Source organism: Rhizobium sp. TBD182, assembly GCF_001950375.1.
In the GTDB taxonomy this organism is placed as follows: domain Bacteria; phylum Pseudomonadota; class Alphaproteobacteria; order Rhizobiales; family Rhizobiaceae; genus Agrobacterium; species Agrobacterium tumefaciens.
This window is the reverse complement of record NZ_BDLN01000001.1, coordinates 1,412,474-1,470,144: the sequence shown is the minus strand read 5'-3', so window position 1 is coordinate 1,470,144 and position 57,671 is coordinate 1,412,474. Positions and strand designations below refer to the sequence as shown.

The window sequence follows — 57,671 nt, the reverse complement described above, 5'->3', positions numbered from 1 at the left end:
GGATGAAGAAGCGCACGATCCGCGAAAAGGCGAAGACCAGCGACAGCAGGAGTGCCAGCCAGAGAATGGCGATCAGCCCCTGCAAGGGCGGCAGAAAAAACGCGATCAGGATCAGAACCGCATAGGCATAGGAAAATGGCAGCGACAGCCAGTTCATGGTGGTGACCAGTGCGGTGAATTTTTCCCGTGCGCCAAAGGCGAACAGCAGCATGCCGATCAACAACAGCGGCACGATCCAGCAGATAGCCTCGACCATCGCAAGGCGGAAAAAGAAGATGAACCCCGTTCCTGTTCCGGGCGGATAGCTTGCCAGGAACGCAGAGCGCAGCCACAGCCAGGACACCAGCATGGCGGGCAGGCACCAGAGGGCGGAGTAGAAGGACCGCCACATGCCGCGCTCGGAAAGATCCAGATAACGCGCGCCGGTATGGTCGCCGAGCAGCAGCAGCCAGAGGCCTTTTAGATAGAGCCTTACTTCACTTGCCGTCGGCATGGGAGAACCAGCGTTCGATGAAGGTCTCGTAGATGCGTGTCAGCGTCTCCAGATCGGCGACTTCCACGCGCTCATCGACCATATGCATGGTCTGCCCGACGAGGCCGAATTCCACGACGGGGCAATAATCCTTGATGAAACGCGCATCCGACGTGCCGCCGGTGGTCGAAAGCTTGGGCTCCTTGCCTGTCACGGCTTCCACGGCGCCGGAAAGCGATGAGATGAGCGCATTGTTCCGGGTCAGGAAAACATGGGCCGGACGGTCGGCCCAGACGATCTCATATTTGACCGGGCTGCGGTCGGGACGAAGTTCTCCCTCGGCAGCGGCGGCATCGAGGCGGCGGATGATTTCCGCCCGCAGGCTCTCCACCGTCCAGCTGTCATTGAAACGGATGTTGAACGACGCCGTCGCCCGCGCCGGAATGACATTTGTGGCGGCATTGCCGGTGTCGATGGTCGTCACTTCCAGATTGGACGGCTGGAAGTCGTCCGTGCCGTGATCGAAGGGCGGATGCATCAGCGCGTGGGTCAGTTGCAGCAGCCCGCGAATGGGGTTGTCGGCCAGATGCGGATATGCGGCATGACCCTGCACGCCATGCACGGTGATGCGGCCCGAAATCGATCCCCGGCGGCCGATCTTGATCATGTCGCCCAGCTGGTCGGGGTTGGTCGGTTCACCCACCACGCAGGCATCCCATGCCTCGCCTTTGGCGGCGGCCCATTCCAGCAGCTTGGAGGTGCCGTTGATCGAGGGGCCTTCCTCGTCACCGGTGATCAGGAAAGAAACGGAACCTTTCGGTTTTCCGTGTTTCTCGATGTAGCGGGCAATGGCGGCAACGAAACAGGCAATGCCGCCCTTCATGTCCACCGCACCACGGCCGAACATTTCGCCGCCGGCAATTTCAGCGGCAAAGGGCGGATGGCTCCATGCCGCCTCGTCGCCCACCGGAACGACATCGGTATGGCCCGCAAACATCAGGTGCGGACCTTCCGTGCCAAGCCGGGCGTAGAGGTTTTCAACGTCAGGCGTTCCCGCTTCCCTCGCCACCATCTTTTCCACCGCAAAGCCAAGCGGTGAAAGCAGGGTGTCTAGCAGCGATAGCGCGCCACCTTCGGCGGGCGTCACCGAAGGGCAACGGATGAGGGCGGCGAGATTGGCAACGGGATCGGTCGTGGTCATGGTATCAGCTTTTATCAGTCGCGCAGAAGCTCGTTGATGCCGGTCTTGGAGCGGGTCTTTTCATCGACGCGCTTGACGATGACGGCGCAATAAAGGCTCGGGCCCGGCTCGCCGTTCGGGAACGGCTTGCCCGGCATGGTGCCGGCAACGACGACGGAATAGGGTGGCACTTCGCCATAGGTGATCTCGCCGGTGGCGCGATCGACGATCTTGGTCGACTTGCCGATGAAGACGCCCATGCCGAGAACGGCGCCCTCGCGCACGATGCAGCCTTCTACGACTTCCGAACGGGCACCGATGAAGCAATTGTCCTCGATGATTGTCGGGCCGGCCTGAAGCGGCTCCAGAACGCCGCCGATGCCAACGCCGCCGGACAGATGCACGTTCTTGCCGATCTGCGCGCAGGAGCCGACCGTCGCCCAGGTGTCGACCATCGTGCCTTCATCGACATAGGCGCCGAGATTGACGAAGGAAGGCATCAGCACCACGTTCTTGGCCACATAGGCCGAGCGGCGCACGACGGCGTTAGGCACAGCGCGGAAGCCCGCAGCGCGGAACTGGTTTTCACCCCAGTTCTCGAACTTCGACGGCACCTTGTCCCACCAGGTGGATTCACCGGGGCCGCCGGTGACGATTTCCATGTCGTTCAGACGGAAGGAGAGGAGCACGGCCTTTTTCAGCCATTGGTTCACTTTCCAGTTCCCGTCCGCCTGCTTTTCGGCGACGCGGACCTTGCCGCTGTCGAGAAGTTGAAGAGATGTGTTCACCGCGTCGCGAACCTCGCCCTTTGTCGATACGTTCACACCGTCACGGTTGTCGAAGGCTGTTTCGATGGTGGTTTCGAGAGAGGTGAGATCCGGAAGGCTCATGGAAAATTCCTTGAATGTCGCGTGTGTTCGTGGCCACGGATGGTCCCGCGCCGCTGGAAGGCTCTGGTCATTTGATCTAAGGGAGTGTTGGAAAGGCGTCAATGTGATTTGGGTGATTTGGCGCACCAGACGAAAGGCTTGGAAATGACACGACTGAAAAACGGCAAATTGCGGCGCAAGGATGGGGTGTGGGACCCGTTGAAGCGTAGCTCTGCGGACAAGCAGCAGGCCGATGTCATTCCCAAAACACCGCAGTCGGATTCCCCATCCTACCGGCTTGCCTACGCGGATATGGATTTTCTCTGCCGCGAGGAGTTGCGCCCCGTCAGGCTTCAACTCGAACTTCTGAAGACGGAAATGGCGCTGACCGAGCGGGGCATCAAGTCCACCGTCGTCATGTTCGGCGGCGCGCGCATTCCCGAGCCCGGCGGGGAGGCTTGGGCGGCCCGCAACGAGACGCAGAAACGCAATCTGGAGCAATCCTCGGTTTATTACGAGGAGGCGCGCAAGTTCGCCCGGCTCTGCACCGACTACGGCGCGAAATCGGACCATCTGGAATATGTCGTGGTCACCGGCGGTGGTCCCGGCGTCATGGAAGCGGGCAATCGCGGCGCAGCCGATGTCGGAGGCCCGTCCATCGGCCTCAACATCGTTCTGCCGCATGAGCAGGCGCCCAACCCCTATGTCACGCCGGAGCTGAGCTTCAACTTCCACTATTTCGCCATCCGCAAGATGCATTTCCTGATGCGGGCCAAGGCCGTGGTGATCTTCCCCGGCGGTTTCGGCACGCTCGATGAACTCTTCGAGACGCTGACGCTGATCCAGACGAAGCGCATGGCGCCCATCCCGCTCATTCTCTTCGGAGAGAAATTCTGGCGCTCCGTCGTCAATTTCGAATTCCTCGCGGACTTTGGAACCATTGCGCCCGAAGATATGGAGCTGCTACATTTCGCCGAAACGGCCGACGATGCATGGAACATCGTATCCGCCTATTACGAGCACTGATTTCGGCTCGATGCGACGGGGGAATTTTAGGGGTTAATTAGCAAAGATATTCTAATTTCCCCTCGTCGCGTTGCAGCGCACTGCCCCCAGCGGGCGGGCCTCCATGACGGAGATTTCTCATCCGTTGACGCCAGCCTTTTCGGCCGGCGATTTGATCGAGGCCAAAATGTTCAATTTCAAAGTGAAGTCGCTTGCGACCAAGCTGATCCTTGTAACCGGCTGTGCAATCACCACGGTCCTTGTCGCATCGAATTCCTTCCTCATTTCCCAGACCAGCGACCGTGTCCATTCGCTGACCATGGATCAGGCGAACACCGAGGCACGCGCCATCGCCAACGTCATCGCCGCAGATGTCGGTGAACTCGGTAGCGCTGCCCGCTCCATGGCCGGTATCATCGGCCGTGCGCATCAGGCGAAATCGATGGACCGCCCGGGCATCGTCAACATCCTCAAGGCCAATGTCGAGCAGAATGCTTTCGCTTTCGGAAGCTGGTTCTGTGAGCAGTTGGGCCTTTTCGACGGACAGACCACCGAGATCGCCAACAGGCTCGATCTCGGCACCAATGCAACGGGTGCATTTGCCCCCTACTGGTCGAAGACCCAGAAAGGCGACATCCAGTTTTCGACCTTCAAGAACGACTATGCGGCGGAGTGGTATTCGCTGGCCGCCAAATCCGGCAAGGGCGCCATTACCCAGCCCTATCTGGCCGAAGGCACGGAAGTGCCCACCACAATGACCTCGCTTGCCTATCCCGTCATGTCTGATGGTAAGATGATTGGTGTGGCGGGGGTCGATATCTCGCTGGCAGCTCTGTCGCAGAAGCTGCAGGCGCTGCATCCTTTCGAAACCGGCCGTGTGACACTCATTTCGCAGGGCGGCCAATGGCTGGTACCGCCGACGCCCGAGCAGAACATGAAGGCCTATGACGGAGAGGGTGCAAGCACCGTTCAGGCGGCGATCACATCCGGCAAGCAGGGCCTGATCGAAAATCTCGGCCTTGATACCGACGCGCCCTATAACCGCCTTGTCTATCCGTTTGCGGTTCCGGGCCTCAATGCCACCTGGGTGGTTCTGGTGGATATCCCGCATCAGGCATTGAACGCGCCGGTGCAGGAGCAGACTTATCTGATGATCCTCGGGGCGATCGTCATTCTTGCGGCGGTTATTGCCGCGCTTTATTTCTCCGTCCGCTATTTCGTCCGCAATCCGCTCGCCTCGCTGGTCTCCGATGTGAAAACACTGAGCGACGGTCATTACGATGTGCCGGTTTCCGGACAGGACCGCAGGGATGAGACGGGCGCGGTGGCAACGGCTCTGGAAGGCTTCCGTGCGAAGCTTGCCGGTATCCGCGAAATGGAAGCGGATGCCGCCGTGCAGCGTGGCAATGCGGAAACGGAGCGCCAAAGGTCCGAATCCGAGCGCAATGAGAACAGCCGGATGCAGCAACATATCGTGAGCGTACTCGGCGCGGGTCTCAATGCGCTCTCGCAGGGCAATCTGACCTATCGCATCGAGGACCAGTTCCCCGGTGAATATGCAAAGCTGCGCAACGACTTCAACTCGGCGCTCGCCAGCCTCGAGGAAACCGTTTCCACCGTCAACGGAACCGTTGCCAGCATCGGCAACGGCACCGGCGAGATCACCCGCGCTGCGAGCGATCTCTCCCACCGCACGGAACAGCAGGCTGCAAGCCTGGAAGAAACCGCTGCCGCCCTCAACCAGCTGACTGCGCAGGTCAATTCCAGTGCGGAAAACGCAGCGCAGGCGGCGACAGCTGTCAGCAATGCCTGCGACGACGCCGGCAAGTCGGGCGAGGTCGTGCAGCAGGCCGTCAGTTCCATGGAAGGCATCGCTCAATCCTCGGCGGAAATCTCCCGCATCATCGGGGTAATCGACGAAATCGCTTTCCAGACCAACCTTCTGGCGCTGAATGCCGGTGTGGAAGCTGCCCGTGCGGGCGAGGCTGGCAAAGGTTTTGCCGTCGTCGCGCAGGAAGTACGTGAACTGGCGCAACGTTCCGCGACAGCCGCGAAGGAGATCAAAGGTCTGATCAACACCTCGGCACGGCAGGTCGGCGAGGGCGTCCAGCTGGTCGGCAAGGCCGGCGAGACGATGAGAAAGATCGCTGATCAGGTTCTCCAGATCAACCAGCTGATAAGGCAGATTTCGGCCTCTGCCAGCGAGCAGGCGGTAGGTCTCAAGGAGATCAACTCCGCCGTCACCCAGATGGATCAGGTCACCCAGCAGAATGCTGCCATGGTGGAAGAAACAACGGCGGCAAGCGTGACGCTTAACAGCGAGGCGGAAACGCTGAAATCGCTCGTTGCCGGCTTCTCCGTATCCGGCGGTCATTCCAGCCAGTCGAGCCAGCAATTGCGCGCCACCGCGGCGGCAATGCGTGCGCCTGTCGCCCCGTCACAGGCATCGGGCCGCTCGGCTGCGACCCAACGTTCCCGCCCAAGAACCAGCGGCGCAAACGCGCTGGCACAGGACGACTGGACCGAGTTCTGAGAATATCCCGTGGTTCCAAATGAAAGGGCCGCTGGTCATGCCAGCGGCCCTTTTCATGTCTGCGTTCCCATCAGAGGCGGGCGAAACGTTCCGTCAGCAATTCGAAGAAACCGTCCGCATCCACATTTCGCATCACGCGGGCGTTGACCGGGCGCTCGGTCACCCGCCACCAGTCCACCACCGTCATGCCCATGGTCAGTTCGGAATTGACCTCGATTTCGACATTGCAATCGCGGCCCTGAAACAGCTCGGGCTTAAGGAGATAGGCGATGACGCTTGGATCGTGCAGGGGGCCGCCGTCCGAACCGTATTTCTCGATGTCGAAACGCTCGAAGAATTCCAGCATTTCCGCCATGGCGATTGCCGGGCGTGTGCCTATATCGCGAATGCGGCTGACACGCGCCTTGGTGGTCAGCAACTGGTGGGTTACGTCAAGCGGCATTACGACGATGGGCACGCCGGAACGGAAGACGATATCGGCAGCCTGCGGATCGACATAGATGTTGAATTCCGCAGCCGGTGTGATGTTGCCGCCTTCAAAGAAGCCGCCACCCATCATTACCAGTTCCTTGACGCGGCCTGCAATCTCGGGGGCCTTCTGCAAAGCCAGCGCCACATTGGTCAGCGCGCCGAGCGTGCAGAGCGTCACGGTGCCCGCAGGCTCCCGCAGCAGCGTTTCGATGATGAAATCGACGGCGTGCTGCTTTTGTGCCTCCATCGTCGGCTCGTCGAGAACCGGGCCATCAAGGCCGGTGCTGCCGTGAACATGCTCGGCAGTGATGGGCTTTCGCACCAGTGGCCGCTCGGCACCCTCATAGACGGGAATATCGGTGCGGTCGCACAATTCGCAGATGATGCGGATGTTGCGGCTGGTCAGTTTCAGCGGAACATTGCCGGCGACGGCGCACAGACCGAGAATTTCAATTTCTTCCGGGCTTGCGAAAGCCAGCATGATCGCTGCCGCGTCGTCCTGACCTGGATCCGTGTCGATGATGATTTTTCTGCGTTCTGCCATGTCTTGCCCGCCGTTGAGATAAGGCGCTTTTTTCGAGCGGAGGACGCTCACTTGTCAAGTCTCATTCCTCGGCGTGCCCGCCTTTGCCTTGTGGCCCCGCCTTGCGCATCGTGGTTTTGCTTCCCATATTGCGTACAGCCGGTAAGATTGACCGGCAGGGTTGCCGGAAGCGGGACCGCGAAACGTCGCTTGGTTGCAAGGACAGAGACGATATGAGCCGCATGACGCCATTCACCCACCCGCTTTTGCTGGGTTTTGATGCCATGGAAAAAACGCTGGAGCGTATGTCGAAGGCCAATGATGGCTATCCTCCATACAACATCGAGCGCCTGCCCGGCGCTGAAGACGTGCCGGAACGCCTGCGTATCACGATTGCAGTCGCCGGTTTTTCGCAGGACGATCTGGATGTGACGACGGCCGACAACCAGCTCGTCATTCGCGGTCGCCAGCAGGAGCAGGAAAAGCGGGATTTTCTCTACCGGGGTATCGCTGCCCGGCAATTCCAGCGGGTCTTCGTGCTTGCAGACGGTATGCAGGTGAGGGACGCGCGCCTGCGCAATGGCCTTCTTGCCATCGATCTGGTGAAGCCCGAAATTTCAAACGTGGTAAAGAAAATTAATATTTCCGTCTCAGAGTAGAACGTGAACGCCGGAATCCGACACAAATCGCTCGGCGTGAAGAAGGAGGCTGAAATATGCTTTTAAAAGAAGCGCATGCGCGTCTCACCCGGTCCCAGCTCGCTCATATCGGCGAGGGAGAAGTGGGCTATATCCGTAAAATCCGTGCGGAAGACGTAAGCCGCTGTTTCCCGGAAGCGCCTGATCTCGATCCGCAACTCGATCTCTGGGCCCTGTTTGGCGCGGATGGCACGCCGATCCTCCTGACAGACAATCGTTCCAGCACGTTTTTCAAGGCTGCCGAAGACGATCTGAAAACCGTCAGCCTGCATTGAAAGGAAAAAAGCCCGCCGATTGAGCGGGCTTTTTCTTGTGTGATTAAAGGAACGGGCGGTCTGGCATATCATCGATGGAGATGACGCCGTCCTTGTTCCTGTCCAGCCGTTCGAACATTTTTTCGCCGGCTGCGGTGAATTCGGCCTTGCTGACCTGGCCGTTTTCATCGGTGTCGGCCATGCGCATCATCGCGAACGCCCCACCCTTGCCGCCATGCTTGCCCCAGCCCTGACGACCGCCATGTTCGCGTTCGGCGCGCTTGCCCTCAGGTCCCTTGCCTTCGCCCGCTTTGGCGTCAGCAGCCTCTGGGCGCGGATGAGCCGCACGGAACGCCTCCATTTTGGCCTGGCGGTATTCACGCATTTCCTTTGGCGTGATCGAACCGTCCTTGTCCTTGTCGATCTCGGCAAAAAGTGCGTCCTGACGTGCGGCGAACTCTTCCTTGGTAATCTTGCCGTCCTTGTTGGTGTCGGCCACCTTCAGCAGCTGAACGAACGCCAGTTCCGGGCGGAACGGCATGCGCTCGCCGTGGCCTTTGCCGTGTGCTGGCGGGGCCGCAAAGCTGGCTGTAGCGGCCGAGCCGAGCAAGAGGGCTGCGCCAAGAGCAGAGAGTGCGATCTTTCGTGTAGACATCGTCATTACCTTCCGTTGGTGTCCCTGAGGAGGAAGATAGTGGCGCAGGTGGCAGTTCACTACTTAAACATCCGTAAGGTGCATGAAGCTTCGGTAATGTCGTCTGCGCTCGATTTCGATGTTACCTGTCAGCGGGCGATCGTTTTGATCAGGAAACCGGTCAGATCGTCAGTGATGTAGTCGATATGCTCATCCGTCGCGGCGGGGATCTCCCAGCGCTCCATGATGACGCCTTCGAGGTTCGAAGGAACGAGCAGCACGGTCTTCATGCCAAGTGCCTTGGGTGCCGCGAGATTGCGCGGCAGGTCCTCGAACATGGCGGCTTTTCTGGTGTCGAGCTTCGCAAGTGCGGCAAACTTCTCATAGGTCGCACTGGCCGGCTTTGGCAGATAGTCCGCGGCGACGATATCGAAAATATCCTCGAAATGGTCGAGAATGCCGAGCGCGCCCGCCGCTGCCTGTGCATGCTTGACGCTGCCATTGGTGAGGATGAACTTGCGGCCTGGCAACGCCTTGATTGCCTCGCCGAGCTCCGGATGCGGGCTCAGCGCGGAATAGTCGATGGCATGCGCGCGCTCCAGAAACTCGTCCGGGCTGATGCCGTAGTGGATCATCAGGCCCTGAAGCGTGGTGCCATGTTCGTGGTAATAGCGCTTCTGAAGCGCGCGAGCCTCGTCGGGCTCGAGCTTTAAAAGCTCCGCAACATACGCCGTCATGTTACGATCGATCTGGGAAAACAGATTGACGTGATGCGGATAGAGCGTGTTGTCGAGGTCGAAGACCCATTCGCTGACGTGGGCGAAATCGGCGGCATCGGGCAGGTTTTTCGGCTTTGTGTCCATGGGCAGCTTTATGCCCGTTTCGAATGCCGAAGAAAATCGAAAAGACGACGACAGACGGGAAAATCGGGCTTGGCTGCGGCCTCCAGCGCATGATACCGCCAAGACCATGGAACTCTGGATAGGCATAACCTTCGCAAGCGCGTTCTTGCAGAACCTGCGCTCGACCCTGCAAAAGCACCTGAAGGGCATGATGGGCACCACGGGCGCAACTTTCGTGCGCTTCGTTTTTGGAATGCCCTTCGCTCTTGCCTATCTCGGTTTTCTGCATGGTGTACTTGGCCGGCCGCTGCCGGTGCCGAACATGTCATTCGCCGTCTGGGCGATGGTCGGGGCCATGGCGCAGATCGCCGCCACTTTCCTGTTGGTGCACCTGTTTTCCTTCCGCAACTTCGCGGTTGGCACGGCCTATTCCCGAACTGAGCCGGCGCAGGCGGCATTGTTTGCGCTGATTTTCGTTGGCGAAAGCATCAATGGCGGCACTCTTGCGGCCATCGCCATTTCGGTGGCCGGCGTCATGCTGATTTCGGTTGCACGCACGGAAGTGACCCCTGCCTCCATTCTCACCTCCATCTTCAGCCGGACGGCGGGCATCGGCCTCGCCTCGGGGGCTTTTTTCGGCCTGTCGTCTGTCGCTTACCGTTCGGCCTCGCTGGCGCTAGCACCCAGCCTGCCGGCACCGGATGTGGTGATGCAGGCCGGCTTTACCCTCGTCGTTGTCATCGTGACGCAGACCTTGGCGATGTTCTTGTGGATCATATGGCGGGAGAGGGACGAATTGCGGCGGATCGCGAAGGCGTGGAAACCGTCGCTTGCGGTCGGTTTCGTGGGGGCCACGGCGTCATTCGGCTGGTTCACGGCGATGACGTTACAACAGGCGGCCGTGGTCAAGGCGCTGGCGCAGGTGGAGATGCTCTTCGCCTTCGCCTCGACCGTGCTCTTCTTCAAGGAAAAGATCAACCGGCTGGAACTTTCGGGCTGCCTGCTGATCGTTCTGGGCGTGCTGTCGCTTCTGATATTCGGCTGAAAGTGTTGTCGTGGCGGACAGGCATTCCCGTCCGCCACATGAACCGTATCAGGGCACGATGAGCGTGCCCGCGCCTTCCGTGAAGATTTCCAGAAGAACGGAATGGGCGGTCTTGCCGTTGAGGATCACCACGCCCTGAACACCGGCCTTGATGGCCTCGATGCAGGTCTCGACCTTCGGGATCATCCCACCGGAAATCGTGCCGTCCTTGATCAGCGCACGCGCCTGGGAGACCGTCAGTTCCTTGATGAGTTCCTTGTTCTTGTCGAGAACACCAGGCACGTCCGTGAGGAACAGCAGGCGGGTGGCGTTGAGCGCACCGGCAATGGCGCCGGCAAAGGTGTCGGCATTGATGTTGTAGGTGGCGCCATCGCGACCGGGAGCGACGGGAGCGATGACCGGGATCATCTCCGACTTGGCAAGCAGGTCGAGCAGGGTGCGGTCGACCTCGACGACTTCACCGACAAAACCAAGATCGAGAACGCGCTCGATATTGCTGTCGGGATCGACGACGGTCTTTTTCGCCTTTTCGGCGAAGACCATGTTGCCGTCCTTGCCGCACAGGCCAATGGCCCATTCGCCCGTCTGGTTGATGAGCGCGACGATCTCCTTGTTGATCGAGCCGGCCAGAACCATTTCGACGATCTCGACTGTCTTGGCATCGGTAACGCGCAAGCCGCTTTCGAACTTCGATTCAATGCCCATCTTCGTCAGCATCGCGCCGATCTGCGGGCCGCCGCCGTGCACGACGATGGGGTTGATACCGGACTGCTTCAACAGGGCGATATCTTCCGCAAAAGCCTTTCCAAGTGTGGAGTCGCCCATGGCATGACCGCCATATTTCACCACGATGGTCTTGTTCTCATATTTCTGCATAAAGGGCAGAGCCTGTGCGAGCAGCCGCGCCTGAGTCTCGCTTTCGGAAGCAGTCATGGAAAAACCTCGGTCTGTGGTTGCGGCCCTTGAGAGCCTTTCATCGCTCTACAGCATCGGCGCAAAAATCGGAATCGATTTTTGCGGTGCAGGATGCGCAGATTCGGCATGTCGATGCGTTAGCAAGGACAGGTGAATGCGCGGGGTGAATGAATGAAGTAACCTCCGGGCCATATTGTGTCGGCGCATAGTAAAATTCCGCTTTTGGGCGGCCTGCGGCGCGTAATAAGATTGACATAAAGCACCAATCGGACCAGCCTTGTGGCGAGCAGGGGAGGGGTTATTCAGCAGGGCGACGGAGGATCGTTGCGCATCGCAAAAAACGATGCTGGCCTGAACGACCGAGGAGTTTGAAAACATATGGCCGTACCGGATCGAGACAAGCAAAGCGGTTTGCGGGACGAAGTACTCGCTGGCGAATATGTGCTGGGTGCCTTGCCACCGGAAAGCATGGCGGAGCTTGCAAAACGCGTCAAACGCGACCGCCAGTTTGCGGCCATGGTCAGGCGCTGGCGGGACAATCTGGCGGAAACCGAATATCGCGAAAGAGCGGGCGTTGCAGCCCTGCTTGACAGGGATCCGCTTCGCTCCGGTCTGCCATTTAAGGGCCAGCCGCTTCGCAATGGCAGCATATTCGCGGCGATGCTTCTGGAGGTGTGGAATTCCGTGCGTTTCTGGCGGCTTCTGGCATTGACGGCGATGCTGTGGACCGCCGTCCTGCTTTTCACCATCGCATGAAGGCGATGGTCTTTTAGAGCGAGACCGTTCGTACGATCTCGGCGCGCAGGCTATCCAGCCCGAAGGATTTTTCCGAAGAGGTAGCGAGAACTTCCGGATAGGCGGCGGGACGCTTGCGGATTTTCTCCAGCGTTTCACTGATCAGCCGGGGAACGCCAACGTCCTTGATCTTGTCCGTCTTCGTCAGCACGACCTGATAGGACACGGCCGCCTTGTCGAGCAGGCCAAGAACCTCCTCGTCGTTCTTTTTTATTCCGTGGCGGGAATCGATCAGCACGTAGACGCGTTTTAGCGTCGCACGTCCACGCAGGTAATCGAAGACGAGCTTCGTCCAGGCATCGACATGGTCCTTCGGCGCCTGCGCATAGCCGTAACCCGGCATATCGACCAGCGCCATCGGCGGCAGGTCGCCCGGCTCACCGGAATAACCCTCAGGAACGAAGTAGTTCAGTTCCTGCGTGCGTCCGGGTGTGTTGGAGGTGCGGGCAAGGCCTTTGTGGCCCACCAGCGCATTGATGAGCGAAGACTTGCCGACATTCGAACGTCCGGCGAAGGCAATCTCCGGCGGGCCTTCGGGCGGCAGGAATTTCATCGCGGGAACGCCGCGAATGAATATCCAGGGTCGCCCAAAGAGGGGCTTTTCGGTTGCCGGGCCGGTTTCACTCATTTCGATTGCACCGGCTTTCGCTTGAATAGCCCTTTGAGATTATCGAACAGTTCGATCTTGGCACCGTGACGCTTCATGATGAGGGCCTGCTGCGAGATCGACAGCGTGTTGTTCCATGCCCAGTAGATAACCAGACCGGCGGGGAACGAAGCCAGCATGAAGGTGAAGATCAGCGGCATCCAGGTGAAGATCATCGCCTGTGTCGGATCGGGTGGGGTCGGGTTCATGCGCATCTGCAGGAACATCGTGATGCCCATGACGAGCGGCCAGACGCCGATCATCAGGAAGTGCGGCACGTCGTAGGGCAGAAGGCCGAACAGATTGAACAGCGAGGTCGGATCTGGCGCGGAAAGGTCGTGAATCCAGCCGAAGAACGGTGCATGCCGCATTTCGATGGTGACGTAGATGACCTTGTAGAGCGCGAAGAAGACCGGAATCTGCAGCAGCATCGGCCAGCAGCCGGCAACCGGATTGATCTTCTCTTCCTTGTAGAGCTGCATCATCGCCTGCTGCATGGCCATGCGGTCATCGCCATGCTTGGCCTTCAGCTCTTCCATCTTCGGCTGCATGCGCTTCATGTTCGCCATGGATGCATATTGCTTGCTGGCGAGCGGGAAGAAGAGAGCCTTGACGACGATGGTGGTCAGCAGGATGGCCACACCGAAGTTGCCAAAATAACGGAAGAAGAAATCCATCATTTTGAACATCGGCTTGGTGATGAAGTAGAACCAGCCCCAGTCGATCAACAGGTCGAACTTCGGAATGGAATATTCGGTTTCATAGCGGTCAACCAGCGGCACTTCCTTGGCACCGGCGAAGACAAGGCTCTTCAGTTCGATGGACTGGCCGGGTTCGACCGTCATCGTGTCGCTCTTGAAATCGGCCTGATAGCTCGGCTGATTGCCCTTAATGTGTGAGTAACGCGTTTCGAACGGCGTCATCTGCGGCGGCACAATGGCAGCGGCCCAATATTTGTCGGTGATGCCGAGCCAGCCGCCGGTCGCCTTGGCAATCGTTACCGGGGTTTCTTCGACATCCTTGTATTTTTCTTCCGTCAGGCTGCCGTCTTTGCCCGAGACGCCGAGGAAGCCTTCATGGATGACGAAAACGGGCGGTATTGCCGGCTTGTTGTTGCGCGTCACGCGGCCATAGGTGGCAAAGGAGACGGGCGCCTGCCCGGGGTTCTCGACCTTGTCGTTGACCGTGATCATGTAATGCTGGTCGATCGAAACGGTACGGGAGAAAACGACGCCATTCTGGTTGGTATACTTCAGCGTAACCGGTGTGGTCTCCGTCAGCTTGTCACCGCTTGCGAGCGTCCACACGGTCGCAGGACCGGGAACGCTGCCGGCATCGGCACCGCCAACGTAACCGAGTTCGGTGAAATAGCCGTCCTTGGTGTCGGAAGGCGAAAACAGCGTGATGATCGGGCTCGAGTCATCGACGGTCTCATGGTAGCCCTTGAGCCGGATGTCGTCGAAACGGGCGCCAGTCAGATTGATCGAGCCGGCGATGGCGTTGGTGTCGATGGCGACACGCTGGCTTTTTGCAATCGCCTCTTCACGCGTCGCCGTGGCGGCGGCCTGCGTGGAGGAGGCAGGCGGTGCGCCGTCGACGGTCACGCCGGGTGCGGCACCCGGTGCCGGCTGTTGCTGCGTCGTCTGCTGCTGCGCCTGGCGGGCCTCTTCGGCGCGGCGCTGCTGCTCGATGCGCGGATTCATGTAAAGGAATTGCCAGGCGAGGACGATGACAACCGAAAGGGCTATCGCGATGAAGTAATTGCGGTTCTTTTCCATCATTCTTTCCTGGAGCGGGTGTCCTGGGACCGTTTCGGTTTCGCCGTTCCTTCAATTCGCTCGGTAAGGAGAGACTGAAGTTTCGGGAAGGCCGTGTCGAGCACGTCCCTGCGGGCGACAATCACATAGTCATGGCCGGGCTTCATTGCGAATCCGGCAGAAAGCCTGACGGCTTCCTTGAGACGGCGGCGCATGCGATTTCGCTCGACCGCGTTGCCTTGTCTTTTCGTTACGGTGAAACCGACCCGAGGTTCGGTTTCCGGGGTTTTCCTGTCGAGAACCTCCAGAAGAAAGGTGCCTCCCCGACGCTTTTCCCCCGTCTGCACGGCAAGAAAATCCGACCGGTTTTTAAGCCGGCCGGGCAGTTTTTTTGTCTTGCTCATGTGCCCGCGACTTTCATCGGGCCACAGAGACGGCAATTAAGCCGACAGACTTGCGCGGCCGCGCGCACGGCGGGCTGCGAGAACTTTGCGACCGCCGGCAGTAGCCATACGGGCACGGAAACCATGACGACGCTTGCGAACAAGCTTGGATGGCTGGAATGTACGCTTCGACATTTATTTAATACCGCGGTGTGCGGCCCTTCTTGAATTTGCACTATTTGCAAGAGCGTTTCGTTTTTTGCACGGCTAACCCCGCCTGGGCGAGCTTTTAATGGCCGAGCGTGCGCGGCTTATAAGGGCATAGGCCGAGCAAAGTCAATTGCCGAAGGGGTTTTCGCGCTTCACCTTTTGCGGAAGCGCCATGAAATCGGCTTCGCTCACGGGCGCTGCGGGCGCATTCCGATCGCACGATCGGTAAATTCTGAAATTCTTTCTTAAGACGGCATTGATAAATGTTGTGATGGGAAAAGTTATGCCAGCTTCCCATTTTCCATCGTGCGGCTGGCTTTTGGGGGAACGAAATTGAGAATTCGCGGTCGTATCAATCTTCTTGTCGGGCTTATGAGCCTTGTGGCCTGCACCATCGGCGGCCTGTCCATATATGCGGTCAGCGAGTTTCAGGTGCGCACGGTCGGATACGAAAAGGCAGCGGAGCGCGCCTATAAGGGTGAAGCGCTGAACCGGCTTGTGACTGCGGTCGTCATGGAGGCGCGCGGGGTCTACGCTGCGCCCGATATCGAAAAGGCGGCACCTTTTGCTGATGGCATCGTCAAGAACCTCGACGCCATGGAGAAGCTGATCGCAACCTGGACCCCTCTCGTTCCGGCAGAACAGAAGGCGGCCTTCGACAATCTCTCCAGTCGCTTCAAGGAATTCAAGGCCTTCCGTCTGGAAACGGCGCGGCTTGCCCGCGAGGCCGGCCCGCAGGCCGCCAACCAGCAGGGTAACAACGACGCGAACCGGGCCAACCGCAAAGCCTATCAGGCGGAAATCGATGCTGTCGTGAAGAATGACATCGCCGGGCTTGAAGCCGTCAAGGCGGGCATCGACGGGTTTGTAACGACGACCTTCTGGCTGGTCATCATCGTCACCGGCAGCGGCATATTGGCCGGCGCGGCGTTCGGCCTCTACATCGGAGCGCGGCAGCTGAGCGCGCCCATCCGCAAGGTTTCGGAAGTGATGAATGCCGTTGCGGACGGAAATCTGGATGCTGACGTACCCTATCTCGGCCGGACCGACGAAATCGGCGAAATGGCAGCGGCAGTCGAAGTCTTCAAGAAGAACGGTCGTGAAGTGCGCCGCATGAATGCGCAGGAAACCGCCATGCGTGCCAAGAGCGATGATCTGCAGGCCGGCATGGCCGTTGTCGTCGACGCTGCGGCCCAGGGCGATTTCAGCCGCCGCATCAACAAGGATTACGGCGACGAAAACCTCAATCGTTTCGCTGCGACGATCAATGCCCTGCTCACCGGCGTGGACAATGGTGTTTCCGAGACCAGCCGCGTCATCGAAGGTCTGGCGCGGGGCGATCTGACGGAAAAGATGGATGGCGAGTTCCGCGGCGTGTTCGCCGAGCTCCAGACCAATGTCAACGAGACGCTGGCCAAGCTGCGGGAGACGATGCGGGAAGTGCGCAGCAGCACGGAAGGCATCAGCGGCAATGCGAACGAATTGCGTTCGGCGGCCGACGATCTTTCGAAGCGGACGGAACAGCAGGCTGCGGCACTGGAGGAAACCTCCGCCGCCCTCGACGAAATCACCGCCGTCGTTCGCAATTCCACGGATCGGGCTCAGGAAGCCAGCACCATGGTTGCCGAGACCAAGCAGAAGACGGCAGAATCCGCCAATGTCGTGCGCGATGCCGTCTCCGCCATGGATCGGATCGAGCATGCCTCGCGGGAAATCAGCCAGATCATCAATGTCATTGACGAGATCGCCTTTCAGACCAACCTCCTGGCGCTGAACGCCGGCGTTGAGGCCGCGCGTGCGGGTGAGGCGGGCAAGGGCTTCGCTGTCGTCGCACAGGAAGTGCGTGAACTGGCGCAACGCTCTGCGACGGCTGCGAAGGACATCAAGGCGCTGATCACAAAATCCGGCGAAGAGGTCGGTCGCGGTGTGTCGCTGGTGCAGAGAACCGGCAGCGCGCTGGGCGAGATCGAGACCCGCGTTCTGGCTATCAACGAACATATCCATTCGATCGCCACGGCGGCGCGGGAACAGTCGACCGGCCTGCATGAGGTGAATACCGCCATCAACCAGATGGATCAGGTGACGCAGCGCAATGCCGCAATGGTCGAGGAAACCTCGGCCGCAACCCACAAGCTGAGCGGTGAAGCGGGCCATCTCGTCACGCTGGTGTCGCGCTTCAAGGTCGGCGTAGAGGATGGTCAGATCCGGTCTCGCGCAGAACCGCCGATGCGGCCAGTGGCGGTGTCCGGAAGGGCAGCGGCCGTGGCCTCTCCGGCACGTAAATTGATGAGCAGCGTCAGCCGCGCTCTCAACGCCCAACCAGCCGCTGCTGTGGCGAACGGGGACTGGCAGGAGTTCTAAGCCATTCCGCCTGCGGTTTCGCTTGAGACCGGTTCTAGGTCAAACGCCGCCCTCCCGGGCGGCGTTTTGTTTTTCAGGCGATGGAAACGTTTGTTTTGCAACGCATTTGAAAAATATCTGTTAGGTCCTATTATCGTGCTTGCATATAAACCGAGCCGTTCCACCGAAGCGGCGGCGCGCATACAGGATCAGGGCCCGGTGTTTTCTAAAGGCGTAGACAGCTTGGACGGCACGGAAGACAATCCGGTGCACTGCATGCCGGGATTGACCGGGGGGCTTTCCGGGCGCCTGCTGTTGCTCACCGTTATTTTCGTGATGATTGCGGAAGTGCTGATCTTCGTGCCTTCGGTCGCCAATATGCGCCTTTCATGGCTGCGGGACCGTCTGAACACGGCGGCAGCAGCCGGCGCGGTGATCGATGGCTTGCAGGCCGAATTGCCGCGGAGCGTGCAGAACGACACGCTGATGGCCACCGGGGCGAAGCTGATTGCGCTGCGCAAGGATGGCACATCGCGCCTGCTTGCCGTGGCGGAAACGCCACCCGGGGTCGATGAGCAATATGATCTATCCGATGTCTCGCAACTGGCAGCGGTGCGGGATGCCTTCTCCACATTGCTGTTTGGCGGCAATCGCGTCATCCGCGTTTTCGATGTGGTCGGAGACAGCGACACCATCATTGAACTCGTGCTGGGTGAAAACAAACTACGGGCGGCGATGCTGGCTTATGCCCGCAATGTTTTCCTGATCTCCATCGTCCTGTCGCTTGTCACCGCCGGTCTCATCTTCGTTTCCATCAACCGCATCATGATCCGGCCCATACGTCGCCTGACGCTCGGCATGCAGCGTTTTTCCGAGGAACCGGGCAATCCCGAGCGGATTTTCGTGCCGGAGGAGGGAAGCGACGAGCTGTCCGTCGCGGGCCGTCACCTGGCCGACATGCAGACGGAGTTGCAGAAAACCCTGCGGCAACAGAAAAACCTCGTGGATCTCGGTCTGGCGGTTTCGAAGATCAACCACGACATGCGCAATATCCTGTCATCCGCACAGCTTATGTCGGACCGGCTGGTGGACGCCAAGGATCCGATGGTCAGGAGCTTTGCGCCGAAACTGCTGCGCACGATCGACCGCGCCGTGGCCTATACAACCGAGGTTCTGGCCTACGGGCAGGCGACGGAAGGCGCGCCGAAACGCAAGACGGTGCAGTTAAGTCTTCTGGTGCGGGATGTGCGTGACATTCTGGCGCTCGATCCGGAAAGCGGCATCGAGTTTCACGATAGCGTGCCGCCCGATCTAACCGTCGATGCGGATGCCGAGCAGCTTTTCCGGGTGATCCACAATCTCTGTCGCAACGCCGTTCAGGCACTGCAATCCGACACGGCGAACGCGGCGCCTCGGCATCTGTCGATTGCAGCCCAGAGGGCCGGCAACGTCGTCAGCATCGTGATAGACGACAACGGGCCGGGAATGCCGCGCAAGGCGAAAGAGAACCTGTTTTCCGCCTTCAGGGGATCGGCCCGCTCCGGCGGCACCGGTCTCGGCCTCGTCATTGCGCGGGAACTTGTGCTTGCCCATGGCGGCACGATAGCGCTTGTCGAAAAACCCGGTCCCGGTACGCAGTTTCGCATCGAGATCGCCGACCGCGCCGCCTCCGTACACGCCGCTCGGACCGCCTGATGACTTCGCCTGAACAAGGTCCTGCACAATCGCCGCACCTCCCTGAATATGCGCCCCATATGGCCACTCAAAAATGCCCTTGATGGAATTTCTAGTATAATCAATAAGATACATGAATTGCTGCGGAAAAATGACAATTTCGAAACGAAATCGCTTGCAATCGGAATGAGGACGTTTTAGAGGATCGCCACGCCACCGGAAATGACCGGAACGGCACGCACCCGTAGCTCAGCTGGATAGAGCACCAGACTACGAATCTGGGGGTCAGGAGTTCGAATCTCTTCGGGTGCGCCATTTCTCTTCCCACAAAAATACTATGATACGGCCTTTGCCTAAAGCTGTTTGTCGTGTCGATAGAATATCGGCACCGTTGGCATATCCGTAAAACCCACGTGGCCGAACAGATTCCGAATTTCCCGTATATGTGCTAAAGTTCCGGGGTCATCAGCTGACCGCAGGGTGAAAGCCATGTTGGAAACGGACAAGGTTTTTGCCGGCTCTATCCCGGAAAACTACGACCGCTATATGGTGCCGTTGATTTTCGAGCCATTCGCCCGCGATCTGGCACGGCGGGCGGCGGCGTTGACGCCGATCAATGTTCTGGAAATCGCCGCAGGTACCGGGGTTGTCACGCGTGAACTGGCACCAGGATTACCGCCCGCCGCAAACTATGTCGTGACAGACCTCAACCAGCCGATGCTTGACTTTGCGGCGTCGCGCCAGGTGCCCGACAATCGCATCCAGTGGCGCCAAGCCGACGCTCAGGCGCTGCCGTTCGAAAATGCTGCTTTCGATCTCGTTATCTGCCAGTTCGGTGCGATGTTTTTTTCCGACCGCCCGTCTGCCTATCGCGAAGCGAAGAGGGTGCTGAAGCCCGGCGGCCATTATTTATTCAACGTATGGGACCGCATCGAGGAGAATCATCTCGCGAATGAGGTGACGAACGCCCTTGCAAGCCTGTTTCCCGACGATCCGCCGCGCTTCATGCTCCGCACCCCGCACGGCTACCACGATACGACATTGATTCGTGGTGAGCTGGAAAGTGCCGGCTTCTCTCGGGTGGTGATCGAGACGATAGCGGCGCAAAGCCGTGCATCGTCACCACGCATTCCTGCCGTCGCCTATTGTCAGGGAACCGTTCTCCGGACCGAAATCGAAGCCAGAGCGCCGGGAAAACTTGAAGCCGCGACGGACTGCGCCGCATCCGCAATTGAAGCGCGCTATGGTAGCGACGAAGTCGTCACCAAAATTCAGGCTCATGTGATTCTTGCAGCCGTTTAGAAACCGGGCCCGCGAGGCTCGCAGGGCCGGTGAACAAGCGTCGAGCTCGGATAGTCGAACTGCCCCCCGATATTAGCGGTTTTTTGTGAAGGTCGATATCTCAAGGCGTGGCGATGAGCCGGGATTGCCGGGCTTTTCAGTGTCACGGAACTTTCTGCAAACCTTCGTCATATTGTCATACAATATAAGCATATGCGCTCCAGAAAAGGAGCGCAGAATGACGCCACAATCACTTGAACTTTCGGGTATCGGAAAAGGCTTTGGAGCTGACGATGTTCTGAAAGAGATCGATCTTTCCATCCGTCCCGGAGAATTTTTGTCCCTCGTCGGCATGTCCGGCTGCGGCAAGTCAACGCTGCTGCGCATCATCGCGGGGCTGGAAACGCCGGATCGCGGTTCGGTGACGATCGGCGGTCACGATGTGACGGAGATCGATCCAAGTGACCGCAATCTGGCGATGGTGTTTCAATCCTACGCGCTTTATCCGCATATGAGCGTGCGCCAGAACATCGCGACGCCGCTTCGGATGCGACGTCTGCCGCTTGCTGCACGCTTGCCGCTGATCGGAAGATTTGCGGCGCCTGCCGAAACTTTGCGCCAGATCGATGCTGCCGTCGAACAGGCGGCCGAGACCCTGCAGATCGCGCATCTGCTGGACCGCAAGCCGGCCCAGCTTTCAGGCGGCCAGCGCCAGCGAGTGGCTCTGGCCCGGGCACTGGTGCGCTCGCCTGCCGCATTCCTCATGGACGAACCACTCTCCAACCTAGATGCAAAGCTTCGCGCCCACATGCGCGAGGAGCTTGCCGGGCTGCACCGGCGGTTGGGCGCGACGTTTATCTACGTCACCCATGACCAGATCGAAGCGATGACAATGTCGGACCGCATCGCGCTGATGTCGGAAGGTCGTATCGAGCAACTGGGCACGCCGGACGAGCTTTACCGGAAACCGGCGACACTGACGGTTGCGCGCTTCATTGGCACGCCGTCGATCAACCTGCTGCCTGTGGAAATCGATGCTGGAGGTAAGGTCACGGCTTTCGGTCGCGATCTTGGCGTCGAGGCTTCTGGTCGTGATGCCGGCCCGGCGACGCTTGGTCTTCGCGCAGAGGATTTGCGCCCGGGTGCCGAAGGCTTCGCAGTGCGGGTGACCCGCAGCGAAACCCACGGTGCGGACCGTTTCGTGAACTGCCGTCTTCTGAGCGATGAGACCGTCGCCATTACCCTGCGTCAGGCCGCGGGCGAGGTGTTGGGCGCCGATGAGAACGGCGTGATGAACCTCGGCTTTGCGCCGGAGCGCGTGCATCTTTTTGCCGCAGACGGCCTGCGTCGCAAGACGACGGTGCGTGAAATGGTGCCGGCATGACGGCGGTTGATTTTTCCTCGGCCACGCGCGCAAAGTCTCGCCCGCGCCTCTCGAAGGCGGACCGGCGGATGATCTGGCGTGGCCTGATGTTCGCGGCACCGGCAAGTCTGCTGCTTTTGGCGATCTATATCGTTCCCATATTCGTTCTGGCCGGTTTTTCCCTCACAGATTACAAGCTCGGCGCACTCTCCACCCGCTTTGTGGGTCTCGACAATTTCGTGAAGGCTTTCCACGACCCGGTCTTCCTGCGCGCGCTGGCGAATACCGCCATTTATGCGGTCATCGTCATTCCCTTCGGCGTTTTCCTGGCGCTCGGCGTGGCTTTGCTCGTTTATAATCGCAAGCGCAGCCGTGCCTTCTGGGAAGTCGCTTATTTCCTGCCCGTCACCGCAACGCTCGTCGCCATGGCGACCGTGTGGCAATTTCTGCTGCATCCTTCGCTTGGCCCGGTGAATGCGGCGATCAAGTGGTTCGGCTTCGAGCCCGTCGCGTTCCTCTCCAACCCGGTTCTGCTCATTCCCACCATGGCGCTGATGGGTGTCTGGCAGGTTCTGGGCTTCAACATGGTGCTGTTCCTCGCCGGCCTCACCGCCATTTCGAAGGATCTGCACGAGGCATCGAGACTGGACGGCGCGAAAAACCCGATCGACCGGTTCCTGACGGTGACTTGGCCGATGCTGGGGCCGACGACGATGTTCGTCGTGGTCACCACCTCGATCTCGGCCTTCAAGGTGTTCGAGACGGTTGCCGTGCTGACCAAGGGCCGCTTCGGTTCCGAAACCCTGCTTTTCGATCTCTATCTTGAAGGGTTCGAATATTCCAACACCGGTTATGCCGCCGCGCTGACGGTGATCTTCCTCGCTATCGTGTTGATCCTCTCGATCGGCCAGACGCTGCATATGGACCGGAAGGTGCACTACTGATGGCCGCGCTCCGCAAATACTTCCCGCATCTCGTGCTGGCACTCGGCGCTTTCGTGATGCTCCTGCCGTTCTACTGGATGATGTTGACGTCGATCCGCTCGCCTGCGGAAATATTCGACGTCTCGCTCTGGCCGATCCCGGCGAAATTCGATGCCGTCGAAAACTATACCCGCGCAGCGAGCCAGGTGCCGATGGCACGTTTCATGCTGAACGGCGTCATCGTCTGCGTCGGTATCCTCGTCGTACAGGTCCTGACATCGGTGCCGGCGGCCTATGCGCTGGCGAAGCTCAGGTTTCCGGGTCGCAAGCTGCTGCTGGGTCTCATCATCGCGGCACTCTGCGTGCCAATTCAGGCACTTGCCCTGCCGCTTTTCGTCGGTCTGGCGAAGACGGAACTGCTGAACACCTATTTCGCGATGATGATGCCGTTCTTCCTGTCGGTCTTCGCCATCTTCCTGTTCAACCAGTCCTTCCGCAGCTACCCGGATGAAATCATCGAAGCGGCCCGCATGGATGGTTTTTCGGAAATGGAGATTTGTTGGGGACTGGTGCTGCGCGGCTCGCTGCCTTCGCTCGCGGCTTTCTCGATCTTCTCGCTCGTCGCCCACTGGAACGACCTTTATTGGCCGATGATCGTGGTCTCCGACACCAATCTCGCCCCGCCGCCGCTCGGCATGATGCTTTTTGCGGATGTCGAATCCGGCGCCAATTACGGTGCCCTGATGGCGGGCGCAACACTGATTACCGCGCCAATGGTGCTGTGCTTCCTCCTCGCACGGCGGCATTTCATCGCCGGTATTACCATGACCGGCGTCAAGTGACGTCGTTCGAACTCCTCCTCCCAACCCATTTTGGAGAATGACATGAAAATTAACCGACGCGCTCTGATGGGCGGTCTGGCACTCGGCGTGGCCTTTGCAGGCCTCGCAACGCCGGTTCTTGCCAACGAAATCACGCTGAACGTTCTCTACAACCTGCCGGGTTTCACGAAATTCCATCAGCCGCTGGCCGACGAATTCATGAAGAAGAACCCGGATGTGAAGATCAACTTCCTCGCTCCGGCCGCAGGCTACAATGAAGGCCAGCAGCAGGTTCTGCGCTCCGCCGTCACCGGCAATCTGCCCGATGTTTATTTCTCGGGTTACAACCTGACGGCGGAACTGGTGCACACGCTCGCACCGCGCAACCAGATCACCGATCTTAGCCCCTTCATCCAGGCTGAAGGCGGTCAGGCCTTCCTCGACAAGAACTACAGCCCGAAGATGGCAGCTCTCGGCCAGATCGACGGCAAGCAGTACGGCCTGCCGGTCAACGCTTCCTCGCCGATCATCTACATCAACTCCGACCTCGTCACCAAGGCTGGCGGCGACCCGGACAAGATGCCGACGACCTTCCCGGAGCTGATCGCTCTCGCCAAGAAGATCAAGGCACTCGACCCGAAGTTTGCGGGCATGAGCTACGACATCAATGGCTGGCCGGATGACTGGTTGTGGCAGGCGCTTGTTTTTGAACAGGGCGGCAAGCTCGTTGACGAGAAGACCAAGACCGTTGCGTTCGACAACGAGATCGGCCTCAACGCCCTGAAGATGACCCGCCAGTTCGTCACCGAAGGTGGCCAGAACCTGCTCGACTGGGACCAGTCGCGCCAGCAGTTCGGTGCAGGCCTTACCGGCTTCATCTTCTCGACGCCCGCTCACGTTCAGACAATCCAAGGTCTGGTTGGCGATCGCTTCAAACTGAAGACGGCAACCTTCCCGCTCGACAACAAGGAAAAGGGCGGCGTGCCGACCGGTGGCAACTCTGCCGTTATACTGACGCAGGAAAAAGCCAAGCAGGATGCTGCCTGGAAGTACCTGAAGTGGATCACCGGCCCCGAGGCGCAGAACACCATCGTGCGCATCACCGGCTACCTGCCGACCAACAAGCTGGCAACCGGCGCTGACTTCCTGGCTCCTTATTACGCCGAGAACCCGAATGTGAAGACAGCTTCGCTGCAGGCTGATCGTTCTCTGCCGTGGGCCGGTTATCCCGGTGGCGATTCCGTCCGCATCTGGCGCACCCAGCGCGATATCATCGGCACCGTCATGCGCGGTGAAGTGTCGCCGGAAGCTGGTCTCAAGCAGATCGTCGAGCAGACCAACGCCCTGCTGAAGTAAGCGATACCATCGAAAAGGCTGCGGGAACCACATTCCCGCAGCCATTTTATGCAGAGAGACCGACAATGAAGATCATCCAGATTACAGACACCCATCTTTTACCGCCAGGCATCGCGATAAACGGCGTGGATCCCGAGAAGCAGTTGCGCGCGGCGGTATCAGATATCGTCGAAAAACACGCAGACGCCGACCTTCTGGTGATGACGGGCGATCTTTGCAATTACGGCGAGCCGGAGGCCTATGAACTCCTTCGCGACATTTTGGCGTCCGTGTCCTTGCCCGTGCGGCTGATGCTCGGCAATCACGACCGCCGTCCGGAATTCGTGGCGGCCTTTCCCGAACAGCCACGGGATGAAAACGGCTATATCCAGTCTTTCATCGATACCGATTTCGGCCGGCTGCTGTTTCTCGACAGCCACGAGGCCGATGTCATCGGCGGCATGTACGGTGCGGATCGCCTGACATGGCTGGACAAGGCGCTCGAAGGCGCTGGCGACCTTCCCGTGACGGTTTTCGTTCACCATCCGCCAATGGATTGCGGTATCCGGCATTTCGAAAACATCGGCATGCATGATGACGGCGCGGTTATGCAGCGTCTAGGCAGACATCCGGCCGGCGTGCGCCATATTGTTTTTGGCCATATCCACGTTCCGATGGCGGGCACCAGCGCCGAAGGCATCGCCTATAGTTCCGGCCAGGCCTGCGCGCATCGCTTCATCACCGATATCGAGGTTGTCGATCCCCTGTGGACCGGCGGCAACCCCTGTTACCGGGTGATCAGCCTCGGTACATTCGGCATGCGTGCCTATGATGTAGAAGTAGGGCAGGTCGTGCTGGGTCAGGCCTCCGCATGCGAAGGCCCCTGATTGCGGGCAATAGCTGAGGCAACCCTCCGGTATGCGACGAGGCGATCCATACGCCTCATCAGCGGTTGCGGTCGGCTGCGATGCTGCGATGGCCCCGCAGCCTGTCGCGCCGATGCGCCACTTGCGGTCTGTCGATCAGATTTGATGGATCAAAGCCATGGTCCCGTTCACACCCTTGATCTGTGTCAGTTTCATCGTTGAAACTCCGCGCCATAGTCACTGGTGAGGTGGCCAGCCACGTGACGCGCCATCTGGAATGCAGATCATGGAGAAGTGCATGCTTGAAAAGCGTATCCGCAACGCGTCCCTCTTGAACAGGATCGTCAGCGCCGAAGAGGCTGCCGGCCTCATTCAGGATGGCATGACGGTGGGCATGAGCGGCTTTACGCGGGCCGGCGAAGCAAAGGCGGTACCGCTGGCGCTGGCCGAGCGTGCGAAGACGCACCCGATGAAGATTACCCTGATGACCGGTGCATCGCTTGGCAATGATCTCGACAAGACCATGGTGGAGGCGGGCATGCTGGCGCGCCGTATGCCGTTTCAGTCCGACCCCGCTTTGCGCAAGGCGATCAATGACGGCAAGGTGATGTTCATCGACCAGCACCTTTCTGAAACGGTCGAGCAATTGCGCGGCGGCCAGATCCACGGTGTGGATGTGGCCATCATCGAGGCGGTGGCGATTACGGCGGACGGCGGTATCGTGCCCACCACATCCGTCGGTAACTCGGCGAGCTTTGCCATTCTGGCCGAAAAGGTCATCGTTGAGATCAACCTGTCGCAACCCGACGTTCTCGAGGGGTTGCATGATATTTTCATCCCCGCAAAACGCCCGACCCGCATGCCCATTCCTGTGGTAGCAACGGACAGCCGCGTCGGTCTGCCGTTCATTCCGGTGCCGCCGGAAAAAATCGCCGCAATCGTCCTGAGCGACAAGAGCGACAGTTTTTCGACGGTGCTGCCGCCTGATGACGAGACCAAGGCGATTGCCGGCCATCTCTCCGAATTCCTGCTGAATGAGGTCCGTCATGGCCGCATGACCCACGAACTCCAGCCGTTGCAGGCCGGTATCGGCACCATCGCCAATGCCGTCATGCACGGTTTCATCGATACGCCGTTTCACGATCTCAAAATGTATTCGGAAGTTCTGCAGGATTCGACCTTCGAGCTTTTCGACGCGGGCAAGCTGACTTTCGCTTCCGGTTCATCGATCACGCTCTCCTCTGCCATGAACGAACGGGTCATGCCGCGACTGGCCGATTACAAGAGCAGGCTGATCCTGCGTCCGCAGGAGGTCAGCAATCACCCGGAGGTCATCCGCCGCCTCGGCATCATCGGCATCAACACCGCGCTGGAGTTCGATATTTACGGGAACGTCAATTCCACTCATGTCGGTGGCACTCACATGATGAACGGCATTGGCGGCTCGGGGGATTTTGCCCGCAACGCCTACATGTCCATCTTCGTCACCAAGTCGATTGCCAAGGGCGGCGCCATCTCCAGCGTCGTGCCGATGGTCAGCCATGTCGACCATACCGAACATGATGTGGATATTCTGGTCACGGAAATCGGGTTGGCCGATCTGCGCGGCCTTGCTCCGCGTGAGCGCGCTGCTGTCATTATCGCAAATTGCGTGCATCCCCACTATCGCGATGCCCTGACGGACTATTTCCAGCGAGCGGTGGCACGCGGCGGACATACGCCGCACCTCATTGAAGAGGCGCTGTCCTGGCACAATGCCCTTCGCGAAAGGGGCACGATGCTGCCGCAGCGATAGAACTCGCCTGCACGTCACAATCACGTCTCCCGGCTCCGCAAGGCGGGAAAATTGGGTCTGTTTGGACACACCGGCGCGGAAATCTCCGCGCTTGCGCGATGGTTGCTGGCGCGGCAGTTCCGCCTCCGGTAGAAATTCCTGTCCTCTGGCCGCTATCCGGCTGCCTTTGGGTTGCAGGAGAATGATGTGATGCCCATCCGCTTCGTAGCCATAATCGCGATTGTTGCCCTGCTCGCTGGCTGCGGGGGGCGTCCCATCGGGGTCATGACGCCAACAGGGCAGACCGTGGCGGGAACCACGCCCGTCAATCTCCTGGTTGCCACCACGCGAGCGCCCTCGGACAATGCCGCCGTGCTTTTCGGCGGCGAACGCGGAACCGGCTTGAAGGTCGATGCCGTCACCATCTCCATTCCGCCTAAGGCCAACCGCAAGGTCGGGCAGGTGCAGTGGCCGAAGAAGCTGCCGCCTAACCCTCTGAAGGATTTCACCACGGTGGCGGTTGAGCCTGTTCGTTCCGAAGCGGAGACGAAAAGCTGGATCAGCAAACATATCCACAAGGACCGCCGCGTTCTGGTCTTCGTGCACGGTTTCAACAATCGTTACGAGGAATCGGTCTATCGCTTTGCGCAGATCGTCTATGATTCCGGCTCGGATGTCGTGCCTGTGGTTTTCACATGGCCGTCACGGGCGAGTATTTTCGACTATAATTACGACAAGGAAAGCACCAATTACTCGCGCGATGCGCTAGAGGAAATGCTGACCCGTCTGGCAAAGGACAAGTCGATCGGCGAGGTCACGGTCATGGCGCATTCCATGGGCACATGGCTTGCCGTGGAGGCGCTGCGCCAGATGGCCATCCGCAACGGCCGCGTCGATCCGAAGATCAGCAATGTCATTCTGGCAGCACCAGATCTCGATGTGGACGTGTTCAGCCGGCAGTTCGCCAGCTTCGGCAAGGCGCCGCCGAAATTCACCCTGTTCGTCTCGCAGGATGACCGTGCGCTCAGCCTGTCGCGCCGCATTTCCGGCAATGTCGACCGTCTGGGCCAGATCGACCCTTCCGTCGAACCCTATCGCAGCCAGCTGGAAAAGGCCGGTATCACTGTTCTTGATCTGACCAAGCTGCAATCCGGTGACCGGTTGAACCACGGCAAATTTGCAGAAAGCCCTGAAGTCGTGCGCTTGATCGGCGACCGCCTCATTGCCGGCCAGACTGTGACGGATTCCGATGTCGGTCTGGGGGAGGCGCTGGGCGCGGTCAGCATCGGTGCCGCGCAAACGGTTGGAACGGCGGCAAGCGTCGTGGTCAGCGCGCCCATTGCGGTGTTCGATCCGCGCACGCGTGAAAATTACGGCAGGCAGGTGGAGAGGCTCGGCCGCTCTGTTGAAAACACCGTCGGATCGGTTGGTGATACGGCCGGCTCCGTGGTGGACGATCAGGCGGTTCAGTCTTCGAGAGTGAATTGCGACGCCGCCGCCAATCGTAACCGGGCGGAGTGCCGCAATCGCTAGATCACGATGAGAAGTGTATGGCGAAAACCATAAGCGATTTTCGCCATCCAGCTCGCGCAGATTTGTATACAGCTTGTATTTTTACCTATATGGTCGGGTCAACAGCTCAACTTCCGGAGTAAGATCCCATGCGTTGGAAACGCACCCTGCAGCTTCTCGATGTTCATTGCGAAGGCGAAATCGGCCGTGTCGTCACCGGCGGCGCGCCGAAAATTCCCGGCAACACCGTGGCCGAGCAGCTTAACTGGATGAATACCGATCCAAAAGGGGAAGCCCTGCGCCGCTTTCTGACGCTGGAGCCGCGTGGCACGCCCATGGGGTCAGTCAATCTTCTGCTGCCGCCGAAGCACCCGGATGCCCATACGGCCTTCGTCATTCTCCAGCCGGATCAGGCGCATGCCAGCTCCGGCTCCAATTCCATCTGCGCGACGACAGCACTTCTGGAAAGCGGCATGGTGGAGATGCAGGAACCGGAAACGGTCGTCATTCTGGAAACGGCCGCCGGTCTGGTCAAGGCCACCGCCACCTGCCGCGACGGGCGCTGCGAAAAGGTCAAGCTGACCATGGTGCCGTCCTTCGTGCATGAGCTGGATGTGACCATCGACACGCCCGAATGGGGCAAGGTGACGATGGATATTTCCTATGGCGGCATCTTTTACGCGCTGGTCGATGTGCGCCAGATCGGCCTGACCATCGAAAAGGCCAATGCAGCGAAACTGGTTGCTGCGGGCATGATCCTCAAGGACCTCGTCAACAGTGAAATGACGGTCGTGCATCCCGAAATCCCCGCCATATCAGGCGTGGCCTATGTGATGTTCCGCGATGTGGATGCCGATGGTTCCATCCGCACCTGCACCACCATGTGGCCTGGCCGGGCGGATCGCTCGCCCTGCGGTACCGGCAATTCCGCCAATCTCGCCACGCTTTATGCGCGCGGCAAGGTGAAGGTGGGAGACGAATACAAATCCCGTTCGATCATCGGTTCGGAATTCGATGTCGGCCTTTCCGCCGTCACCGAAGTGGCCGGTCGTCCGGCGGTCATTCCCACCATTGCCGGGCGCGGTTTCACCTTCGGGCTGCACCAGGTCGGCCTTGACCCCTTCGATCCCTTTGCGGACGGCTTTGCCATGACGGATGTGTGGGGTCCCGAAGCGGGCGGCATCTGAGGCTCGCTTCAAAAAAATGACATTTACAGCCGCCCGATGCCTCTCGGCGGCTGTTTTCCTGTGACGAAAGATGCTAAGCGGGCGCCAATTCCGTCATGCTCCGAGGTATCCCGATGAAGTCGCTCACCCTTCGCCGCCCTGATGACTGGCATCTGCATCTGCGCGATGGCGCCATGCTGGAAGGCGTGATCGGGGATACGAGCCGCCATTTCGCCCGCGCAATCATCATGCCGAACCTGGTGCCACCGGTGGTCACCTGCGCCGATGCCCGCGCCTATCGCGAACGCATCGTCAAGGCCATTCCGGCGGGCGACCGTTTCGAGCCGCTGATGACGCTTTATCTCACCGAGGACACGCAGGCCGACGACGTGGAAGAGGGCAAGAAAAGTGGCCTTATCACCGCCGTGAAGCTCTATCCGGCCGGCGCGACCACCAATTCCCACGGCGGCGTGCGCGACTTCAACAAGGCGATGCCGGTTCTGGAACGCATGGCGAAGATCGGCCTGCCGCTTTGCGTGCATGGCGAGGTGACGACGCCGGAGGTCGATATTTTCGACCGCGAGAAAGCCTTCATCGACACGGTTCTGGAGCCGCTGCGCCAGCGCCTGCCTGAGCTCAAGGTGACGATGGAGCACATTACCACCCGCGATGGCGTGGACTACATCAAGTCGTCCAAGGCCAATCTCGCCGGTTCCATCACCACTCACCATCTCATCATCAACCGCAACGCCATTCTGGTCGGCGGTATCAAGCCGCATTATTACTGCCTGCCCGTCGCAAAGCGCGAGGAGCACCGGTTGGCACTCCGTGCGGCCGCGATTTCGGGTGATGCCCGCTTCTTCCTCGGCACCGATTCCGCCCCGCATGTCGATCCGCTGAAGGAATGCGCCTGCGGCTGCGCCGGCATATATACCTCGATCAACACCATGAGCTGTCTTGCGCATGTCTTCGAGCAGGAAAACGCTCTCGACAAGCTGGAAGCCTTCGCTTCCCTCAACGGCCCAGCCTGGTACGGGTTGGCGCCAAATGAGGAGACGATCACGCTGGTGAAGCGCGATGAGCCGGTGTCGTTTCCCGCCAAGATCGAGACGGGCGCCGGGCCGGTGACCGTATTCGATCCGATGTTCCCGCTTCATTGGGACGTGAGCTGATTTTTTTTAATGACCGCCGGCACTGCCGGCGGTTTTGTTATGAAGGCCGAAAAAGGAGAACGCCTATGAACCATTTCACATTCACTGACCGCACTGTCGTTGCAGAACTGGTTGCGAAGATGTTGTGGGAAATCAAGGCGGTCCACTTCAATTCGGAAAGCCCGTACACCTTCGCTTCGGGCATGAAGAGCCCCGTTTATATCGACATGCGCAAGCTCATTTCCTTCCCGCGCATTCGCTCTGCGGCAATGGATTTTGCGGCAGCGGCGGTTATGCGCGAGGCCGGTTTCGAGAAGTTCGACTGTGTCGCGGGCGGTGAAACGGCGGGCATTCCCTTCGCGGCTTTCCTTGCCGAGCGTCTTGGCCTGCCGATGATCTATTGCCGCAAGAAGCCAAAGGGCCATGGCCGCAACGCCCAGATCGAAGGCCATATGCCGGAAGGCGCGCGCGTGCTCGTCATCGAGGACCTGACGACGGCTGGCGGCTCGATGTTCACCTTCATCGACGCCATCCGCGCGGCAGGCGGCATTGTCGATCACGGTATTGCGCTCTTCTATTACGGCATTTTCGAACAGGCCGAAGCGCGCTTCGCCAATGGCAATGTCAAGCTGCATTATCTCACGACCTGGCGCGATGTTCTGGCTGTTGCCCGGGCTGAAAAGCTGTTCGACGAAAAGACCCTGTCGGAGGTCGAGGCCTTCCTCGATAACCCGTTGCCATGGTCTGCAAAGCGCGGCGGCGTCAGCGAATTGCCGCAATCTTAATTTCGGATGAGGCCAGCCAGCTTGTGGCTGGCCTTCCGATCGATCTTCGTCTAAATCGATTTAAGTCCATTTGATTTGCTGTTTGAGGAGGACCGTAATGATCCTGTGTTGTGGTGAAGCCCTGATCGACATGCTGCCCCGGCAGACGACGCTGGGTGAGGCGGGTTTTGCCCCCTATGCAGGCGGAGCGGTCTTCAACACGGCCATTGCGCTCGGGCGTCTCGGCGTCCCGTCCGCGTTCTTCACGGGTCTTTCCGATGACATGATGGGCGATATCCTGCGGACAACCCTGCGGGCGAGCAACGTGGATTTCAGCTATTGCGCAACACTTTCGCGGCCGACCACCATCGCCTTTGTCAAGCTCGTCGATGGCCATGCCACCTACGCCTTTTATGACGAAAACACTGCCGGCCGGATGATCACCGAGGCCGAGCTTCCCGCCTTGGGCGCCGATTGCGAGGCGCTGCATTTCGGCGCGATCAGCCTCATTCCGGAACCCTGCGGCAGCACCTATGAGGCGCTTATGGTGCGCGAGCATCAAAGCCGAGTCATCTCCCTCGATCCGAATATCCGCCCCGGTTTCATCAAGGACAAGCAGTCGCATATGGCCCGCATCCGCCGTATGGCTGCCATGTCGGATATCGTTAAATTCTCCGACGAAGACCTCGAGTGGTTCGGTCTGGAAGGTGATGAGGACACGCTCGCTCGCCACTGGCTGCATCACGGCGCGAAACTGGTCGTCGTCACCCGTGGCGCCAAGGGTGCGGTCGGTTACACCGCCAATTTCAAGGTGGAAGTGGCTTCCGAGCGGGTGGAGGTCGTCGATACCGTCGGCGCGGGCGACACCTTCGACGCCGGCATTCTCGCCTCGCTGAAAATGCAGGGGCTACTGACGAAGGCGCAGGTCGCTTCGCTGACGGAAGAGCAGATCAGAAAGGCTTTGGCGCTCGGCGCAAAGGCTGCTGCGGTGACCGTCTCGCGAGCTGGCGCAAATCCGCCCTTCGCGCATGAAATCGGATTGTAAAGGATATGGTTGAACCGTTTTGAAAAGGCGGTTCACCACTCCTGCCTGGGCCAGGGTCGTAAAAAACCGATATTTGGATATCAAGAAGCTTGTGTCGGCCGGTCTTTCACGAAACAAGCATCGCATGAGCGTTCCAACAACCCATCCTTTCGATTTCGACCCGACCTATGGCATGCGGCGCGAGCAGTTGCTGGCCATTATCCCGCCTGAGGCGCCGCCGGGCTTTGATGATTTCTGGAAGAAGCGTTATCGCCGCGCGCTGGCCACGGATCCGCGACCGGTGCTGCGCAAGAGCAAACTCAGCCATCCCCGCTGGCATGTTCTCGATATCTCATACACATCCACCGGCGGCTTCCGCATCGGTGGATGGATGCTTCTGCCGCGCAAAGGACAGGTGCGGCGCGGACTTGTTGTCGGCCATGGTTATGGCGGGCGGGGAGAGCCCGATTTCGACGTGCCGGTGGAAGAAACGGCCGTGCTGTTTCCCTGTTTTCGCGGGCTTTCGCTAAGCGCCTGTCCGCCGATTTCGTCCGACCCGGCCCTTCATGTCCTCTACAACATCGAAAGAAAAGACGACTACATCATCGGTGGCTGTGTCGATGATCTGTGGATCGCCGTCTCCACGCTCGTCACGCTCTATCCATGGCTGGAAGGGCAGGTGGGTTACAGCGGCATCAGCTTCGGGGGCGGGATTGGGGCTTTGGCGATACCATATGATGCGCGCATCGACCGGGGCCATCTGGTCGTACCCACATTCGGACACCGGCCGTTCTGGCTGACGCTGCCGACCGTCGGCAGCGCGGATGCGGTCCAGACCTATCAGAAGACCCATGCCAATGTGCTGGAAATGCTGCGTCTGTTCGATGCCGCTTCTGCGGCTTGCCGCATAAAAGTGCCGATGCTGGTCGCGCCCGCCCTGTTCGATCCGGCGGTGGCGCCGCCGTGCCAGTTTGCGGTTGCCAATGCCCTGCCGTTCTCAAAATTTAATGAAATCTTCATCCTAGACGCGGGACATTTCGAATACGCTGACAGTGCATCCCAAGATGCGGTCCACAGGGACAAGGTCAGACAGTTTTTCAAGGTGCCATGAAACGCGAATATCTCCGCTGGTATAGTCAAAGGCTTCATCGTGATATGGAGCTGTTGATATTCGGTCATTCTGGCGCCAAGGTGCTGATGTTTCCCACACGCGACGGGCGCTTCTTCGAATATGAGGAACTTGGCCTTGTCGACAGTCTGGCCGATAAAGTGGAGGCCGGTCATCTTCAGCTCTATTGTATCGAGGGGCTGGCCAAAGAGACCTTTTATGCGGCCTATAATCACCCGGCCGAGCGCATTCGCCGCCATGCCGCCTTCGAAGATTATATTCTCAATGAAGTGCTGCCGCTGATGGCTGAGAAAAACCCGCATGGTGATACCATCGTGCAGGGCTGCAGTCTCGGCGCGTTTCAGGCCGCCAGCCTAGTCTTTCGTCACCCACATCTTTTCCGCAAGCTCGTCGCCTTTTCCGGCCGCTACGATCTGACGATGAAGGTGGAATCCTTCGGCGATCTGTTCGACGGTTACTACGATGACGATGTCTATTTCCACATGCCGAGCCACTTTCTGCCGGACCTCGCCTGCGGCTGGCGGCTTGAAAACCTCCGCCGCATCGACATGGTTTTCACCATCGGCGATGCCGATCCGTTTTTGGACAACAACCATCACCTGAGCCGGGTTCTTAATGACAAGCAGATAGGGCATCAGTTGCATGTCTGGGAGGGACGTGCTCATCGTGCAGGCGCCTGGCGCAAGATGGCGGCGCTGTATATCTGAGGCGATCGGCTCCGCCTCAGGCGAGGAGAAATTCCATCAGAGCATTCTGCGCGTGCAGAAGAAATGCCTTTGCGGGCCGGCTTTGACAGGCCGGATGCGACATTGCATCTGCCGTCACTTCCTGACCACGGGCGACCGGTGGGCAGGGTAAAAAGATCACCTCGGGCTGCATCCTGTCGAGAAGGGATGCGGATATGCGGTAGTCGATCAGGATATGATCCGAACCGGTGGGCCAGGAATCGGTAATGACCACATCCGCGTCCAGCAACTCCGCCATATCAGAGCTGGCCCGGAAATTCGGGTTGATGAGCGCAGCATCGGTGACGTGCCATTGTTCGGGGTAAACTTGTGTGACCTGAATTGGCAGGGAAATCGAGGCCTCGACCCACGAGCGCAAAATATTGGCATCCGGCGCGACGCCGACGATCTTGAGACCGTCGACCCGGCCTCTCAAGCTTTTGATGTGTGCAAGATCGCCAAGCGTCTCGCAGGGATGATTGGACTTGGTCCGCGCGTTGATGACGGGTGCGCGCATTTCGCCCGCAAGCGCCCGGAGGGTCGAGAGTTCTTTCGTGCGGATAATGACTAGATCGAACCAGTTGTCGAGATAGCCCGCCAGGTCGGCAATTTCTTCGCGACCATTAAAGCTGATCGGGACGTTGACACAAATACCGCCCATGGCCTGAATGCCGAGATCGAAGGCAGCGGTGTTGCGCCAACCGGTCTCGTCGACGATCAGCCCGATGCGTTTTCCCTTGAGCAGCTGTGGCATCGTGCCCTTTGACCAGTCCTGCGCCAGACTGCCTGCACGGTCTATGATCGACAGCACCGCATCTTCAGGCAGGTCATGAAACGCCAGAAAATCCTTGCCTTGCCGCAGTGCCATATGTGCCTCCAATCGGCGTTCCATCGATGCTGAATTGAAAAAGCCGGAAGTTTCCTTCCGGCTTTCGTAATTATCAAGGGAGCAAGGATTTTACCCCGCCAGTCCCGACAGCGCCTTCACCAGACCCTGTGTCGAGCTGTCATGGCCGGCTGCACTTTCCTTGCCTTCAACGACGGGAAGCAGGCCGGTTGCCAGTTCCTTGCCAAGCTCCACGCCCCACTGGTCGAAGGAGTTGATGCGAAACAGCACGCCTTCCACGAAGACGCGGTGTTCGTAGAGCGCGATCAGACGGCCAAGCGCAAATGGCGTCAGCTTGTCGTAGACGAAGGTAATGGACGGGCGGTTGCCGGTGAAAACGCGGTGCGGCGCGATGAAATCGGCTTGGCTGTCTTCCATGCCCTTGGAGGTGAGCTGGGCTTTCGCTTCGGCCAGCGTGCGGCCCTTCATCAGGGCTTCCGACTGCGCCAGGCAATTGGCGATGAGAAGCTGGTGCTGATGGCGCAGTTCCGGTTCGAAACCGTTGGCGGCGATCATGAATTCCGCCGGAATGACGCTCGTGCCCTGGTGGATGAGCTGGTAGAAGGCGTGCTGGCCATTGGTGCCGGGTTCGCCCCAGACGACCGGGCCGGACTGGCCTTCGACAGGTGTCCCGTCGATCGTCACGCCCTTGCCGTTCGATTCCATGTCGAGTTGCTGCAGATAGGCAGGGAAACGCGACAGGCGCTGGTCATAGGGCAGGATCGCCCGCGTGGAATAGTTCAGCACGTTGCGGTGATAAAATCCGATGAGACCGAGCAGCATCGGCAGGTTTTCACGGATCGGCGCCTCGCGGAAATGCTTGTCCATGGCATGCGCGCCATCCAGAAACTTGCCGAAATTCTCCGGCCCGATGGCGATCATCAGCGGCAGGCCGATAGCCGACCAGATCGAATAACGTCCGCCAACCCAGTCCCAGAAACCGAAGATGCGATCGCTCTCGATGCCGAAGGCGGCAACCTTTTCCAATGCTGTCGAAACGGCGGCGAAATGGTGCTTCACAGCCTCTTCACCCAGCTTTTCGGCAATGAAACGGCGCGCGGTCGCGGCATTCGTCATCGTTTCGATTGTGGTGAAGGTTTTGGAGGCGACGATGAAGAGCGAGGTCTCGGGATCAACGAGCTTCAGCGTGTCGGCAATATGCGCGCCATCGATATTGGAGACGAAATGCGCACGCGGACCATCATGGAAAGGCGCAAGCGCCAGCGTCGCCATGACGGGGCCGAGATCGGAGCCGCCGATACCGATATTGATGATGTCGGTGATCTTCTTGCCGGTCGCACCTTTCAGGGAACCGGAGCGAATGGCGTCGGCAAACTTGCCCATGGCGGTAAGAACGGCGTTCACATCCGGCATCACATCCTTGCCGTCAACGAGAACCGGCGTGTTGGAGCGATTGCGCAGTGCGGTGTGCAACACGGCACGATCTTCGGTGAAATTGATCGCCTTGCCGGAGAACATCTCCTCGCGCTTTGCCTCGACGCCACCGTCGCGCGCCAGCTGTTCGAGAAGCGTGACGATTTCGTCATTAACAGCGCATTTGGAATAGTCCATCAGCAGGTCATCGAATTTGGCGCTGAAACGGCTGAATCGTTTGTCGTCGGCCGCAAAAGCAGCGCGCAGATCGGTTGCGGCTGTGCTGCTTGCCGTTGCTTTCAGTTTTTCGATGGTGGCCTGCATCTCGTGCTCCTCGGCTTCCTGGAAGGATGAGGAAACTATTCTTTTTCAGGCGACCAAATCAAGGCGACTTCGGTAAAAGAAATGGACTGGGAGAAAAGAAAAGAGCCGGTCACCCGGCTCTCGTCCTTCAGTTCAGATTGCGCAACTCACGCCGCAAGATCTTGCCGACGTTCGATTTTGGCAGCTCCGTTCGGAACTCGATGATTTTCGGCCGTTTGTAGTTTGTCAGGCTTTTGGCGCAGAAGGCCTTGAGTTCCGCTTCCGTCAGCGACTGATCCTTCTTGACGACGAAAAGCTTGACGGTCTCGCCGGAATGTTCGTCGGGAACCCCGATTGCCGCGCATTCCAACACGCCGGGATGGCTGGCGGCCACTTCCTCGATCTCGTTCGGATAGACGTTGAAACCGGAAACGAGGATCATGTCCTTCTTGCGGTCGACGATCTTGGTGTAGCCGCGCTCGTCCATGAAGCCCATGTCGCCTGAACGGAAGAAACCGTCTTCGGTCATTGCTTTCGCGGTTTCATCCGGCCTCTGCCAGTAGCCGGCCATGACCTGCGGCCCGCGAATGCAGATCTCGCCGACCTCGCCGGTCGGCAGGCTTTTGCCTTCCTCGTCGCGAATGTCGATTTCCGTAGAGGAAATTGGCAGGCCGATGGTGCCGCTGAATTCCGTGGCATCGAGTCTGTTAACGGTGGCAACGGGCGATGTTTCCGATAGCCCGTAACCTTCGGCGATCGGGCAGCCGACCATGGAAAGCCAACGCTCGGCCACCGGCCTCTGCACCGCCATGCCGCCGCCGAGAACGAGAATGAGCGAGGACAGATCGAGCTTGCGGAAATCCTCATTGTTCATCAGCGCGTTGAACAGCGTATTGATACCCGGAAAAATATGCGGTCGATAATGCGACAACTCTTTCACGAAGCCGGGAATATCGCGTGGATTGGCGATCAGCAGGTTATGGCCGCCAAGCGCAATGCCCATCAGCGAATTCACCGTCAGCGCAAAGATGTGGCACAGGGGCAGCGCGCAGATGAAGTTGAGGACTTCTGGACGGTCCTTGCGTTGGGTGAAAGCGGCATCCAGCCACAGGCTTATCTGGGCCTTGTTGGCCAGAAGATTGGCGTGGGTGAGGATCGCACCTTTGGAAATGCCCGTCGTTCCGCCGGTATATTGCAGGAATGCGATATCCTGCGGCAGGAGGCGGACCGCCTTCAGGGAAAATCCCTGGCCTTCCTTCAACACGGCCTTGAAGCTGATGGAGCCGGGAATAGCGTAGGCCGGCACCAGTTTCTTCACCTTGCGAACCACAAGATTGACGATATGTCCCTTGAGGCCGAGGAGATCACCCATGGCTGCAACGACCACATGTCTGACGGCGGTTTTCGGCACCGCCTGCTGCGCCACATGGGCGAAATTCTCCAGTACGAAAAGCGCTTTTGAGCCGGAATCCTTCAGCTGGTGTTCCAGCTCGCGCGGCGTATAGAGCGGATTGACGTTGACCACGATCATGCCTGCCCGCAAAATTCCGTATACGGCGACGGGGTTCTGCAGGATATTCGGCATCATCACCGCAACCCGGTCGCCTTTTTCCAGCCCTCTGGATTGCAGCCATGCGGCCACCGCGCGGGTTTCAATATCCAGATCCCGGTAGGTCAGGGACTTTCCCATGCTGGAAAAGGCCTTCCTGTCGGCAAATTTCGCGCAGCTCTTTTCGAGAAGTTCGACAAGGGAGGTATTGGCGGATGCGGGGATTTCGGAAGGTACGCCCGGCGGGTAGGATGCCAGCCAGCGCTTCTCTGCGCTGACATTTTCCGGATGTCCCAGGGACAATTCACTCATGCTTCTCCTCCCAGAGTCTCTGTCGCGCCGTGCGTTCGATGGAACGCATGAAAGGCGCTATAAGCTGCCTGATCATCATGAGACCCCCAATCAGCCGGCGTAATGGCCGGATTGAGGGAACCGCATGTGGCGTCACCGGATCGACTGCTCCTCCGCTCCCCGATGACGAATGATAGACGTCTAATCACTTGACGTCCATCGTATCGGCAAAGCCTATTTAACTCTAACGTAAACGTCAATATTCCTGCCGAACATCTCGCAACCTCGTGACTGGAAACCTATTTTCTCCGCCTTTTGACTTTAATCCTGATTTGAGCGATCAACATAATTCGCAAAGCAGGGCAGGATTGGAAATGGCAGGCAACGCAGCGCTTGAACTGAAATCGGTCGGAAAAAGATTCGGCGATACGGATGTATTGTCCGATATCGATCTGACCGTCGAACGCGGCGAAATCATTTGTCTGGTGGGACGTTCCGGCTGTGGAAAATCGACCCTGCTGCGCATTATAGCGGGTGTGGAAACGCCGGATCATGGCAGCGTTTGTGTGAATGGCGCAGTCGTTGCTGGTCCGGCTGGTTTCGTGGAACCGGAAAAGCGCAATATCGGTTTCGTCTTTCAGGATTATGCGCTCTTCCCGCATCTCACCGTCGAACAGAATGTGATGTTTGGTCTCAGGTCATTGCCAAAGGCCGAGGCCCGCCGCCGGGCTGCGGAGATGATCGAGCACGTTCATCTGCAGGAGTTGGCCAAGCGATACCCGCACACGCTTTCGGGCGGTGAGCAGCAGCGCGTAGCCCTCGCCCGCGCCCTTGCCCCGCAACCCGGCCTGCTGTTGATGGATGAGCCCTTTTCCAATCTGGACCGGGGATTGCGCGACACTGTGCGCGAGGAAACGCTGGGCGTCCTGCGGCAACTGGGCACGACGGCGATCATGGTCACCCATGATCCGGAAGAAGCGCTTTCCGCCGGCGATCGTGTGGTGCTGATGCAGCGCGGTCGTATCGTCCAGAGCGGCACGGGCTACGAAATCCACGATCATCCCAAAAGCCGCTACGCCGCCGATTTTTTCTGCGCCTTCAACAAGATCGAGGGCAGAGTGAGGGAGGGGCGGGTGGAAACGCCGCTCGGGCCTCTGGGCGATGCGTCCGGTCTGGCGGAAGGTCTTGCCGCCACCGCCTATGTTCGCCCCAATGCGATTTCGATCATCGAGGACAGCGCTGCGAAAGACGGGATTGCCGGCGAAATATCAAGTCGTGTGTTCCTCGGCGAGATCGAACAGCTCGGCATAGCCGTTCCCGGCCTTCCAGCCGACCTGCGCGTCAGGACGATGCAGCGCACACCCGCCAAGACCAAGGCCGTGCGCTTCGGCATCGATCCGAAGGGTGTCCTGATATTTACCTGAAGTTGAATGAGCGGATTTGCATGTTTATTTTCGCTCTATTTTCAACTGTTGGTGATCGAAACCCGTCTGAAACCGGCCAAATAAAACTTGATTTGATACGTCATGTATGATGTTTGCTCCCCCTATATTGCGCCATCGAAGAGGGAGACACACCATGACGAAATTTGCCAAACTTGCCCTGCTTGCCAGCACGGTCACTTTTGCAGCGGGATCAGTCAGCGCTGCTGAACTGAATATCTACACCACGAGAGAGCCGGCCCTGATCCAGCCCCTGCTGGAATCCTTCACGGCCTCCAGCGGTGTCAAGGTCAACACCGTATTCCTCAAGGATGGCCTTGCAGAGCGCGTTCTGAGCGAGGGCGCAAGCTCACCTGCCGACGTTCTGATGACGGTGGATGCCGGCAATCTCGTCGATCTCGCGGAAAAGGGTGTTACCCAGCCGGTTGAATCCGAAACCCTGAACAAGGCTATTCCGGCGGAACTTCGCGACGCCAAGGGCCACTGGTTCGCACTTTCCATGCGTGCCCGCGTTCTCTATGCGGCGAAGGATCTCGACCTTGCCTCCTTCAACTATGAAGACCTGGCAGATGCGAAGTGGAAGGGCAAGATCTGCATTCGTGCCGGCCAGCATCCCTATAATACGGCTCTCTTTGCCGACTACATCGCTCACTATGGCGCAGCGGACACCGAAAAGTGGCTTGCCGGCGTCAAGGAAAACCTGGCCCGCAAGGCAGGCGGCGGCGACCGTGACGTTGCCAAGGATATCCTCGGTGGCATTTGCGATATCGGCATCGCCAACTCCTATTATGTCGGCCTGATGCGCTCGGGCAAGGGCGGCGAGGAGCAGGTGAAGTGGGGCGAAGCGATCAAGGTCGTTCTGCCGACGTTCAAGAATGGTGGCACGCAGGTCAACATCAGCGGTGCGGCTGTTGCCAAGAACGCTCCGAACAAGGCCGAAGCCGTCAAGCTTCTGGAATACCTTGTTTCGGACGAAGCCCAGAAGATCTATGCCGAAGCCAACTTCGAATATCCGGTCAGGCAGGGCGCAGCACTCAACGACATCGTTGCCTCCTTCGGCACCCTGAAGGTTGACAACAAGTCGCTGACGGAGATCGTCTCTCATCGCAAACAGGCGAGCGAGCTGGTCGACAAGGTCGGTTTCGACCAGTAAAGGCCAATTGGCGACAACAAGTTGGAAGGCGTTCGCATCCGCGGGCGCCTTTCCCTGTATTTTCAAGAAGCTCATGAATCCAGACGCCGTCCAGCCATTGATGCCCCGCGCAAGACCAAGGTTTTCATCCTCCTTCTGGTGGCTGAGCCTGTCTCTGGCAGCGGTCTGTGGCGCCATGCTGCCGGTTCTGGCACTCGTCTCACAGGCGGTGCAGGGGTCTGATGGCCTTTGGTCCCATCTCGGTTCCAGCGTGATTTTGACGGCTTTGCCGGATACCGCCGTTCTGATGCTCGGCGTCGGGTTGCTGGCCGGTGTTATCGGCACATTTGCCGCCTGGCTGGTTACGGCCTATGATTTTCCCGGCCGCAAAATACTGGAATGGGCGCTGCTGCTGCCGCTCGCCATGCCCACCTATATCGTCGCTTACGCCTATCTCGATATCCTGCATCCGATCGGGCCGGTGCAGGGGGCGATCCGCTGGCTGCTGGGCTATTCCAGCCCGCGTGAATTCCGCCTGCCGGACATAAGGTCCATGACGGGCTGCATCATCCTGCTCGGTTTCGTGCTGTTTCCCTATGTCTATATTCCCGTGCGCGCCATGTTCCTCACGCAGGCGGGCAACCTGCTTGAAGCGGCACGCACACTTGGCGTTTCCAGACGCGCGGCTTTCTTCAAGGTTGCGGTGCCTTTGGCGCGCCCGGCCGTCGCGGTCGGCATCAGCCTTGCCCTGATGGAAGCGCTGAACGATATCGGCGCATCGGAATTCCTTGGTGTCCGAACACTCACCGTTTCGGTCTATACCACATGGGTCACGAAATCCGACCTGCCCGGTGCGGCGCAGATCGCGCTTTCCATGTTATTCATCGTGGTTGCCCTCGTGGCATTTGAACGATGGGCGCGGCGTAAGCAGCGTTATACCGTGTCGGCGCAGAAAAGCAGGGAACTGGAGCCTGTGCGTCTCACCGGTCTTAAAGCTTGCGGTGCCTTTGCGCTCGGCAGCCTGCCGGTTCTGATCGGCTTCGTGGCGCCGGCAAGCTATCTCGTCACCGAGGCATGGAAGCGTTTCCGGTTCAGCGGACTGTCGTCCCGTTTTGCCGATGAGGCTCTGAATACCATCCTCTTTGCCGGACTGGCGACGGCGATCACCCTCGTCTTCGGCCTTGCGGTCGCTTACGCGATGCGCCTTGCTCCGGGACGCCTCTCGCTCTGGTCCTACCGGCTTTCCACGGTAGGTTACGCGGCCCCCGGCACGGTCATCGCCATAGGTGTACTGATCGCGCTTGGCGGCTTCGACCGGTTTGTCGACCAGACCATGCGCGACTGGTTCGGCATATCCACAGGCCTTATTTTCATCGGCAGCGGTGCGGCCCTGATTTACGCCTATTCGGCGCGGTTCCTCACCATTGCGGCTGGCGGCGTCGATGCCGGCCTGAGCCGTATCCCGCAATCCTTCGATCACGCCTCGCGAACGCTGGGACGATCCGCAACACAGACATTCAGACAGATCCATCTGCCGCTTTCAAAGGCATCGCTGGCCGCCGCCGCCTTGCTGATCTTCGTCGATTGCGTCAAGGAACTTCCCGCCACACTCCTGTTACGGCCGCTGAATTTCGAGACTTTCGCGACCCATCTTTACGGTGAGGCGGCGCGTGGCACCTACGAGGAAGCGTCGATTGCGGCCTTGGCGATTGTCGTCATCGGCATCCTGCCGGTCATGCAGCTTGCAAGGATCGGGCGGCGCAAGAGCTGACGCCTGCACCATAAATGACAGGCGCAAAACTGTGCGAGAAGCCAATAAGCTTCAAATCTGCCCAGAAAACGACAAGCATCCGGCCTTAATCCTGATGTAAATACTCAGCTTAATTGAGGTGCTGCGGCCTGCCGTATATAAACGTCGGCCGTGATCTGTTTCGGGGCATATCTTGAAAAATTTGCATGAGATGTTTTTGGGCCGCCTGGCTTTGGGAACGGCTGCCATTGTTTTGATGGCGCCATTGGTAGGTCACGCACAGCAGACGACCGTCCTGCGTGAGATCACCGTCGAGGGGCAGGGCGCGGAAAACGCCACTGGTCCGGTCCGGGGGTACGTTGCGAAGAAAAGCGCGACGGGTTCGAAAACTGAGACGGAAACGAAGGACATTCCCCAGTCCGTATCGGTCGTCGGCCGAAAGGAAATGGATGACCGTGGCGTCGTGACCAAGATCGACGAGGTACTGCGCTACACGCCCGGCGTAACGGCGGAACCTTTCGGCACCGACCCGGATACGGACTGGTTTTACATTCGCGGTTTCCAGGCAACCCAGACCGGCGTGTTTCTGGATGGGCTGAACCTGTTCAGCTACGGTTTCGGCGGTTTCCAGATGGATGCCTATGGTTTGGAGCGGGTGGAGGTGCTGAAGGGACCGGCTTCGGTGCTCTACGGCGGCGCCAATCCCGGCGGCATCGTGCAGATGGTTCGCAAGCGCCCGCAGGATGAGCCAGTCCGCGAAACGGAAATCGGCATCAACAATTTCGGCAATGCTTTCTTCGGTTTTGATCTCGGCGACAAGATCGATGGTGAGGGCGTGTGGAAATACCGCGTCACTGGCAAGGTCTCGGGCGGCGATAATTACACCGACTACTCCGAGGATCTGCGTGGCTTCATCATGCCGCAGATCACCTTCGAGCCGGATGCTCAGACCAGTGCCACGCTCTACGGCTATTTCTCGGCGCTGGATCAGGTCCATGTCGGCAATGGCTTCCTGCCCTATGTCGGGACTGTGGTTGACGCACCTTTTGGCAAGCTCGACCGCAAGGCCTTTTATGGCGAGCCTGATATCGACAATGGTCGCGTCTACCAGTCCATGGTGGGTTACGAAGTCAGCCACGAATTCGACAATGGCTGGAAGATCAGCCAAAACGCCCGCTACGGCCACCTCTACAAGCACGAAACCGGACCCTATGCGGGCGGCTGGGCCAATACCGACGCCAATGGCCAGCCAATCCTCGATGCCACCACCAATGACTATATGCTGACCCGCTTTGGTTATGACGGCCTGTCGAAGGTCGACAGTTTCGGCGTCGACAACCGCGTCGAAGGCCAGTTCGATACCGGTGCTGTCAGCCATTCGTTGCTCTTCGGTCTCGATTATAAATACTACAAGCTGGATCAGGTGCAGGCGTGCTGCGGATCGAATGCGATCGGTGCGCTCAACCCGGTCTATGGTTCGACGCAGGGAACGAATTTCGTCTACGCCAATAACGTGGTGACGCAGCAGCAGATCGGCATCTATGCACAGGACCAGCTGCGTTTCGGCGATGGCTGGCTGGTAACGCTGAACGGGCGCTACGATTACGTCGATACCGAACTGAACAACAGGCTGCCAGCGGGTGTGTCTCGCCGCTCAAATGACGATGCGCTAAGCGGTCGCGCCGGTCTTGCCTATGAATTCGACAATGGCCTGACGCCCTATGTCTCGGCGGCCACCTTCTTCAATCCGCTCATCGATACACTTGCGGATGGCAGCTCCGCCGTACCCGAGGAAGGACATCAGTTCGAGGCCGGTATCAAATACGAGCCGACCTTCTTCGATGGCAGCATCACCGCCTCTGTCTTCAAGCTTGTGAAGGACAACGCCATCGTTTCCTATACCGCCGGCGGCGTAACGACGAGCGGCCAGTTCGGACAGGTGGAGTCTACCGGCTTTGAGCTGGAGGCGAAGGCCAATCTCACCGACAACTGGAAAACCATCGCCTCCTATTCCTATACCGATCTCGATATCACCAAGGACGCCAATCCTAACCTGATCGGCAAATCTCCGTGGATCGTGCCTGCTCACACCGCGTCGCTTTGGGTGGATTACGCCTTCACCGATGATACGTTTGAAGGCCTCAGTATTGGCGGCGGCGTGCGTTATCAGGGCAAGTCCTGGGCAGATGCGGCAAACACGCTGCGTGTTCCGGATGCTGCGGTCTTCGATGCCGCGATCCGCTACGAGAAGAACGACTGGACGGCATCCGTCAACGTCGCGAATGTCTTCGACAAGGAATACGTCAAGAGTTGCGCCGGCGTCTCGGTTTGCGGCTGGGGTGACAGCCGCACCATCACCTTCAAGCTTTCCAAGAAGTGGTAACGGGTAGCTGGCAGTTGCGGGAAAAATAGTTTGCCCCTATAAACATGAATAATCTTATCATGTTTATAGGGGCGCCTTTGCGCCTTGCGGGATCGAGAGGCCATGGCTTTCCGCGTTCGGATGGAAAATGAGATCGAGGGCTTTGCCGTCATCGGCGGCCCACGCTCGCGGGTGTGGAACGGCATCGTCGCCGATCTCTGGGACGTGCGTTGCGCATCGAAGGCGGGTGGCCGCTATGTCGGCAAGGACCCGCGTTTCGTTTTCCTGCTCGATATGGATGGGACGAATGATGGCCGGTTCATGATGAACCGTAGCCGCCGCGACAATTACGCGTCATCCGAAGCGAACCGCATTTCCTTCGTACCGGCCGACCTGGATATACATGCGGAACTCAGCAATGTTTCCTTCGTGCGCCATCTCGATCTGCACTTCGATGCGGGATTGCTGGGGGCGCGGCTGGTGCAGGGGTTCGATCCGCACGGGTTGCTCGATCCGCACCTGATGTTCGAGGATGAGCGCCTGCTGGTGCTTGCGCGGCTGATCGCCGCCGAATGTGATAATCCAGACCCTTTGCACGATCTATACGGCGAAAGCCTCGTGCTGGCGCTATTGACGGATTTCCTCAAGGTGAAGCGGGAGCCGGTCAAAAAACGCAGCAAGCTGGCCTCCTGGCAGTTGAGGGCGGCGACCGATTACATTCGCGAACATTGCCTGCGGTCGATAAGGCTGGAGGAACTGGCAGAACTCACCAACCTGTCGCAATCCCATTTCAGCCACGCCTTCAAGGCGTCGACAGGCGTACCGCCGCATCAATGGCAGATGCAGGCGCGTATCGATCGGGTCAAGGACCTGATGATGCGAACCGACATGGCGCTGACCGACATCGCTATCGCAGCCGGGTTTTCGGATCAGGCGCATTTTTCCCGCGTCTTCCGTAAAATGGTCGGTGTTTCTCCTTCCGTCTGGCAAAAAATCCGCCAATAGGGCTTTTTCCGCGCCTCCTGATCCGCGTCTTCAGTCCGCAGCGCGCGAAAAGCTTCGGAACGAATTTCTGGTGGAGGGGTTTACCAGGCGTAATACTCACGAGGAAAAAACCAAGGAGGAAAGACGTTATGTTGCATCAAGAACCCCGTGCCGGGCAGGACCCTTACGTCAAGGATACACCGAGCCTGATCGCCAGCGACAAGGTTGAAGGCACGCGCGTCTATGGCGCCGATGGTAAGCATATCGGCTCGATCCAGCGGATCATTCTGGAAAAACGCGGCGGCCGTGTCGCCTATGCGGTTTTGAGCTTTGGTGGCTTTTTCGGAATCGGCGACGACTATTATCCGCTGCCGTGGGAAAAGCTCCATTACGACGAAGAGCTTGATGGCTATCGCATCGATCTTACCAAAGAGCAGATCGAAAATGCGCCTCACTTCGCCAACCTGGACGATGATGACCTGCTGCATGCGCGAGACCGCAAGGTTTACGACTACTACGGCGTCGCACCTTACTGGATGTAGATCGAACGAAATATAGCAAGCATGAAAATGGCCCCTTTCGAGGGGCCATTTGTCGTCTGAATATGGTCAGTGCGGATTTTTCTGCATCTCGGAAACCGCATCGGTAAAACACTTTCGCGCTTCCTCCGGCGATTTGCGTCCATCAAGCGCAGCGCGGCAGGCGCTTCTGGCTCTCACGAAACTCAATCCGCGAATTTTGGGCCAGCCTTCCGTCAATAACATCAGTGCCTCGAACGGGCCGGCGATAACGCTTTTGCCCTTCGCCTCGAGATTGACCTCGACAGGCTCTGTCCATCTCTCGTTCTTCATCGTGCACCTCCCAGAGCAACGCGATCCCGAAATACACCCGACAGCAAAGCAACCCATGAACGCAGCCGTGTGTTACCGCTGATTAGAATAAGCGCAAGCGATCGAATTGACAACGGTGATCAACGAAAGCCGAAAAACGAAAGAATCGCCAGAACGATGACGACGAGGCCCACGATGTAGATGATCTGGTTCATGATTTTCTCCTTAGCTGGTGTCATCACCATAACGTGAGGGAGAAGATGAGGTTCCAGTCGGTATTACGAATTTAATCACGTACTAAAATATTGTGCGCATCTGATGGTTGTCCCGTCATATCCTGCGCAAATCTCATTTGCGCAGGATCACCCAGATCGCGTGAATGATGCCGGGAATGTAACCGCAAAGTGTGAGCAGGATATTCAACCAGAAATGCAGGCCAAGTCCGACCTGGAGAAACACGCCAACCGGCGGAAGAATGATGGCGATGAGAATACGAAGGACATCCACGATGGCAGGCTTTCCATTTGATTGCGACTTGCTGCTCAACGTGCGGAGGCCTGTTTGGTTTCAAAGGTTTTATGATTGCAGCAGCAGCGCCAAATGACGATTTCCGCCAGTGGACAACGCCGCGCCAAAGGCAACTCAATGTCGGAAATGAATTTTTTAAGAAGAAATGGTGCCGCTTACGTGACTCGAACACGTGACCCCGTCATTACGAATGACGTGCTCTACCAACTGAGCTAAAGCGGCCCGATTGTGACCCGTTTGTTACGGATCAGCTTCATGGCGGGCTGATACAGGCAATGCTGACGGATTTCAAGCCTTGAATGCGCGGGTTTCGAAAAATCCGAAAAAAAGCTTTGCCTGCCCGTTGTTTATAGGTGGCCTCAGCCTCTCGCGCAGATGCGCTGTCTGGCTGCCTCATACTCGCGTACCAGCCGATCGACGAGGTCAGCCACCGGCTCCACCACCTTGACCGCGCCGATGCCTTGTCCGGCGCCCCAGATATCCTTCCAGGCCTTTGCTCCGCCGGTGGCGGTTTCGAAGTCCATCTTGGAAGGGTCCGCTTCGGGCAGGTTGTCGGGGTCCATGCCTGAGGCGACGATCGAGCTTTTCAGGTAGTTGCCGTGTACGCCCGTGAAATAGTTCGAATAAACGATGTCCTTGGCCTGTGCCTCCACGATCGCCTGCTTGTAAGCGTCGGAGGCCCGGGCTTCCTGCGTCGCGATGAAGGGGGAGCCTATATAGGCCATATCCGCGCCCATGGCCTGCGCCGCAAGGATGGAGCCGCCATTGGCGATGGCGCCAGCCAGCAGCAGGGGGCCATCAAACCATTCGCGGATTTCCTGAACCAGGGCGAAGGGTGAAAGCGTGCCCGCATGTCCGCCGGCACCCGTTGCCACTGCAATCAGCCCGTCCGCGCCCTTGCGGATGGCGGAGCGGGCGTGGCGATCGTTGATGACATCATGCAGCACGATACCGCCATAGGAATGCACGGCCGCATTGACTTCCGGTACTGCACCGAGCGAGGAAATCACCACCGGCACCTTGTATTTGACGCAGAGGCCGAGATCGTGTTCCAGCCGCCGGTTGGACATATGTACGATCTGGTTGACGGCGAAAGGAGCGGCCGGGCGCTCGGGGTTAGCCTTGTTGTGGGCGGCCAGCTCCTCGGTGATCATTGCCAGCCATTCGTCCAGCTGGCTTTCGGGCCGCGCATTCAGCGCCGGGAAAGCGCCGATGACACCCGCCTTGCATTGCGCCAGCGTCAATTGCGGATGCGAAATAATGAATAGCGGTGACGCTATGACCGGAAGACGCAGATTGTCTTTCAGCACGGACGGCAGCATGTCTCCTCCCACAGATTACGTTTACGCGCACGTAAGTCAATATCGTGTTCGGCAGCGGATTGAAAGCGAAAACAGCGTCGCACTGGCCCGCCAGACCTGCGCTCGCAGCGCCACAATGGATCGATTTTCCCCAAGGCAATCCGGTCTTTATCGCAAACGATGCTTGCGGAGGCGCGGCATAGCCGTTACCGAATCGTAAACCAATGGCGCACTGCCACATATTTTTGCGAAGAGCAGTAGAATAAGGATCGGTCGTGAGCGGACTGGAAACGGCAATCAGAAATGCTCTGGAAAAATCGGACAGATCGAACGCCGAAGTTCGTGCACGAATTTACCAATCGTCCCGTCAGGCACTGGAAGCGGGCCTGCGCAAGCAGGGCATAGACGACCCGCAGATTGTGGGCCAGCAGCGCCAGCGGCTCGAAAGCCTGATCCATGTTATAGAGAATGAAGAGCGGAATCGTCTTCTGGACAGGGTGGAGCAGCAGTTGCGGCCGCCTGCGCCGGAAAGTGCGGCGCATGACGGCCCCTCGGTCGATCCCGTCTCACAATCGCAGCATCACGGCGATATGGCCGTCGAGCCGGAATTGCGTGGCGAAACGCGCGATGTGCGGCCGGGCGCCGCTGCTGCTCCGGAACCGCTGAGTGCTGGACGTCGTAATGGAAAACCGCCAAGGAGAGGCTCCAGCGCAGGTGACGCCTCGCTCGCGTTTCGTCCGGAAGGTGCCGTCGGCCGCCGCAAGCGTCGCGGACTTTTCGCCCGCCTTTTCATGCTCGTGACACTGCTTGCCTTTGTCGGTTTCGGCGCCTGGTGGGTCTATTCCTCCGGCCTGCTGCTCACGCCGGAGCAGCGCGATACCAGCGTGCCCAATCCGCCGGCACAAGTCCAGGCGGAGGACTTCAACGGTACCGAGCCCGCGCCGAGTCTTTCCGCCGGCCGCGGTTTTTCCGACGACTGGGTGGAAGTATTTAATGCGGAGCGCGGCAGTTCCGGAGTTTCGGCAGGCCCCCGCGCCAATGTCGAGAACATCGCCACACCCGCCGGCAAGGCGATACGGGTGACGTCGAGAAGCGTCTCTCAGGACGGCGCAATCAGCGTCGAGGTTCCGGTGGAAGTGATGCGCGACATGGCGGGTAAATCCTCGACCATCTCGATCACGCTGCAATCCTCCAGCGATCGGCAAACGCAGGTTTCCGTAGCATGCGATTTCGCCACGTTGGGCGATTGCTCCCGTCACCGTTTCACGGCCACGGCCGAGCGTGCGGATATGCTGCTGAACACGACGTTCGAGCGTTCGCTTGCCCCGAATGCGCCCGGCAAGATCTTCATCAACAGCGATATCGATGGGAATGCCCGCCCGGTGAACCTGTACTCCGTGCGCATTTTGCCGGGTCAGTAAGAATCCAGCAAGAAGAGGGAACAAGCGCCGCAGCCGGGGCGCTTGTTGACGTCTCCCAGTCTTATTTCAGAAAACCCGGTCCTGATCCAAGGATCTTGTCGTCGATTTCGCCAATCGCCTTTTTGTCCTTGCCGTCGTAGTCAAGCGTATTGAGGATGTGGCGAATGAGGTTCACCCTCGCACGGCGTTTGTCGTTGGCGCGCACCACCGTCCACGGGGCGACATCGGTGTGGGTCTTTTCCAGCATCTCGTCGCGCTTTTTTGTGTAGTCGTCCCACTTCGTCAGCGCGGCGATATCCATGTCGGAAAGCTTCCAGCATTTCAGCGGGCTGTGGCGACGGTCATGGAAGCGCTCGATCTGCGTTTCGCGGCCGATATCAAGCCAGAACTTGAACAGATGAACACCCTCGTGGACCAGCATCTTTTCGAGGCGTGGTGTTTCCTTGAGAAAGCGCTTGTGCTCTTCCGGGGTGCAGAATCCCATGACAGGCTCCACCCCGGCGCGGTTATACCAGGAACGGTCGAAGAGGACGAATTCTCCAGCCGTCGGGAAATGCGAGATATAGCGCTGGAAATACCATTGGCCACGCTCGGTCTCGGTTGGTTTGGTCAGCGCCACGACACGGGCATAGCGGGGGTTGAGGTAAGCGTGGGCCGCAAAGATCGCGCCGCCCTTTCCGGCGGCATCGCGTCCTTCGAAGACTGCCATCACCCGTTTGCCGGTGGCCTGCAGCCAGAACTGCACCTTGACCAGCTCCACCTGCAGCGCCTCGAGGGTGGCGTCGTATTCCTCCCGCTTCATCTTTTTGTCGTAAGGAAAATCTCCGGCGGAAAGCTTTTTCTCCTCCACCCAGTCGGGAAGAACCGGATCGTCGATGTCGAAGCTGCGCAGCTTGCCGCCAATGGTGATCTCCACCGATCGCTTCTTCGTTTCTTCGCCCATGCTTTCCTCCTGATGTTGTTGTGTAAAGGCAACTCGCTGCCAATGAGTTCATATCCACCCGCATAATTCAAGTGAAAGAGGATTGGTTAGCCGGAGTGCTATCGCAGTGACGATTGCGGCGCAGATTTTGCGCATATACGCTGTGGAAAATACGCGATGATGAATCTCTGTCATGAAGCTGGCCTATGAGACTCCGATGCGCTGTCAGGTGAAAGTGGAAAGTGTGCTGAAATGGCAGTCATGAAAGGCGAGAGTGGATTGAAGCTTTTTGCGAAAAAGCTTGGCCGAAACTGGTTGCCTGTTCTCGTCGTCAGCATGCTTGCCGTCGCTGCCGTTTCTGAGTTGCAAACGCCCTATATGCCCGCCGTCCTGTGGCTCTGTGCCGTCATCGCTATTTTGACCGCTCGGCAAAAGCCGGAGGAGCCGGCTAAGGATGAAACCGCAGCTGCTGAGGCGGAAGAACCTGATGTGCCCGGCGAAAACGTCATTTCCGGGGTGAGGGCGGGTCTGGCCGTTCTGGATACGCCGGTCTTCATCCTCGATAAAAACGCAGGCGTTCTTTATCAGAACGGCGCGGCGGAACGCGCCTTTGGCCAGCTTCCGGCCGGCGCGCATATTTCCGCTCGGCTGCGTTCGCCGGGCTTGCTGGATGTCATTCGCGAAACCATCACCACCGGCCAGCCCAACCAGGTCGAGCATTCCGAGCGTTTTCCCTCAGAGCGGGTCTTCATCGTCCGCATTGCCCGGGCGGATGCGGGAGAGGCGGCGGGTCCACCGTTCTACATCCTGTCGTTCCGCGATGTTTCGGAGCTTCGCCGCATCGACCGCATGCGCAGCGACTTCGTCGCCAATGCAAGCCATGAATTGCGCACCCCGCTCGCCTCGCTGCGCGGTTTCATCGAAACCATGCAGGGGCCGGCCCGCAACGACCCCAAAGCGCAGGAACGTTTCCTCGCCATCATGCTGGATCAGGCCACACGCATGAGCAGGCTGGTGGATGACCTCATGTCGCTTTCAAGGCTGGAATTGCGGGCGAATATTGCGCCGGACCAGAAGGTCGATCTCGTCCCAGTCATCGGCCATGTCCGGGATGCGCTGCTGCCGCTCGCCAACGAGCTGGATGTGGTTATTACGCTGCATCTGCCCGACCGGCCGGCAGAAGTGCAGGGCGACCGCGACGAGCTGGTGCAAGTGTTTCAGAACCTCGTTGAAAATGCTTGTAAATATGGCCAGGAAGGCAAGGTCGTGGATGTCTGGCTGCGTGCCGAACCCGGTAAGCCGGTGGAGGTGAGCGTCATTGACAAGGGGCCGGGCATTCCTGCTGAACATGTGCCGCGTCTGACGGAACGGTTTTACCGCGTCAGTGTCGCTGACAGTCGCTCCAAAAAAGGGACCGGCCTCGGGCTTGCCATCGTCAAGCACATCCTCACCCGCCACCGCGCCCGCCTCATCATTAAATCGGAACTGGGCAATGGCACGGACTTTACCGTCAGATTCTGACATAGAGTACGTTACAGTCTTCAGCTTCGAAAAATTTTATAAATAAAATCAATAATTTAGGCTGTCACAAATCTTTCACCGAAGTGACATAAAAGGAAGTGGTTACGGTGGTTAAGAAGAGACCGCCGAGCGCATGCTAAGAGCGTCTGCCGCTATCGGCTGCGTCCACAAACAAGCCCACGACGGGAGAGACAAATGAACTTCGTTAAATTTTCCGCAGCAGCTCTGGTGGCTTCTGTCGCCTTCGCTGGCGCCGCCGCTGCTCGCGACCAGATCCAGGTTGCTGGTTCCTCCACGGTTCTGCCCTATGCCAAGATCGTTGCCGAAACTTTTGCTGAGACTTTCCCGAACTTCAAGGCTCCGGTTGTTGAGTCTGGCGGCACGGGCGGCGGTCTGAAGGCGTTCTGCTCCGGCGTCGGCGAAGGCACCATCGACATTGCAAACGCTTCGCGCCCGATCAAGAGCGACGAACTTGCCGCTTGTAAGGCCGCTGGCGTTGCCGACGTTCAGGAAGTGAAGATCGGCTACGACGGCATCGTCTTCGCAATGGACTCTTCCAACAAGGACATCAAGCTCGAGCCGAAGGATCTGTACCTCGCGCTCGCCGCTGAAATCGTCAAGGACGGCAAGCTCGTCGCCAACCCTTACAAGAAGTGGTCGGAAATCAACAAGGAACTGCCTGATGTAGCGATCGCCGCTTACATTCCGGGTTCCAAGCACGGCACACGCGAAGTCTTCGAAGAGAAGATCATGGCTGACGGCTGCAAGGAAGCCAAGGCGACCGACGCCATCAAGGCGCTGATCACCGACGCCAAGCAGGCTGCTGCCAAGTGCGTTGCAGTTCGCAAGGACGGCGCTGCAGTCGACATCGACGGCGACTACACCGAGACGCTTGCCCGCATCGACGCCAACAAGACCGGCCTCGGCGTTTTCGGCCTGGCATTTTATGAGAACAACGCTGACCGCCTGAAGGTTGCGACCGTCAGCGGCGTTGTTCCGTCCACGGAAACCGTTGCCAGCGGCAAGTACCCGGTTTCGCGCCCGCTGTTCTTCTACGTGAAGAAGGCTCACCTGGGCGTTATCCCGGGCCTCAAGGAATATGTCGAGTTCTTCGTTTCTGACGAAATGATCGGCCCCGACTCCCCGCTCGCAAACTACGGCCTTGTTGCCGCTCCGGAAAAAGAACGCGAAGAAATTCGCTCCAAGTTCGCTGCCGGCGCTTCGATGTAATAAACAAGGAGGGGTGCGGCCTGCCGCACCCCTCTCTCCGCTCCGGTACCGTTGTGCTTAAGGCGGCTGTCTACGGTTGACAGTTCCCATCCATCGCCGTCCACATAATTGTTGATGGATTACAGATGGATAGGATGTATCAACCTTGACGCTTGCCAGACTTTGTTACAGTCAGGCGGCAAGCATCTCTGGATGGTCCAGCGGTCTCGTTTTGATGACTTTTTGATTTGCCCGATATCGCACCGTGCTCTTGAGGCACGACGAGGGAACTCTAATGAACACATCGATCCTTTTGCTGATACTGGTGTTGATCGGCATCGGCAGTTATCTGCTCGGCAGCCGCCGCGCCGTTGCTTTGTCTGGTGGGCGTCCCTCCAGCATGCATTCCCGTGCCGGTTATCACGGTTCCTACGCTGTCGTCTGGGCGGTGCTGCCCGCAGCGCTCATTCTCTGTATCTGGCTTGTTATCAGCCCGCTGATCGTTACCTCTGCGGTGCGTGGCGAATTTCCCGAAGATGTGCGCTCCCAATCCGAAGCGCAGCAGAGCCTGACCTACGGCATGGTAACGTCCATCGCCCGCGGTCTTCAGCGTCTGACGCCGGAAGAAACCGCAAAGGTTGATGCGGATACGGCTGCGGTAAGATCGCTTCTGGCATCGAAGGGCGTGGCAATTGCCGGCGAACCCCAGCGTTTCATGGTCGATGCCGCCCAGACGCTGAATGCGATGACCTCCACCAGCCGCCTGGGCATGATCGCCACCGTGCTGCTGGCCGCATTCGCGGGTGCCGCTTATGCACTGCGTTCAATCGCGCCGCGTTTTCGGGCACGCAACAGGGTGGAGCGGGTCATTCTCGCGGCTCTGGTCGTCGCGTCGTCCATCGCCATCCTGACGACCATCGGCATCGTCCTTTCGATGCTTTCAGAAGCGATCCAGTTCTTCACCATGGTTCCGGCGCACCAGTTCTTCTTCGGAACGGTATGGGATCCGCGTTTTGCCGCTGCCGGTGCGACCGACTCTTCCGGCCAGTTCGGCCTGATCCCGCTGCTCGCCGGCACGCTCTATATCGGTTTCGTCGCCATGCTGGTCGCCGTTCCGGTCGGGCTGTTTTCGGCGATCTATATGTCGGAATATGCGACGCCGCGCCTTCGCTCGATTGTAAAGCCGCTGCTCGAGGTGCTCGCGGGCATCCCGACAATCGTCTACGGCTTCTTCGCGCTGACGACCGTTGGTCCTTTCCTGCGAGACATTTCCACACAGATCAGCGGTCTTGCGACAGGCAACTACGCCAACTTCATCCAGGCGCAGAGCGTCATCACCGCCGGCTTCGTCATGGGCATCATGCTGATCCCTTATGTTTCGTCGCTGTCTGACGACATCATCACCGCCGTGCCGCGTTCGCTGCGCGATGGCTCTCTCGGTCTCGGCGCCACGCGCTCTGAAACCATCAAGAAGGTCATCCTTCCCGCCGCTCTTCCCGGCATCGTCGGCGCCGTGCTGATGACGGCGTCGCGTGCCATCGGCGAGACCATGATCGTGGTTCTTGCGGCTGGCGTCGCTGCCCGCCTGCAGCTCAACCCCTTCGAACCCATGACAACAGTGACGGTCAAGATTGTCAGCCAGCTGACGGGTGACCTTGAGTTTACCTCGCCGCAAACGCTGGTGGCCTTCGCGCTGGGCATAACTCTTTTTGCAATCACGCTTTGCCTGAATATCTACGCGCTTTACATCGTGCGCAAATACCGGGAGCAATATGAATGACCGACATCGTTTCCCCGGCGGCCGGTGCTGCCGCCGTGAACAAGGCCACGCGCCGTGATATCGGCATCAAGCGTCGCTATGCTGCTGAACGCCGCTTCCGCGCCTATGGATTGGCAGCAATCTCGTTCGGCCTCATCTTCCTCTTTCTGCTGCTCTGGTCGGTCGTATCCAAGGGTCACACCGCCTTCCAGCAGACGATGATCACCGTTCCGGTCGAGTTTTCCGAACTGATCATTGATCCAAAGAACGAGCGCGCAACCAATCCGGCAAAGCTGATGACGGCCAACTACCCCGTCCTCGCCCGTGATGCGGTGGCCAAGGTTCTCGGCGTCGCGCCGACGGATAAGGCCGGTCTTCGCGCCGTCAACGTCATGATCTCCGACAGCGTACGCACCCAGTTGCGTGATATCGTCGTCGCCGATCCGTCCGTCATCGGCACCACGCGCAGCGTCACGCTTCTGGCGTCGGGTGATGTCGACAGCGCCTTCAAGGGCCAGGTCGACATGTCGGGGGATGAAGCAAACCGCCGTATCTCGAACCAGCAGCTCGGCTGGATGAACCAGCTCGTGGAAAGCGGACAGCTTGGCAAGCATTTCAATACCGGCATCTTCGTCAACGGCGCTTCGAGCCGTCCGGAAGCCGCGGGTGTTGGCGTTGCGCTGATCGGCTCGTTCTACATGATGCTGATCGTGCTGGTGCTGTCGCTGCCGATCGGTGTTGCGGCCTCCATCTATCTGGAGGAATTTGCCCCCAAGAACCGGTTGACGGACCTTATCGAGGTCAACATCAACAATCTGGCGGCTGTTCCCTCCATTGTTTACGGTCTGCTCGGTCTCTCCGTCTTCATCAACTTCATGGGCTTTCCACGCTCGGCCTCGCTGGTCGGCGGCCTCGTCCTGACGCTGATGACCCTGCCGACGATCATCATCGCCACCCGCGCTGCATTGAAGGCCGTGCCGCCGTCGATCCGCGCCGCCGCACTCGGTCTTGGCGCTTCCAAGATGCA

51 protein-coding genes and 2 tRNA genes (2 of these 53 running past the window's edge) are annotated in these 57,671 nt (G+C 58.9%); 34 read left to right on the top strand and 19 right to left on the bottom strand.

Translation table 11 applies throughout. The annotated features are described in order from the left end of the window. The 3 genes in view from T18_RS07360 to dapD are tightly spaced (at most 14 nt apart) and all read right to left on the bottom strand, a layout consistent with a single transcriptional unit that may run on beyond the window. Positions 1–493, bottom strand: partial view of a hypothetical protein gene (locus T18_RS07360; RefSeq protein WP_038489691.1) — the 5' portion only. The gene continues 104 nt to the left of window position 1, outside the view; only the first 493 of its 597 coding nucleotides appear in the window; its start codon is at positions 491–493; its stop codon lies beyond the left edge, outside the window. Then, positions 477–1,673, bottom strand: a complete 1,197-nt coding sequence (dapE, locus tag T18_RS07355) for a succinyl-diaminopimelate desuccinylase (protein ID WP_038489694.1) — start codon at positions 1,671–1,673, stop codon at positions 477–479. Before dapE ends, T18_RS07360 begins: the two co-directional genes overlap by 17 nt. A gap of 14 nt (positions 1,674–1,687) precedes the next feature. After that, complete coding sequence (dapD, locus tag T18_RS07350; protein ID WP_003514821.1) at positions 1,688–2,542, bottom strand: 2,3,4,5-tetrahydropyridine-2,6-dicarboxylate N-succinyltransferase; 855 nt, start codon at positions 2,540–2,542, stop codon at positions 1,688–1,690. 144 nt (positions 2,543–2,686) lie between these two features. On the opposite strand from dapD, the gene T18_RS07345 reads away from it, so the two are divergent. Then, on the top strand, positions 2,687–3,547 hold the full coding sequence (locus tag T18_RS07345) for an LOG family protein (protein WP_034501844.1): 861 nt from the start codon (positions 2,687–2,689) through the stop codon (positions 3,545–3,547). A 166-nt stretch (positions 3,548–3,713) separates the two neighbouring features. Beyond that, positions 3,714–6,059 carry a methyl-accepting chemotaxis protein gene (locus T18_RS07340; protein ID WP_038492664.1) on the top strand — a complete coding sequence of 782 codons (2,346 nt, stop codon included), beginning with the start codon at positions 3,714–3,716 and terminating at the stop codon, positions 6,057–6,059. A 70-nt stretch (positions 6,060–6,129) separates the two neighbouring features. Here the strand turns inward: T18_RS07340 and T18_RS07335 are convergent, their stop codons facing one another. Beyond that, positions 6,130–7,074, bottom strand: a complete 945-nt coding sequence (locus tag T18_RS07335; protein WP_013635386.1) for a nucleoside hydrolase — start codon at positions 7,072–7,074, stop codon at positions 6,130–6,132. A gap of 212 nt (positions 7,075–7,286) precedes the next feature. Here T18_RS07335 and T18_RS07330 point away from each other — a divergent pair, with 212 nt between their 5' ends. Continuing rightward, complete coding sequence (locus T18_RS07330) at positions 7,287–7,712, top strand: Hsp20 family protein (RefSeq protein ID WP_038489697.1); 426 nt, start codon at positions 7,287–7,289, stop codon at positions 7,710–7,712. 56 nt (positions 7,713–7,768) lie between these two features. After that, positions 7,769–8,026: a DUF1150 family protein gene (locus tag T18_RS07325; RefSeq protein WP_003493591.1), complete on the top strand. Its 258-nt coding sequence runs from the start codon at positions 7,769–7,771 to the stop codon at positions 8,024–8,026. Between the two features lie 43 nt (positions 8,027–8,069). On the opposite strand, the gene T18_RS07320 is transcribed toward T18_RS07325, so the two are convergent. Further along, positions 8,070–8,666, bottom strand: coding sequence for an EF-hand domain-containing protein (locus T18_RS07320; protein WP_025592284.1), 597 nt, complete (start codon positions 8,664–8,666; stop codon positions 8,070–8,072). Between the two features lie 122 nt (positions 8,667–8,788). Next, a complete protein-coding gene (locus T18_RS07315; RefSeq protein WP_013635389.1) occupies positions 8,789–9,502 on the bottom strand; it encodes a pyrimidine 5'-nucleotidase in 714 nt (237 codons plus the stop codon). Between the two features lie 106 nt (positions 9,503–9,608). Between T18_RS07315 and T18_RS07310 the strand changes: the two genes are divergently transcribed. Continuing rightward, complete coding sequence (locus T18_RS07310; RefSeq protein ID WP_038492667.1) at positions 9,609–10,526, top strand: DMT family transporter; 918 nt, start codon at positions 9,609–9,611, stop codon at positions 10,524–10,526. Positions 10,527–10,574: 48 nt separating this feature from the next. Here the strand turns inward: T18_RS07310 and argB are convergent, their stop codons facing one another. Then, positions 10,575–11,459 carry an acetylglutamate kinase gene (gene argB, locus T18_RS07305; RefSeq protein ID WP_003514834.1) on the bottom strand — a complete coding sequence of 295 codons (885 nt, stop codon included), beginning with the start codon at positions 11,457–11,459 and terminating at the stop codon, positions 10,575–10,577. 360 nt (positions 11,460–11,819) lie between these two features. Between argB and T18_RS07300 the strand changes: the two genes are divergently transcribed. Then, positions 11,820–12,197 carry a hypothetical protein gene (locus tag T18_RS07300; protein ID WP_038489701.1) on the top strand — a complete coding sequence of 126 codons (378 nt, stop codon included), beginning with the start codon at positions 11,820–11,822 and terminating at the stop codon, positions 12,195–12,197. Between the two features lie 13 nt (positions 12,198–12,210). Here the strand turns inward: T18_RS07300 and yihA are convergent, their stop codons facing one another. The 4 genes from yihA to rpmH are packed head-to-tail and all read right to left on the bottom strand — an operon-like array spanning position 12,211 to position 15,217. Beyond that, positions 12,211–12,864 (bottom strand): ribosome biogenesis GTP-binding protein YihA/YsxC, encoded by a 654-nt coding sequence (gene yihA, locus T18_RS07295; protein WP_003514838.1) that lies wholly within the window; start codon positions 12,862–12,864, stop codon positions 12,211–12,213. Next, positions 12,861–14,660, bottom strand: a complete 1,800-nt coding sequence (gene yidC, locus T18_RS07290) for a membrane protein insertase YidC (RefSeq protein WP_003514840.1) — start codon at positions 14,658–14,660, stop codon at positions 12,861–12,863. Before yidC ends, yihA begins: the two co-directional genes overlap by 4 nt. Continuing rightward, positions 14,660–15,043 (bottom strand): ribonuclease P protein component, encoded by a 384-nt coding sequence (rnpA, locus tag T18_RS07285; protein WP_038489704.1) that lies wholly within the window; start codon positions 15,041–15,043, stop codon positions 14,660–14,662. Before rnpA ends, yidC begins: the two co-directional genes overlap by 1 nt. 36 nt (positions 15,044–15,079) lie before the next feature. Beyond that, the gene (rpmH, locus tag T18_RS07280) at positions 15,080–15,217 is read right to left on the bottom strand and encodes a 50S ribosomal protein L34 (RefSeq protein ID WP_013635393.1); all 138 of its coding nucleotides are present in this window, start codon (positions 15,215–15,217) and stop codon (positions 15,080–15,082) included. A 348-nt stretch (positions 15,218–15,565) separates the two neighbouring features. On the opposite strand from rpmH, the gene T18_RS07270 reads away from it, so the two are divergent. From T18_RS07270 to T18_RS07185, 17 genes are all read left to right on the top strand, one after another. After that, entirely contained in the window at positions 15,566–17,593 is a 2,028-nt protein-coding gene (locus tag T18_RS07270) for a methyl-accepting chemotaxis protein (protein WP_038492670.1), read from the top strand. Between the two features lie 255 nt (positions 17,594–17,848). Continuing rightward, complete coding sequence (locus T18_RS07265; RefSeq protein ID WP_038492672.1) at positions 17,849–19,267, top strand: sensor histidine kinase; 1,419 nt, start codon at positions 17,849–17,851, stop codon at positions 19,265–19,267. A gap of 217 nt (positions 19,268–19,484) precedes the next feature. Continuing rightward, a tRNA-Arg gene (locus T18_RS07255) sits at positions 19,485–19,561 on the top strand. A 174-nt stretch (positions 19,562–19,735) separates the two neighbouring features. Then, entirely contained in the window at positions 19,736–20,548 is an 813-nt protein-coding gene (locus T18_RS07250) for a class I SAM-dependent methyltransferase (protein ID WP_038489711.1), read from the top strand. A 217-nt stretch (positions 20,549–20,765) separates the two neighbouring features. Beyond that, the gene (locus T18_RS07245; protein WP_038489714.1) at positions 20,766–21,911 is read left to right on the top strand and encodes an ABC transporter ATP-binding protein; all 1,146 of its coding nucleotides are present in this window, start codon (positions 20,766–20,768) and stop codon (positions 21,909–21,911) included. Beyond that, positions 21,908–22,834, top strand: a complete 927-nt coding sequence (locus tag T18_RS07240; protein ID WP_038489716.1) for a carbohydrate ABC transporter permease — start codon at positions 21,908–21,910, stop codon at positions 22,832–22,834. The genes T18_RS07245 and T18_RS07240 overlap by 4 nt, the downstream gene beginning before the upstream one ends. Continuing rightward, positions 22,834–23,655, top strand: a complete 822-nt coding sequence (locus T18_RS07235; RefSeq protein WP_003514860.1) for a carbohydrate ABC transporter permease — start codon at positions 22,834–22,836, stop codon at positions 23,653–23,655. The genes T18_RS07240 and T18_RS07235 overlap by 1 nt, the downstream gene beginning before the upstream one ends. A gap of 42 nt (positions 23,656–23,697) precedes the next feature. Further along, the gene (locus T18_RS07230) at positions 23,698–24,990 is read left to right on the top strand and encodes an ABC transporter substrate-binding protein (RefSeq protein WP_025592292.1); all 1,293 of its coding nucleotides are present in this window, start codon (positions 23,698–23,700) and stop codon (positions 24,988–24,990) included. A gap of 65 nt (positions 24,991–25,055) precedes the next feature. Next, positions 25,056–25,856, top strand: a complete 801-nt coding sequence (locus tag T18_RS07225) for a phosphodiesterase (RefSeq protein WP_038489719.1) — start codon at positions 25,056–25,058, stop codon at positions 25,854–25,856. Positions 25,857–26,133: 277 nt separating this feature from the next. Next, positions 26,134–27,630: an acetyl-CoA hydrolase/transferase family protein gene (locus T18_RS07220; protein ID WP_038489722.1), complete on the top strand. Its 1,497-nt coding sequence runs from the start codon at positions 26,134–26,136 to the stop codon at positions 27,628–27,630. Positions 27,631–27,819: 189 nt separating this feature from the next. Further along, on the top strand, positions 27,820–29,142 hold the full coding sequence (locus tag T18_RS07215; RefSeq protein WP_013635402.1) for an alpha/beta hydrolase: 1,323 nt from the start codon (positions 27,820–27,822) through the stop codon (positions 29,140–29,142). A 128-nt stretch (positions 29,143–29,270) separates the two neighbouring features. After that, complete coding sequence (locus T18_RS07210; protein WP_038489725.1) at positions 29,271–30,308, top strand: 4-hydroxyproline epimerase; 1,038 nt, start codon at positions 29,271–29,273, stop codon at positions 30,306–30,308. A gap of 113 nt (positions 30,309–30,421) precedes the next feature. After that, positions 30,422–31,459 (top strand): dihydroorotase, encoded by a 1,038-nt coding sequence (pyrC, locus tag T18_RS07205; RefSeq protein WP_013635404.1) that lies wholly within the window; start codon positions 30,422–30,424, stop codon positions 31,457–31,459. Positions 31,460–31,524: 65 nt separating this feature from the next. Beyond that, complete coding sequence (locus tag T18_RS07200) at positions 31,525–32,223, top strand: orotate phosphoribosyltransferase (RefSeq protein ID WP_003514873.1); 699 nt, start codon at positions 31,525–31,527, stop codon at positions 32,221–32,223. A gap of 97 nt (positions 32,224–32,320) precedes the next feature. Continuing rightward, positions 32,321–33,247, top strand: a complete 927-nt coding sequence (locus T18_RS07195) for a carbohydrate kinase family protein (RefSeq protein WP_003514875.1) — start codon at positions 32,321–32,323, stop codon at positions 33,245–33,247. Between the two features lie 124 nt (positions 33,248–33,371). Then, a complete protein-coding gene (locus tag T18_RS07190) occupies positions 33,372–34,337 on the top strand; it encodes an acetylxylan esterase (RefSeq protein WP_038492675.1) in 966 nt (321 codons plus the stop codon). Then, positions 34,334–35,062, top strand: a complete 729-nt coding sequence (locus T18_RS07185) for an esterase family protein (RefSeq protein WP_038489729.1) — start codon at positions 34,334–34,336, stop codon at positions 35,060–35,062. Before T18_RS07190 ends, T18_RS07185 begins: the two co-directional genes overlap by 4 nt. 16 nt (positions 35,063–35,078) lie before the next feature. On the opposite strand, the gene T18_RS07180 is transcribed toward T18_RS07185, so the two are convergent. The 3 genes from T18_RS07180 to T18_RS07170 form a co-directional block, all read right to left on the bottom strand. Then, positions 35,079–35,948, bottom strand: coding sequence for an ornithine carbamoyltransferase (locus T18_RS07180; RefSeq protein WP_038489733.1), 870 nt, complete (start codon positions 35,946–35,948; stop codon positions 35,079–35,081). 90 nt (positions 35,949–36,038) lie between these two features. Continuing rightward, complete coding sequence (gene pgi, locus T18_RS07175; protein ID WP_038489735.1) at positions 36,039–37,664, bottom strand: glucose-6-phosphate isomerase; 1,626 nt, start codon at positions 37,662–37,664, stop codon at positions 36,039–36,041. A gap of 127 nt (positions 37,665–37,791) precedes the next feature. Continuing rightward, entirely contained in the window at positions 37,792–39,504 is a 1,713-nt protein-coding gene (locus T18_RS07170) for a long-chain fatty acid--CoA ligase (RefSeq protein WP_003514883.1), read from the bottom strand. 353 nt (positions 39,505–39,857) lie between these two features. Here T18_RS07170 and T18_RS07165 point away from each other — a divergent pair, with 353 nt between their 5' ends. The 6 genes from T18_RS07165 (at position 39,858) to T18_RS07140 (ending at position 47,695) form a co-directional block, all read left to right on the top strand. Further along, the gene (locus T18_RS07165; RefSeq protein ID WP_013635410.1) at positions 39,858–40,907 is read left to right on the top strand and encodes an ABC transporter ATP-binding protein; all 1,050 of its coding nucleotides are present in this window, start codon (positions 39,858–39,860) and stop codon (positions 40,905–40,907) included. A gap of 154 nt (positions 40,908–41,061) precedes the next feature. Then, positions 41,062–42,078 carry a Fe(3+) ABC transporter substrate-binding protein gene (locus tag T18_RS07160; RefSeq protein WP_038489739.1) on the top strand — a complete coding sequence of 339 codons (1,017 nt, stop codon included), beginning with the start codon at positions 41,062–41,064 and terminating at the stop codon, positions 42,076–42,078. A 73-nt stretch (positions 42,079–42,151) separates the two neighbouring features. Beyond that, positions 42,152–43,828, top strand: a complete 1,677-nt coding sequence (locus T18_RS07155; protein ID WP_038489742.1) for an ABC transporter permease — start codon at positions 42,152–42,154, stop codon at positions 43,826–43,828. A gap of 172 nt (positions 43,829–44,000) precedes the next feature. After that, positions 44,001–46,190 carry a TonB-dependent siderophore receptor gene (locus T18_RS07150; RefSeq protein WP_075807505.1) on the top strand — a complete coding sequence of 730 codons (2,190 nt, stop codon included), beginning with the start codon at positions 44,001–44,003 and terminating at the stop codon, positions 46,188–46,190. 102 nt (positions 46,191–46,292) lie between these two features. Then, positions 46,293–47,174 (top strand): helix-turn-helix transcriptional regulator, encoded by an 882-nt coding sequence (locus T18_RS07145; RefSeq protein ID WP_013635414.1) that lies wholly within the window; start codon positions 46,293–46,295, stop codon positions 47,172–47,174. A gap of 128 nt (positions 47,175–47,302) precedes the next feature. Then, entirely contained in the window at positions 47,303–47,695 is a 393-nt protein-coding gene (locus T18_RS07140) for a PRC-barrel domain-containing protein (RefSeq protein WP_003514894.1), read from the top strand. A 66-nt stretch (positions 47,696–47,761) separates the two neighbouring features. Here T18_RS07140 and T18_RS07135 read toward each other — a convergent pair whose 3' ends face one another. The 4 genes from T18_RS07135 to T18_RS07120 form a co-directional block, all read right to left on the bottom strand. Further along, on the bottom strand, positions 47,762–48,004 hold the full coding sequence (locus tag T18_RS07135; protein ID WP_003514896.1) for a DUF982 domain-containing protein: 243 nt from the start codon (positions 48,002–48,004) through the stop codon (positions 47,762–47,764). 327 nt (positions 48,005–48,331) lie between these two features. Beyond that, a complete protein-coding gene (locus T18_RS07130) occupies positions 48,332–48,490 on the bottom strand; it encodes a YqaE/Pmp3 family membrane protein (RefSeq protein ID WP_003514897.1) in 159 nt (52 codons plus the stop codon). A 167-nt stretch (positions 48,491–48,657) separates the two neighbouring features. Then, positions 48,658–48,733, bottom strand: a tRNA-Thr gene (locus tag T18_RS07125). A gap of 137 nt (positions 48,734–48,870) precedes the next feature. After that, positions 48,871–49,833, bottom strand: coding sequence for an NAD(P)H-dependent flavin oxidoreductase (locus tag T18_RS07120; RefSeq protein WP_003514899.1), 963 nt, complete (start codon positions 49,831–49,833; stop codon positions 48,871–48,873). Positions 49,834–50,087: 254 nt separating this feature from the next. Between T18_RS07120 and T18_RS07115 the strand changes: the two genes are divergently transcribed. Beyond that, entirely contained in the window at positions 50,088–51,233 is a 1,146-nt protein-coding gene (locus tag T18_RS07115) for a hypothetical protein (protein WP_013635415.1), read from the top strand. Positions 51,234–51,294: 61 nt separating this feature from the next. Here T18_RS07115 and ppk2 read toward each other — a convergent pair whose 3' ends face one another. Further along, positions 51,295–52,176: a polyphosphate kinase 2 gene (gene ppk2, locus T18_RS07110; RefSeq protein ID WP_038489745.1), complete on the bottom strand. Its 882-nt coding sequence runs from the start codon at positions 52,174–52,176 to the stop codon at positions 51,295–51,297. Between the two features lie 240 nt (positions 52,177–52,416). Here ppk2 and phoR point away from each other — a divergent pair, with 240 nt between their 5' ends. The 4 genes from phoR to pstA all read left to right on the top strand — a co-directional run. Beyond that, complete coding sequence (phoR, locus tag T18_RS07105) at positions 52,417–53,676, top strand: phosphate regulon sensor histidine kinase PhoR (RefSeq protein ID WP_046205579.1); 1,260 nt, start codon at positions 52,417–52,419, stop codon at positions 53,674–53,676. Positions 53,677–53,871: 195 nt separating this feature from the next. Further along, positions 53,872–54,906 (top strand): substrate-binding domain-containing protein, encoded by a 1,035-nt coding sequence (locus tag T18_RS07100; RefSeq protein ID WP_003514907.1) that lies wholly within the window; start codon positions 53,872–53,874, stop codon positions 54,904–54,906. A gap of 274 nt (positions 54,907–55,180) precedes the next feature. Beyond that, entirely contained in the window at positions 55,181–56,665 is a 1,485-nt protein-coding gene (gene pstC / locus T18_RS07095; RefSeq protein ID WP_003514909.1) for a phosphate ABC transporter permease subunit PstC, read from the top strand. Continuing rightward, positions 56,662–57,671: the 5' portion of a phosphate ABC transporter permease PstA gene (gene pstA, locus T18_RS07090; protein ID WP_003514911.1), read on the top strand. 313 nt of this gene lie beyond the right edge of the window; 1,010 of the gene's 1,323 nt are visible here — the first part of the coding sequence; its start codon is at positions 56,662–56,664; the stop codon falls past the right edge of the window. The genes pstC and pstA overlap by 4 nt, the downstream gene beginning before the upstream one ends.

What these genes read in the sequence shown, in the direction of transcription:
- T18_RS07170 (WP_003514883.1), bottom strand. Translation starts at nt 39,504, where the DNA reads ATGAGTGAATTGTCCCTGGGACATCCGGAAAATGTCAGCGCAGAGAAG.
- T18_RS07315 (WP_013635389.1), bottom strand. Translation starts at nt 9,502, where the DNA reads ATGGACACAAAGCCGAAAAACCTGCCCGATGCCGCCGATTTCGCCCAC.
- dapE (WP_038489694.1), bottom strand. Translation starts at nt 1,673, where the DNA reads ATGACCACGACCGATCCCGTTGCCAATCTCGCCGCCCTCATCCGTTGC.
- T18_RS07135 (WP_003514896.1), bottom strand. Translation starts at nt 48,004, where the DNA reads ATGAAGAACGAGAGATGGACAGAGCCTGTCGAGGTCAATCTCGAGGCG.
- T18_RS07310 (WP_038492667.1), top strand. Translation starts at nt 9,609, where the DNA reads ATGGAACTCTGGATAGGCATAACCTTCGCAAGCGCGTTCTTGCAGAAC.
- T18_RS07185 (WP_038489729.1), top strand. Translation starts at nt 34,334, where the DNA reads ATGAAACGCGAATATCTCCGCTGGTATAGTCAAAGGCTTCATCGTGAT.
- ppk2 (WP_038489745.1), bottom strand. Translation starts at nt 52,176, where the DNA reads ATGGGCGAAGAAACGAAGAAGCGATCGGTGGAGATCACCATTGGCGGC.
- rpmH (WP_013635393.1), bottom strand. Translation starts at nt 15,217, where the DNA reads ATGTCGAAGCGTACATTCCAGCCATCCAAGCTTGTTCGCAAGCGTCGT.
- T18_RS07265 (WP_038492672.1), top strand. Translation starts at nt 17,849, where the DNA reads ATGCCGGGATTGACCGGGGGGCTTTCCGGGCGCCTGCTGTTGCTCACC.
- yidC (WP_003514840.1), bottom strand. Translation starts at nt 14,660, where the DNA reads ATGGAAAAGAACCGCAATTACTTCATCGCGATAGCCCTTTCGGTTGTC.
- T18_RS07345 (WP_034501844.1), top strand. Translation starts at nt 2,687, where the DNA reads ATGACACGACTGAAAAACGGCAAATTGCGGCGCAAGGATGGGGTGTGG.
- T18_RS07230 (WP_025592292.1), top strand. Translation starts at nt 23,698, where the DNA reads ATGAAAATTAACCGACGCGCTCTGATGGGCGGTCTGGCACTCGGCGTG.
- T18_RS07340 (WP_038492664.1), top strand. Translation starts at nt 3,714, where the DNA reads ATGTTCAATTTCAAAGTGAAGTCGCTTGCGACCAAGCTGATCCTTGTA.
- argB (WP_003514834.1), bottom strand. Translation starts at nt 11,459, where the DNA reads ATGACTGCTTCCGAAAGCGAGACTCAGGCGCGGCTGCTCGCACAGGCT.
- T18_RS07200 (WP_003514873.1), top strand. Translation starts at nt 31,525, where the DNA reads ATGAACCATTTCACATTCACTGACCGCACTGTCGTTGCAGAACTGGTT.
- rnpA (WP_038489704.1), bottom strand. Translation starts at nt 15,043, where the DNA reads ATGAGCAAGACAAAAAAACTGCCCGGCCGGCTTAAAAACCGGTCGGAT.
- T18_RS07220 (WP_038489722.1), top strand. Translation starts at nt 26,134, where the DNA reads ATGCTTGAAAAGCGTATCCGCAACGCGTCCCTCTTGAACAGGATCGTC.
- T18_RS07210 (WP_038489725.1), top strand. Translation starts at nt 29,271, where the DNA reads ATGCGTTGGAAACGCACCCTGCAGCTTCTCGATGTTCATTGCGAAGGC.
- T18_RS07215 (WP_013635402.1), top strand. Translation starts at nt 27,820, where the DNA reads ATGCCCATCCGCTTCGTAGCCATAATCGCGATTGTTGCCCTGCTCGCT.
- T18_RS07195 (WP_003514875.1), top strand. Translation starts at nt 32,321, where the DNA reads ATGATCCTGTGTTGTGGTGAAGCCCTGATCGACATGCTGCCCCGGCAG.
- T18_RS07240 (WP_038489716.1), top strand. Translation starts at nt 21,908, where the DNA reads ATGACGGCGGTTGATTTTTCCTCGGCCACGCGCGCAAAGTCTCGCCCG.
- T18_RS07320 (WP_025592284.1), bottom strand. Translation starts at nt 8,666, where the DNA reads ATGACGATGTCTACACGAAAGATCGCACTCTCTGCTCTTGGCGCAGCC.
- T18_RS07330 (WP_038489697.1), top strand. Translation starts at nt 7,287, where the DNA reads ATGAGCCGCATGACGCCATTCACCCACCCGCTTTTGCTGGGTTTTGAT.
- T18_RS07165 (WP_013635410.1), top strand. Translation starts at nt 39,858, where the DNA reads ATGGCAGGCAACGCAGCGCTTGAACTGAAATCGGTCGGAAAAAGATTC.
- pstC (WP_003514909.1), top strand. Translation starts at nt 55,181, where the DNA reads ATGAACACATCGATCCTTTTGCTGATACTGGTGTTGATCGGCATCGGC.
- T18_RS07335 (WP_013635386.1), bottom strand. Translation starts at nt 7,074, where the DNA reads ATGGCAGAACGCAGAAAAATCATCATCGACACGGATCCAGGTCAGGAC.
- pyrC (WP_013635404.1), top strand. Translation starts at nt 30,422, where the DNA reads ATGAAGTCGCTCACCCTTCGCCGCCCTGATGACTGGCATCTGCATCTG.
- T18_RS07325 (WP_003493591.1), top strand. Translation starts at nt 7,769, where the DNA reads ATGCTTTTAAAAGAAGCGCATGCGCGTCTCACCCGGTCCCAGCTCGCT.
- T18_RS07145 (WP_013635414.1), top strand. Translation starts at nt 46,293, where the DNA reads ATGGCTTTCCGCGTTCGGATGGAAAATGAGATCGAGGGCTTTGCCGTC.
- T18_RS07160 (WP_038489739.1), top strand. Translation starts at nt 41,062, where the DNA reads ATGACGAAATTTGCCAAACTTGCCCTGCTTGCCAGCACGGTCACTTTT.
- yihA (WP_003514838.1), bottom strand. Translation starts at nt 12,864, where the DNA reads ATGAGTGAAACCGGCCCGGCAACCGAAAAGCCCCTCTTTGGGCGACCC.
- dapD (WP_003514821.1), bottom strand. Translation starts at nt 2,542, where the DNA reads ATGAGCCTTCCGGATCTCACCTCTCTCGAAACCACCATCGAAACAGCC.
- T18_RS07225 (WP_038489719.1), top strand. Translation starts at nt 25,056, where the DNA reads ATGAAGATCATCCAGATTACAGACACCCATCTTTTACCGCCAGGCATC.
- T18_RS07140 (WP_003514894.1), top strand. Translation starts at nt 47,303, where the DNA reads ATGTTGCATCAAGAACCCCGTGCCGGGCAGGACCCTTACGTCAAGGAT.
- pgi (WP_038489735.1), bottom strand. Translation starts at nt 37,664, where the DNA reads ATGCAGGCCACCATCGAAAAACTGAAAGCAACGGCAAGCAGCACAGCC.
- T18_RS07155 (WP_038489742.1), top strand. Translation starts at nt 42,152, where the DNA reads ATGAATCCAGACGCCGTCCAGCCATTGATGCCCCGCGCAAGACCAAGG.
- T18_RS07190 (WP_038492675.1), top strand. Translation starts at nt 33,372, where the DNA reads ATGAGCGTTCCAACAACCCATCCTTTCGATTTCGACCCGACCTATGGC.
- T18_RS07120 (WP_003514899.1), bottom strand. Translation starts at nt 49,833, where the DNA reads ATGCTGCCGTCCGTGCTGAAAGACAATCTGCGTCTTCCGGTCATAGCG.
- T18_RS07235 (WP_003514860.1), top strand. Translation starts at nt 22,834, where the DNA reads ATGGCCGCGCTCCGCAAATACTTCCCGCATCTCGTGCTGGCACTCGGC.
- T18_RS07100 (WP_003514907.1), top strand. Translation starts at nt 53,872, where the DNA reads ATGAACTTCGTTAAATTTTCCGCAGCAGCTCTGGTGGCTTCTGTCGCC.
- T18_RS07245 (WP_038489714.1), top strand. Translation starts at nt 20,766, where the DNA reads ATGACGCCACAATCACTTGAACTTTCGGGTATCGGAAAAGGCTTTGGA.
- T18_RS07180 (WP_038489733.1), bottom strand. Translation starts at nt 35,948, where the DNA reads ATGGCACTGCGGCAAGGCAAGGATTTTCTGGCGTTTCATGACCTGCCT.
- T18_RS07300 (WP_038489701.1), top strand. Translation starts at nt 11,820, where the DNA reads ATGGCCGTACCGGATCGAGACAAGCAAAGCGGTTTGCGGGACGAAGTA.
- phoR (WP_046205579.1), top strand. Translation starts at nt 52,417, where the DNA reads ATGAAAGGCGAGAGTGGATTGAAGCTTTTTGCGAAAAAGCTTGGCCGA.
- T18_RS07250 (WP_038489711.1), top strand. Translation starts at nt 19,736, where the DNA reads ATGTTGGAAACGGACAAGGTTTTTGCCGGCTCTATCCCGGAAAACTAC.